Here is a 57,671-nt window from a genome sequence, read left to right as displayed (position 1 = left end):
GAGAGCACGGTAATGGGTTCCATAGGTATAACCTCCAGTTGATTCTTATCTTTATTGTGCCAATTTTCGTTTAAAAATGTTTGTGCGTGAACATGAAAGAAGTGTTAACAAATTTCGTACTTCTTCACATTAAGTGTTAGACACGTCCACTTCGCTTCTGGATGATTTCGCAGATTCCACACATTGATGTAAAATAGAGAAATACCCGTGTGATTTAATTTACGGGAAGTGAAAGATGAATCTGGTACTATAGGAGGTTACATTGATGAATATTGTTTCCATTGAACCAACACCGAGCCCAAATACGATGATGTTACATCTCGATGAACGTCTGGAGGACGGAATTCGCAAAACATATACCCTGGACAACGAACGATCTGCTCCGGCGTTCATTCGCCAGATGCTTCATATTCCCGGTGTAAAGAGTGTGTTCCACACAACAGACTTTGTCGCACTTGATCGTAAAGGGAATGCCGACTGGTCCGTTATCTTGGGCGAAGTCCAAAATCGCCTTGGACAGCAAGGCATTGATCTGGACTGGATTGAATCCGAAGATGGTTCAGGCGAACACTTCGGAGAAGCACAGGTATTTGTACAATTCTTCCGAGGTGTACCGATGCAAATTAGGGTCAAGGCCGGGGTCAAGGAAGAACGAATCTCGTTGTCGGACCGCTTTGTCAAAGCAGTGACGGAAGTCGCCAGTGCAACGATGATCAAAGAACGCAAACTGAGTGATTACGGCGTTCGATATGGCGAGTTACCGGACATCGCACGTGAAGTCGAACAGGAATTGGAAGCCGCTTATCCCCCGGAACGACTCGAGCAGGTTATCAAACAGGCCATTGAACATGGTACCAAATCCGAAGAGTTCGTCGAGCGCCGCCGTGAATTGGATGGAGCCGAACTGGAAGAGGCTCTGCGAAACGAGGATTGGAATGTTCGCTATGCGGCATTTGACGGCATGGAGCCTACGGCAGAAAGACTGCCTCTCGTAGCCCATGCCTTGCATGACAACAAAATGCAGATTCGCCGCTTAGCCGTGGTATACCTGGGTGACATTCGTACACCGGAAGCGATGGAATTGCTGTATGAAGCGCTTCAGGACAGTTCTCCTGCGGTACGACGGACTGCCGGTGACACCTTGTCGGATATCGGTGACCCTGCCGCAACCCCAGCTATGACAGCCACGTTATCCGATAAAAGTAAACTTGTACGCTGGCGTGCAGCACGTTTTCTCTATGAGGTCGGAACTGAAGAAGCAGAGCATGCCTTGCGAGTTGCAGCCGATGATCCTGAATTTGAAGTCAGCCTACAGGCCAAGATGGCTCTGGAGCGAATCGAATCCGGCGAACAAGCTGCTGGAACGGTATGGCAGCAGATGGCTGGGCGTAACAAAAAGGAATAGTCATCTTTCAGACCTCACATCCAACAATTGTTATTGCACTGGAAAACCATGCGCGTTATACTGATTGTCTGTTTACTAAACAGGACACACGGTGTTAAGTTGTGTTGTTCATAATTTCATAGACAATAGATACACCTCATCCATTGATGGTGAGGTAGAGGTCGCGGGTGCGATCAGTACGCTGATGGAGGCGCTAAGGAGCCGCTTATGAGATCAGCCGAAAGGTGTACCCGCCGAAGCTCGCTGGACGTTCCTTATACGGTCCGGTGAGCTGGGGCTGCTGTCGAAAGGCGCAGAACTGTCACGGAAGTACATTTCCTTTATATAAAGGTATGAATTCTTCTGTGTTGAGCTATCTTAATCATCTGGGACATGGTGCGGACATTGAAATATTAAAGACCGCAGGCTGATGCCTGTGGTCTTTTTGTTTATGAATTCAAGTATCGCAAACATCAGTATATCGAATGAAGGAGTGTTTCCATGCAAGACCGCAGTAACCCAACAACAACTGGACCTTCCCTGAAAAAAGGATTACGCGCACGACATATGACAATGATCGCCCTCGGTGGCTCGATTGGTACCGGGCTGTTTCTCGCAAGTGGTACCGCCATCTCAACCGCAGGCCCTGGTGGAGCATTAATTGCCTATGCGGCCGTTGGCATCATGGTTTATTTCCTAATGACCAGCCTTGGAGAGCTTGCGACCTTTATGCCGGACTCCGGTTCATTTAATACGTATGCCGCACGTTTTGTCGATCCTGCTCTCGGATTCGCCATGGGCTGGAACTTCTGGTACAACTGGGCGGTAACCATTGCAGCAGAGCTTGCTGCCGCTACAGTACTCATTAAATACTGGTTCCCCGAGAGTTCGTCCATGTTATGGAGCTTATTGTTCCTCGTGCTGATCTTTGCCTTGAACGTGTTGTCCGTTAAAGGTTATGGAGAGTCCGAGTACTGGTTCGCTATTATTAAAGTCGCTACCGTTATCATCTTCCTGGCCGTAGGTGTGCTCATGATCTTTGGTATTATGGGCGGAGAAGCGGTTGGTTTCAGCAACTTCACCATCGGTGATGCGCCCATCCATGGCGGATTCTTCGCTGTGCTTGGTGTGTTCATGGCTGCGGGATTCTCATTCCAAGGTACCGAGCTTATCGGGGTAGCCGCTGGTGAAAGTGAAAATCCGCGCGAAAATGTACCTCGTGCAATTCGTCAGGTATTTTGGCGCATTCTGATTTTTTACATTTTGGCGATTACCGTGATCAGTCTGATCATCCCATATACGCATCCGAACCTGCTCAAAGGTGACCTGGAGAATATCGGTGTCAGCCCGTTCACACTGGTGTTTGAGAAAGCAGGACTTGCTATTGCGGCATCCGTCATGAATGCCGTTATTCTGACTTCTGTACTCTCTGCCGGTAACTCAGGCATGTACGCTTCAAGTCGGGTTCTCTATGCCCTTGCCCGTGACGGTAAAGCCCCTCGTTTCCTCGGTAAGTTGAACAAAAAAGGTATTCCCATGAATGCCTTATTGCTTACAACAGCTGTCGGTATGTTGGCATTTCTTGCCTCCCTGTTCGGCGATGGGATTGTGTATACCTGGTTGCTGAATGCATCCGGTATGTGCGGATTTATCACTTGGCTGGGTATCGCTATCAGTCATTATCGCTTCCGCCGTGCATACGTTGCACAAGGCAGAGACCTAAGCGATCTACCTTACCGTGCACGTTGGTTCCCGTTTGGGCCGATCTTTGCGTTTGTTCTGTGTATCATCGTAATCATCGGACAGAACTACCAGGCATTCACGGGTGATCAGATCGACTGGAGTGGAGCCATCGTTGCCTACTTGAGCGTACCCCTGTTCCTGGTGTTGTGGCTCGGTTACAAATGGATCAAAAAGACCAAAGTGGTGCCGCTGCAGGAATGTGATTTCACACCTACCGATTCACCAAGTGACAAGCACTAACGAAGCAATATTTACACTTGCCACTTCGATGACAGAATAACCTTCCGATCGCTGTTATCAACTTATACAGCTGATACGATTTAACTTCATATTAAAAAACCTCCCCGTGGCGTTGCAGTTTTCCTACTGTGACGAAACGGGGAGGTTTTGTTTTATGTCGGCTTCCCCCTTCGAACATTTCTGTACGTCCTTTTGTCCCTGTCCATATTTTGTATAGGTGCGTAAGTAAAATAGAGAAAGGTATACTATTTTTCTTGGACAACGGGAGTTGATGCATAATGAAAAAATTCTCTATTCTGCTCGTTCTATTGGGCATCCTGATCATCAGCTTTCCTTTCCTGCGGGAAACGTATTATGACTGGAAGCAAACCCGTGTCATGAACGATCTGGAGCAATTGCAAAACGGCTTGTCTAAGCTTAATCACTCCTTCGAACAGGGCATACAAGATGCAGCTTCTGCCGAGCCGACTACGGATAGTACAGATACAGTGCAAGAGGCCTCCTCGAATACGTTGGGGGTACTATCCATTGACAAGATTGATGTCCGCTTACCGATTCTGGAGGGTGCAACGGAAGCTAACATGAAGGTAGCTTCAACCCATCTTGTCGAAACCACCAGGATCGGTAACAAGGGTAATGCCGCCATAGCCGCTCATCGCGCCCACAAAAAAGGACGGCTGTTCAATCGTCTGGGAGAACTCCAGATTGGGGATTCGATGCAAGTCACCTTGGCAGATCGAACGATTATCCAGTACAAGGTAGATCAGATATCCGTTGTAGAGCCAAATGACTTGTCTGTGCTGGAAGACCCCGGACTTGGCCAGGTCCTTACCTTAATTACCTGTGATCCACTCGTCAATCCAACACATCGCCTAATTGTAAGAGCTATTGAAGTGAATCGGGAGGTTGCCGGATATTGATCCTCGCTAAGGTGCAGCTGAAATAAAATAAAACACCCTCTAGTAATTCACATGATGACGCTGAGTCACTTGTGAAAGTTAGAGGGTGTTTTTTTATCCAAATATGATCTGTTCCTGCATTACGTGCTGCGATCTAGCGCTGAAGCAATTGTCTGCGGCGGAAGTACATGAATCCCGCGCTACCTAGCGCCATCAGCATCATGCCCACAGCAGTGTAAGCCATTGTGCTCTCTTCACCTGTTTGTGGCAGCATTCCCTGAGATCCAGGACTTCCGTTTGGCTGTGATGCAGAATTTCCATTGCCCTGTGATCCATCTGTATCCGTTCCAGCAGGAGGTGCCAGTGCACCATCCCCATCCGGTGCATCTGTATCCCCAACAGGAGGTGCAGTGTCTTCACCGTTGGATACGCCTGGTGTCGGTGGCGCTACCCCGCCATCTTCATCTGTCGGGCTTTCGGTTCCTCCCCCAGACTCTGTAGGTTCAGTAACAACCGTGCCTGGAACCGATGGATTTGGTGTTCCTGGTTCCGGATTTACTGGTTTCTCCGGATCTGGTGTTCCCCCCGTAGTAGGGGTTCCCGGATTATAAGGTCCACTCGATCCACCACCCGATACCGGGATAGCCTGATTCGTTTTTTCCACAACTACAGCTTCCGTTTGTATGTTCGTAATTTCAAATGGTACTGGTGTTGTGTCCAAGATATATCCGTTAGGTGCTTTTATTTCAACCAACTGATATTTATTGATATCCAGGTCTTTAAGTACAATTTCACCTTGTTGATTGGTTGTCAGTGTAGCTTCATCCAGACCTGTTACCTTGTGGAACTCCCAGTTCCCATTGGCATCCATCAATGCAGTTTGAGCCCGTAATTCAAATACTGCTCCCTGAAGGTGCTGAGTTCGACCCGCATTGGTTTTAATCAATTTCACAGAACGATCATTTTCTTTATTTTCAATCGTCAATTGAGTTTCCGGTTTGATAATAGATACAAGCGTCTCTGGCTGTTCAATAACATAGCCTTCTGCCTTAGTCTCTACCAATGTATATGGACCATACGGCAAGTTATCAAATTCAATGACCCCATTGATATTCGTAACCTGTGTGTCAACCACCGCATTTGTACCATTACGCAATTCGAATTCAATTCCAGCTAACACGGATTGATCCTTGGCGTTCACTTTGGTCACCACCAGCTTGGCATTTGTGCCCTGCGTATTGGTATGTGTGAGCGTAACAATCTGAGTTTGATTGGTTACAATGGTAAGAGGTATGGGCGTTGAATCCAATTGATAGAATTCAGGTGCCTCGACCTCAATCAACTCATAATCCCCTGGCTCCAGATCTGTTGCTCCGATCTTTCCATCCTCACCCGAAGTTATCGTATCGATCAACTGGCTGGTTGGACCACCTTTCAGGTACAGTTCGAATGTTGCACCTTTTAGCGTTTTCGTGCTGTCAGCAGCATCCACCTTGGTTAATTCGAAGCCTTGACGAATCTTTTTATTTTCAATTTCAAAAGCGATATCCGCATCCTTGAATTCAATCGTTTTACCTGAGACAGAGCCATATTCAGGATCAACCAAGTATCCTGCAGGTGCAGATAATTCTTTTAACTTATAAGGTACACCATTGGTCAGATTGTTTAATCGATAGTTTCTGGAGCTTTCAACTACTCCATTCTCGTCCGTTGGTTTCAATGTTTCCAGAAGCGTAGTTCCAGACGCATTATAGATTGCGAAGATCGCTCCTTCCAGCGGAACTCCGGTATCACTGACTTTGTGAATTCTGATTTTGCCTAAACCAGTGGAGGCTCCTCCACCTGCTCCAGCTAATGAAACTTTAATCCCCGCCTGATTGCCTTCCCCTACCACCGAAGAAGATTGGCCTGCAAATTCAACCTTATTTTCAATTCGGGCGCCATGATCGGCATTAATATAGGACTGATATTCCAAAATGAATGCAGTATGGATATCTTTCTTGAAGGTGAAGGTAAATGTATTGCCCTCCACAATCAATTCATAATCAGCCGGATCAACCAGTCCAGCTTTGTTGGATACATTGCCTGAATTGTTGGCAGGCAGGTTCGTTGCATATAATTTCAATGAATCAGCCAATAAAATTTGGTTCTCCGACAAGGTATCTGTTAATTGAGAACCCGCTGGAATATAAGATTGACTTGGATTGATATTTACCGTCCATGATGCTTTATCCGTTGTACCGATCTGTTGACCTGTTTTTTGTACATACACACCACCGTGAACTGGCGTGACGCTCGCTGATCGATTAAAGCGTACCTCACCATCCTCACCGTCGGTTAGAACAGCCTGGTTAGCATACGTGCCTTCGACGGAATAAGGTCCATCCAGGCTCGTTTGATACTGAATGCGATAAGCTGTTTTGCCGATGTTACCCAGATCCAATGTAAAACCTTTACCGTCCGGGTTCAGCTGGAATTGACCAGGTATGAGCGGAACCTCGCTACCTACAGCAGTAACGTTATTGGCTCCCTGTAACTCTAACTCATGAACTTTTAATGAACCGTCTACAAAAGATTGGTTACCCGTGTAGGCATCCTTGAGGATGGCTTCGTGAATATCAAACAAGTTGTAGTTTACATCAATTGTCCATGTGATCTTTTTGTCTTTGGCGCTGTATTCGCCCTTTTTGTTACCATTTTGAATGGTGTACTCTTGAGGTTTGACAACAGCAGATTTGGTAATCGCAGTCTGTGCTACATTGGATTCTTCCCAATCGATCTTGGCAGAGTTGCGATATTCATTATCCGTTGGCATACCTGCCGTCGGGTCAAAGCTTGTTGTATAGGTAATGACATGTTCCGTGTTAATTGTAACGCCGTCCTTCAGGCGAACGGAGAATCCTTTTTCATACGTTGGATCAGCCGGGTCTGGAGTCAGTTCAAAGTCGTCTTTGTTAACACCGTTCACTTGAAGACTACCCGGAATCAGTTTCATATGTCTGCCTTCGTAATTATCCGTGATGATGATATCCGTCATGTCCTGCAAATCACGGTTCAAAACAATCTGCCATTCGATTTCTTTTGTGTTGAAGTTTTCACTTTTTACGCTTTTTGCAAAAATGACTTCCTGAATGTCTCTCCGGCCTGTTTTTGCAGTACCATCATACATGTTCACTGTGTTCGTAATGGTGTCGTTTGTATAAACACGATGAATGGATTGTGTATCATATTCGATCTCATAGGCCTTGGTAATATCGTTCTTAAAATGTAATCTGAAGCCATCATCGAACCCTGTACCTATCGCTTCGAGTGTGTATTCATTCGGATTGATCAGTATTCTGTTCGAAGCCGCTCCGCTTGCATTAATGTCCACTTGATACACTTTGACGGAATTGTTGATCAGTTGCTGTTTTGCCGTATCAAAGCGGTCTTCAATCCATGCATTCGTTTGCATGATTTCTTGCTGATTGTAGTTATATTGCACTTTCCATGTGATCGTCTGTGTCACCGGATCATACGCACTATCTTGCCCTGACTTGTTCAAAGGCTCATTAAAACTCACACGAACTCGCCCAATAGCTGTTTCATCGTGTTCACTCTGATCCGTTGTAAGCGCAACCTGGTTTTGATACTCCACGTTGGTGAACGGAGCAGTGGTTGGTGCTTTAACACTTGTCGTGTAGGTCACACGATAGGCCTTATCTGTATCCCCCAATTGGATTGGAAACTGTGGTTCCGTTTGAACTACTGGACCTTCTTTTACAGATCCATTCAATTGCACTTCCAATTCGCGAATTTGGATATTGCCCTTGAGTTCAAGGTTTGTTGGCAACGTATCTGTAAGAACCGCATTTTTCATCGCCTTCTCGCCTTGGTTAAAATCTACGGTCCATTCAATTTCGTCGGAGTTGAAGTTTTCTTTGTTTGCGCTTCCCGATTTCTTCAACTTATCTACAGCTGTGTTGGCAAAATGCACATCAATGATGCCCTGCCCTACGGAACTAAAGTCTATCTGTTGTTTCAAGCCATCTTCCATCTTGCTCTCATCGAACTTAATCCACACGTAGAAGTTACCTTCCAGCTGCGCATGCTCGATCAGTTCATTAAAGGTAAAAATGATTGTGCCATCTGGATTCACCACATACTCCCCAACACCGCCATCCAGATTACCCTTAAGCTGCGATCCGATGATGAATTTATCGGGCAAGTTAAAGGTGAACGTAGAGCCATCGCTGTAGTTGTGGTTGTCATCTGCAAGTCCCCATGTAAAGACTACAGCCACCTCATCCTGAATGCGCGGTCGAATATCCTCGATTTTATCTCCTTTGACTTCAATCGTGCCATTCCCGTTGTCTTCTGGTACCTGATTGTACATCTGCACACTGGTAATCAATTGATCTGTAATTACCGGACCTGCAGCTGCCATTGCTAAACTGCTCTGGTTGAGGTTTCCCTCCCCCTCTTCTTCCGGAGTGGCTGCAACGTCAACGTTGTTCACCTCTTCCGAAACTGCCAAACCTTCTTCTGACGCTGTATCGCTGATTGCACTGGCTGGCAAATTAGTTAATTCATCCTGAGCGTGCATGATTGGTGTAAATATCCAACCCTGCATCATTTGCGTGACCAGTAACAGAGCAATGATCACTATGCTCACTTTTTTCCTCATTTTTTGCATATCCTCCTCGTACGTAGTGTTGGCATACGCCGAAGATTAGAATAGCAAAGCGACATATACAAAAAATAGACAACACTAAAATCCTCGTTTTTGAACACAAAATTAAACGCAAAAAAGGATACCCCTCAAGCGGAGCATCCTGTTCAAACAATTGTTATAGTGTCCAGTTAATTTTGACGCGCAGATCCGTAGTACCTTCCATTTTGGACACATAATAAGATATCGATTTCATGCCAAGCTGGTACAAATCTTGCAAATCTTCAATCAGTCCAGCCTCCGTACCCTTGTACCTGAACGTGAGCGAAGTTCCGCCTTCCTTCAGTGTACTTTGAACCTTGGTCTTCAGCGCAGCATGGCCTTTGACGGCATCCTGTTCATCATACAGGGAATAGTCCAGAGCATGGTACAGCTTCTGATACGCGGCCTTTTTGCTATCTCCGGCCTTCACCAGCTTTAATAAAGCTTCTCGATATGGGGCTGGCGCAGCGGGGTACTTGCTTTTGCCTGTCCAGATATGGTCACGTGCCATCTCATCATCGCTCAGCAAATAATAGCTGTGGCTCACCTTACCTTTGCGGTCAGGGGTAGGATCATCCCAGGTGGTGTCCATGTGGTACCACTTGCCGTCCAGGTTCACGATATTCCAGGCATGAAGCTGCCCACCCGCTGTACCTTCCACAATCCGGTTATCGATACCTACTCGCTCCAGCATCCGATATGCCAACAATGAATATCCCTGACAGACCGTACTGCCTGTTACAAGCCCGTCATAAGCCGTATATTTCTTCAACGAAGTATCGTAGGAAAGGTTAAGTACAATCCAATCATGGATGACCTTGACCTTCTCATGATCCGTCATGCCTGGTTTGATGATTTCTTTCAACACGTTTGTGACTTTACGATTCACATAATCGGTCTGTTCCTTGGTCTCCCGGTAGGAGAGAGTCACGTGTACTTCGGCCGACACATTGGAGCCTTTATAATTAAATGCATAACTTTTAACGGTATATTGGATATAGGGGTCACTCTTCATTGCCTCATCGATGGAGGTTTGTAATTGTTTTTTGAGGCCTTTCACATTGCCTTTGTATGTAAAAACAAGTTCCTCCGTTCGCTGTGACATTGCGGTAAGCAAGGTCTGGCGCAAATCTGTTGCCGTGGATATATCTGATGTCCCTGATGCAGCATACAGCTGATCCAGATCAACCGTACGTGGTAATGCTACAGCAATCAGACAGCCTGCCAGCAGTATGGTGATAATTCGTTTCCCGTTCTTACCCATGAAAGGAACCCACCCTTCTTTGCAAAGTTCTCACGCCCTATTGTATCACAAAAGGCTCTGTCGTCATTGTAGTTTTGTCAAAGCAAATCAAAAGAGACCTTCTATGGAAGGTCCCTTTGATCTTCAGTTCAATGAATCACGATTACCCGTTATCTTCATCCTATGATTCGTTTGGTCACGATATGATTGATTCCTCGTCTAATACAGGCGATTACCACTCATAAACGTATCTGTCTTACCTTGAAGCTTCGCCAGCCGTTCCAATACTTGTGAAGCTTCAGCTACTGTCACTTTGCGTGCAGGCATGAATCGTCCTTCAATCGAAGGAAGTAATCCCAGCTTCAAACTCAGGGAAACAGCCCCTTTACTTGAAATGGCACTGGCATCCGCGATGTTCGGAAGATCCGATGGCAACGTGTAGAATCCGGCCAGCTTCTCATAGCGCAATATACGTACGAGCAACACTGCCAATTCTTCACGTGTCATCTCTTCCTGCGGATTCAAATTCTGTTCAGGGTCCGATCCGGCAAGCCAGCGTTGATCGATTAATGCCCGAACTGCCTTATAATACGGGCTATCAGGCGTCACATCAGCGTATAACTTGTCATCTCCGTCCCCACTGTAGTACAGATCCATATTTGGATTAATCGCTCTTGCCAGATAGTTAAACCAATCTCCTCGGGTGATTACACGATCCGGAAATACGCGCCCCTGCTCATCAGCAAGCAATACGCCATGCTGTGTCATATTGCGAAGAGCTGCTTCGGCCACATGCCCCAAGATATCCGTAGGTTCAGCCTTGGTTGCAGAGCTTGTGTCCCCGTATAAAAGCTTCCACTCTCCTGTGTTCGCATCCAGCACTTCATAATTGCCGTAAATCGAATGATCATCTCGTGTAGGCATATAAGCTAGGTTAACTCCCACCGGAATGATTTCACCGCTGTTCGTACCCCATCCACCGTAACGAGAATACGCCAGAACCAACTTGAACTCCTTCAGATAGATTGCCTTGGCCTCTTCGTAACTGATGGCTGGCTTAAGATCTGCCGGCAGTTGTTCAGACGTAGCCGCAATACGCGTATAGAACTCGTTAATCGTACCGTTGTTCAACACCTGTACTTGTGCCGTATCATCCTTAACCGGAATTCCGTTCAGATAACGTTGGAACATAAAGGTACGCGCATCATCTACCTCAATAACGTTAGATAGCTGGAACTGCTCCGTTGCATCTGGAACTAGCGCAATCACCGTGTTCATCGCCAGTTTCTCAGCCTGCTTCCGGGTCACCATTTTGCCTGCCTTTTCCTCAGCCGGTTTCTCTTGCTCCATCTCCGGTCCCATTCGTTGCATCATCGTATAGCTGTAGATCTGCCCGGTTACTGCATCTACCTGTGCTGAGATATCCCGCATGAACATATAGGACATATTGGCACTTCGATCGCTCCAGCTCAGACTCCATACCTGATTGTTCGGACTTGAGTAATGTCCCTTGCTCAACTGGCTATGTTCAAGCTTATAACCCTTGGGAATATCAAAGATTGTTGCGACACGATTGGCGGCCTGCTGAACATTTAATCTCGTACCATTGGCCGGGACAAAAGGAGTCACATCACCTTTTAACTTCGTATCCTGCTGTAAAGAATCTTCATCTACAGCTTTACCTGTTAATGTATTAATCCGTTCCAACGTATTGGCTTCAATCGGAACGATACTGATATTTTTTGGTGTATATGCAAGGTAATACTGCTGACCCTGCTTGGAAGACAGACGATCTTTGGCGATATAAGCCAGTTCCACATCGAACTGTTCTTCAAACAGCTGTCTGGCCTTCTCTTCTGAAGATGCCGGTTTCGATGAGGGATACTTGGCTTCGGTAGTACCTCGTGAGTAACCTGTCACCAAACCACTTTCGTCCACATTGATGTAGACTGTCTCTGCGTCAGATAACAATCCGTCATGTTTTAACTGGTACCCGTATCGATACTCTGTTCTGCCAAACAATGACTCTTGTTCAATGGAAGAATACAGATCTCCAAGCGGAGCATATTCATTGTCCTTAAGACCTGGAATCGCTTGGTACAATAATGCCACGGCCTTTTCTTCAGCTTCAGCTTTGGTTAGTTTCACATCCGATTCCGAGACATGTTTATCCAGGATATCTGACGGCAAATGTACACTTAACACTTCCCCTGTGCCTGCATGTACAGTTCCACTGAATCCCGACGTATGATTGCCTTGTGTAATCTGGAACCCGATCTCCCACGCCTTGTAGTCTGGCGGTGGATAGGAATTAGGTGAATCGAATCGTGCAGATGAGATTGTTGCTTTTTTTAACAATGGAAATAATTTCAGTATATTTTCACTGGCTTGCCTGGATGAGATTTTCGCTCCCTCAGGCACGTCATTGCTCGTTGCGTCTAGTTGTTCATTTTCCCCCGTTGTCGCTTCGGTCAACTGCTCTGCTTGCGCGGCTGATGCACTGCCTGCAAAACCTGGTGTTTGCGAAGCAAGCAGCAGTGTTGCCATCGCTGCGGTTGTTGCTTTGGTTGCGAACATTTTCAAACGTAGATTAAACTTCCAATTCAAACTCAAATCTGGACCTCTCCCTTCAATTTCATACAAAGAAGCATAACAAATAACCTCGCATGAATATTGCCAGTCTATTCTATGATACCATAAGCTTCCTTTTTAATCGTCGTTTTCGGGGCAATTTTACAAATGTGAATTTCTGCATATTGCTCTTAAAAGCAAAAAAAACGCCAACTAGGTTGGCGTTTTCTCGGTTAGCCTGCACTCTTATGTAGGCTGATTCTCCCCTGTTAACTACTCGCTATAGACGAATCATTCGACTTCGCCTGACCATGGACATGGGTTTTCAAAAATGGAATAACGGTATCCCAGAAAGCGGGATCTTCCTCGGAACAACTGTGTCCTCCGCTGTTAACCCATAGATGTTCCACAGGTGGATCGGCTTTGGACATAAAATATTCAAGCTCACTCGGGGGAATGAAATTATCTCCCTTGGAGTGCACCATAAGCATCGGCAGTTGCATCCCCCTGCGCCGTTCATTCAGCATCATCACCGGATCACGCTGACGATAAGATTTCAGAGATTCACCCAGTCGCCAGAACCAGATTCTCGGAATTAACTGGGCCAGTGGAAACAAGGGCAGACGCCGGCGTCTCAGCTCTGAACTGACGATTACCTCAAATTGCGATGGCATCGAGTCCGTAATCACTGCTGATACAGGAATTCCCTCCGTCACTGCAAGAATCGTACCCAGTCCACCCAAAGAATGTCCAAGCACTCCGATGGCATCGGCATCAATCTCTGGTCGTGCAGTCGTATACTGCAATGCCGCGAGCAGATCATCCCGGAACAGGTAGGCAGATGCAGCACGAACCGGATCACTGGCCCCATGACTACGCACATCATACATAAATAAGGCATATCCAGCTTCCCAGATCGGACGTGCGTAACGAAGAACACGGGAGCGATTGGAGCCCCAGCCATGTGCAATAATAACGAGCGGCCATGGTTTTGGAATATCGGCTCTGGCCGGGATGAACCAGCCATGCACCCGACCTCCCCCACTGTCAAAGGTCACATCCTCAAATGGCATTGGGGGTGTCAGTGTGATTGGAATCTTCTTGGGTGTCTGGCTCTTTACCGCTGCCTTCCATAATCCACCTGCCGTTACTGCGGCCACGGCGAGCATGCCGCCTATCATTGTTTTAGCTTTCACAGGGCATCTCTCCTCTCCGAATTCTGGCATACATCCATCATAAAACATTAGAGTGAACGGCACGTTAAACGACATCGGTTTTTATGATAACAATTGATCCAACAATTAATCTAAAGGCACCTTCATATATATACCCAAATATACATATCCCTCATCTGACACTGGAGCCTATACTTTAGCTGCTTCCACAAACTTCTGTGCACAAGCTGCAATCTGCTCATGATCTCCTGTTACAAGAGCTTCTCGTGGTAAAAGTGCACTTCCCAGTCCTACTGCAGCAGCGCCTGCTGCATAGTAGTCAGCAATATTCTCCAGAGTGGCACCGCCTGTTGCCAACAGCGGGATATGGTTCAGCGGAGCTTTAATTTCCCGCAAATAGGGTATACCCAGGCTCGCCATCGGAAACAGCTTCACAACACGTGCTCCCGCTTCATGGGCAGCAACAATCTCAGTAGGTGTCATGGCTCCAGGCCAGATCTCGACACCATGTTCTACAGCATATTCAATTACAGACAGATCGACATTAGGGGACACCAGAAATTGTGCTCCTGCGGCGACCGCTTCTTTGGCCATCTGCACATTCAGTACTGTACCAGCTCCAATATAGGCCTTACCTTCATGCCGCTCCCGCCAGTCTGCAATAATATCATGTGCTCCAGATGTGTTCAGTGTGACTTCCATCAGTCGGATTCCACCACTTGTCATACCTTGTCCAGCTGTTACTGCCGCTTCACGGCTGATACCGCGCACAATCGCGACCAACCTCGATTCCAATAATACTTCCGTGAGATTCATATCCAGTTCCCCTTGCTTCATCAATTCGGCAGCCGAAGACAGGCAATCATGGTCACCGCTTTTCCGTTATTCATTATTGTAAAGCATATCCTCCCCTGGATGAAATACATTAATCCATTTCTGAAGTGAATGAGTGTTCCACGGACACTATGAAGTATTTTTATCATAACGCAAAAAAACCTCTTCATGGAAAACGGGATTAATTCACCCATTAAACTCCACAAAAGAGGCAGCATTTCAACCGAAAATACTAAGCGTTTTCCAACACGTTATCCTTCTCCAAATCTTTAAAGTATCGATCGTTATATAACATGCTTGGATGTGTTGGATGATAGGCGAGTGCGATATCATTATGTTCCCGGGCCTTGGCACGGTTACCCATCCGGTCATAACACACACATAGTTGCAGATGCGGCATCCAGGTCCAGGCTGCTTCATTCAGCACCACCATAGGATCGTTAGGACGTACAGCACGAGTCGCCTGTTCGTACCAGAACAGGGCCTTGCGATAATCTTCACGGTCGGCAAAATAACCACCCAATCGACAGCAAATCTCGGCTCTTGGCAAATCATAGGCAAATGATCGGAACAACGCGGTGACTTCCTGTTCCGGATGTTCAAGTGCAGCTTCACAATCCGCAATTTTCTGGCAAGCAGCGATCTGATCTTCCACCCAGCCGAGCCCGGTATCCAGAAACTTTTCATAGTACTTCACCGCATCCTCATGCTGTCCATGGTCCTTCAGTTCATTACCGAAATAGTACAAGTCACGCGGCCCTAATTCTTCTCCGGCCTGTTCCCTTTTGCGATAGATCCGCAGATTCCGATCCGTATACTCCTTATCTTTCTTGTGGGTAACCGCTATATCACTATGCAGCAGATTACCCGCTACAGCCAGATATTCATGAACCGCGCCAATCCAGCGAAATTGCCGATCCCGACGTACCAGGCGATTCCGGCGCAGACTATAGGATACTTTGCCATCTGCCGTGAATGACAGATTGTAATCCATCGTGACACTATCCACATCCGGGTCCAGCGAACGTTTCAAGGCGATCAGTTTCGCACGATCTTCCGGTTCGAACACATCGTCAGCATCAAGCCACAGAATATATTCACTCTTCGCCTGATCGAAGGCAAAGTTGCGTGCTGCTGCAAAGTCATCCACCCATTCAAAATCAACGATACGATCCGTATATCTGGAAGCAATCTGACGGGTACGATCCGTTGATCCGGTATCCACGATTACAATCTCATCGGCAATACCATTGACTGAGTCCAGACATCTGGCGAGGGAAGCTTCTTCATTTTTCACAATCATACACAGGGTAATACTGATCGTCTCCTCACCTCGTCTCGCCCTACGATTAAAGGCAGATACCCCCGGCAGTTCGGACAATCGATAGATGTGGTACGCAGGGAAATGAGTATCGACGAACAAACGAAAACCCAGTGCCTGAGCACGGATGCAGAAATGACGATCTTCGCCCCAGAAGGATACATTGGGAATCTGGTCATACGAAACTCCTGCTGCCAGAACATTTTTGCGAATAAGGGTACATGCCCCTAGCCCTCCAACTTCATAACAACCCGGGATCCGCAGCTGATTTAGAAAAGCAGTCGTTTGCGTGCCCTCGTCTTCCGCCTCGGTTCCGTCTACTGTTTTGCCACCGCGGCGATACAGAGCATACTCATCCTGCAGCCATACCTGCGGCATTTCCCTGGCATCCGGCTGCCAGCGGGTCCAAAAGATATTGGATACAATGTCTTTGCCACTCGATATAAGTTGCTCCAGCGTCCGCGGATGTAGCACCAAGTCAGAATCAATCAGGAAAACCGCATCGTAGTGATTGTCGCGTGCATATTGCAATATGCGATTTTTCAAGCCGGCTACACGCCAAATCTGCTCATCCTGCCAATAGTGTCCTCCCTCATCCTTGGTGTATACCCCTTTGTTGTCAGAACTACCACTGCCATGTTCATCTGCTTGAATAACCGTCCCTTCATGCTGAAGCACAAATTCATGCAATATATTCGATGCGGCTTCTTCCACGTTATCGTCAACAAACAGATAATCCGTCTTCACTGTTGTTCGTTCCAGTGCATGCAGAGAATCCAGAAATTCACGGAGCACCGGAGTTGTCTGGCGAACCGGGCTGGCGATCAGTATTCTTTCCTGGCAAAGTTCTTCAAGCTTTTCCGATTGGCGGGTTTCCAGCGATTTATCAGAACGACTGGACGGTCGATGATTAATCTGGCTCTCTTTCTGATTCTCTTTCTCTTGGGAATTCGGCTCTGCTTGAGGTTTGAATTCTTCTTGCGATTTACGTAACGGGTCTTTCTTCAACGTGCTCACTCCCCCTCTCCTTATTCGAACCATGCCAACAGTCGTGGCTCTTGATCCAATATCGATTCATACTGTTCCTTCCAACCGTATCTTGCTTCAGGGTCCAGTGCTTGATAGCGTTCATATTTGCGGATGCGGTCTTCTTCCCGCGCCCAACCATAGTGCTTCACCCGGGGAGCATGACATCCATAGGACCAATGCTGGATCGTTAACGGAAAACGACCACAATGCTGGGGTGTCTCCTTCCATTCATAGTTCATCCCCGGGTGATAACGAATCAGAAATGGCCGATAATAGGCATGCGCCTGCCAGAACTCATCTTCTCGGTAATGCGTTTCACTCCACATATCAAACAATCTGAAATAGATCGCATCTTCATTGCCACTGAGCAGCAGATCCCGTACCACCCCAAAGTCACTGGTTAGAATCTCATCCGCATCCAGATTCAAAATCCACTCCGGATTGGTCGCCACCGTCTCTTCCCATTGTTGTTTTCTCAGGCTTACCTCGTCTGCAAAACGTGAAGCAGCGTTCTCCACTAATACGAGTGGAATACCGTCCAGAAGTTCCCTGCACAGCGCGACCGTTCCATCCGTGCTTCCATCATCAATGATTACTGCGCGATCGATCCAGGAACGATGTCTCTCCAGTGCCTGCCTGAGATAACGATTCTCTTCATTACGAACGATCATCGACAAGGTAATATGTGGTCTTCCATGTTCCTCATGTCCATCCAAAGCTTCACCCCCATGCTCAAGCTTCTACCTATTAAAATGTCCGACACACGATGCCTGGACGGATCACAATCCTCTATTCTCAATCTATGCAGAGCCGGAATGCAGATATGCAGGACAAGGAAACCTTTCATGGGGTTAATCTTAATAAACGACAAAAAAGCACCCGCCTTCGCGGATGCTTTTAAATGTAATCATAAGATTAATGTAGTGAAATAAATGAATTAACGGTATTCAGCCAAACGATCATTGAGACTACGTGTCTGTCCATAAACTTCCTGATACAGTGCGAACAGTCCATCATAGACGGCAACCGTTTCCGGGTTTGGCTCATAGGACTTCGCTGGGCGAATAAACGCTGTTGCGCATTCCTGCAAGGACGAGAACCAGCCACAGCCATAGGCAGCCAGCATTGCTGCACCCATCGCAGGACCCTGTTCGCTCTCTAGCTTCACAATCGTAGCGTTAAAGACATCCGCCTGCATTTGCAACCAGGCTTCGTTCTTGGCACCGCCACCAATGGAGATGACTTCATTGACGGTTTTGCCTGCACCACGCAGAATATCAATGGACTCGCGCAGCGAGAAGGTAATGCCCTCCATCACCGCACGTCCAAAGTGCTCCAGCTTGTGTCCTGCATCCATACCGATGAAGCTGCCACGGATATTCGCATCCGGATGAGGTGTACGCTCCCCAACGATATATGGTGTGAACAACAATCCGTTGCTGCCCGCCGGAACCTGATCAATGCCCTGCAAGAGCACATCAAACGATTTGTCCGCTGCAAACGTATCCTTAAACCAGGACAGGCTGTATCCTGCGGCAAGCGTTACGCCCATAATATAGAAGGCATCTTTCTCTCCATGGTTAAAAAAGTGTACTTTGCCTTCGAAGTCGAGATCTTTACGCTCTTCGTAGGAAAGCACAACCCCGGACGTTCCGATGCTGCACATCGTCTGTCCTTCACTCAGAATGCCTGCGCCAATGGCACCACAAGCATTATCCGCACCACCTGCATATACTTTCGTCGCAGCCGCCAGACCCGTTTGATCCGCAATCTCAGGAAGCAACGTGCCCACTTCCTCAAACGATTCCACAAGACGTGGACAAAGGGAGATTGGCAGCTCGAATGCTTCTGCAATCTCTTTACTCCACTGTTTGCCTGCAACGTCCAGCAGCAAGGTACCCGCTGCATCCGAATAATCCATAGCGTAATCCCCGGTCAGGCGATAACGCACATAGTCTTTTGGCAACAAGAACAAAGATGCTTGCTGTAACAATTCAGGCTCGTTCTCCTGAACCCACAGAATTTTCGGCAAGGTGAATCCTTCCAGTGCACGGTTCCGGGCAATACTTAACAGCTTGCCATCCAGTACTTTTTCGATACGGCGGCACTGAGCCGTTGTGCGTGTATCGTTCCACAGGATTGCGTTACGCAGCGGTTTACCTTCAGCATCCACCAAAACCAGTCCATGCATTTGACCGGAGAAGCTCAATCCCTCGATTTCCGAAGGCTGCACGCCAGACACTTCGAGCAATTTACGCAAGGAAACAATGGTTTGCTCTACCCAATCTTCGGGATTTTGTTCACTGTATCCGGCTTTGGGCTGGTACAACGGGTATGCCTCGGATGCTTCAAATGCCACTTTCCCTTCACGATTGACCAACACGGTTTTAACCGCGCTGGTTCCCAGATCGACACCAATTACGTAACTCATAGGTTAACTCCTCTCGTTTATCACAGGTTATATCCGCGAAAGATCCAAGTACGCATGAAAGTCACTCCGTGATCAGAAAACCCTTGGATCGCCGTTACCCCCGGATTTCCTTTATACCCTTTAGCAAGGGTGAAATCCGGGGATAAATGCGCACGCTCCGCTTCCTCGGGTCCTTTCTGCTCACTCCGTTTTGCATGCATGATCCTGGACACACATGGATATGAAACGACTAAAACGTACTCGTTCTTATAACAGAAAGATTGATCCAATGACCTTGATTCATCATTGATTATAAATGAAACCTTGATGCTCATGTGGTCACTTCGTGATCAGAAAACCCTCAGATCGCCGTTACTCCCGGATTTCCTGCATACCCTTTAGCAAGGGTGAAATCCGGGGATAAGCCTATGCTTCCGAAGCCAGCTTTCTTTCAGAAAGCTCTTAGCGAACGCTCCGCTTCCTTGGGTCCTTTCTGCTCACTTCGTTCTGCATGTACCATCTTAGACAAACATTTATATCAAAAATTTAAAAAACGCGTTATTTGTTTAATCAAAAAACCGCCCCCGTCTTCCCAAGGGAAAGTCGGGGACGGTCCGAATGTCATGCTTGTTCAGGCGTTCCATGGTACAAGCTAATCTTGTGCATAGGCTAGTTTGGACACTAATGTCCAACACATATGAGTTGAGTAACCATCGGTGGTCGACATGCCCCCACCCTGCCTATCCTATATTAGTCAGCCAGGATGTACTGGTTGAGTTGTGCTCTCAGCAATTCCTGACGTCCGGATTGGTTTTTGCGTGGGCTTTCGTTGTTGAGTGCATACTCAGCAAGGGAAGCAAGTGTTGCTTTACCTGCAACCACATCTGCACCGATACCTTCGCTGAAGCTGCTGTAACGTTTTTCGATGAAGTCATCGAACACGCGATCTTCAATCAACTTCGCTGCTACTTTCAGACCTTTTGCATACGTGTCCATACCTGCGATGTGTGCCAGGAACAGATCGTCAGCTTCGAAGGAACCACGACGTACTTTTGCGTCAAAGTTCACACCACCGCGGCCGATACCGCCGTTTTTCAATACTTCATACATTGTCAACGTAGCATCGTACATATCAACCGGGAACTCATCTGTATCCCAACCGATCAACATATCGCCTTGGTTCGCATCGAGGGAACCGAGCATACCGTTTGTACGAGCAACACGGATTTCGTGATCAAATGTGTGACCAGCCAGTGTAGCATGGTTCGCTTCCAGGTTAAGTTTGAAGTGTTTGTCCAAACCGTATTTTTGCAAGAAAGCAATGGAAGTTGCTGCATCATAATCATATTGGTGTTTCGTTGGCTCTTTTGGTTTAGGCTCGATCAGGAATTGTGCGTCAAAGCCAATTTCCTTCGCGTAGTCTACAGCCATGTGGAACATGCGAGCAATGTTGTCTTGCTCCAGTTGCATGTCTGTGTTCAACAATGTGTCGTAACCTTCACGACCGCCCCAGAAGACATAGTTTTCAGCGCCCAGGCGTTTACCAACTTCCAAACCTTTTTTGATCTGTGCTGCAGCGTGAGCATACACGTCTGCGTTGCAAGTGGATGCTGCACCAAACATGAAGCGTGGGTTCGAGAACATGTTCGCCGTGTTCCAGAGCAGTTTTTTGCCACTGGATTTCATATGATCTTCAATCAGATCAACAATGGTATCAATGTTGCTGTAGAACTCACGCAGGTTGTTGCCTTCTGGTGCAATGTCCACATCGTGGAAACAGAAGAACGGCAGATTCATTTTTTCCAAAAATTCAAATGCCGCTTCCACGCGTACTTTCGCGAGGTCCAGACCCGAGTATTTATCCCACGAACGAACAGCTGTCTCCGCACCGAACGGGTCACTGCCGCCTGCAGTTAATGTATGCCAGTAAGCCATGCCGAAACGGAAATGTTCTTCCATCGATTTGCCGGCTACCACTTCTTCCGGATTATAATGTTTAAAAGCAAAAGGATTCTTGGAATCTTTACCTTCAAATGCAATTTTATTAACGGATTCAAAATAGGCCATGTGTAAAATGCCTCCTCAATAGTTTTAAGAAATCGTTTACACCGTTATCCTATCACATCGAATTTACTTTGTCTATTGGTTAAACAAAGTAAAATAAAATTGTTTTTTACATGTTTGTTTACGCTATAATAGTCGAATAACTTGTTTCGGATGTGGGTCAGAACCCTTTTATCAGAAGAATAGGAGTGCCTTAACCATATGAAAATTACCGGAGACCAGATGCTGGTCAAAAAAATAAACAAGTCGATCGTTCTGGATACGATCCGGCGCCATGCCCCTCTTTCTCGCGCACGAGTGTCCGAGGTTACGGGGCTGAACAAAGCAACGGTATCCAACCTGGTTGCTGATCTGATCAGTGATGACCTGGTGCAGGAGATCGGCCCTGGGGAATCCAGCGGCGGACGTAAACCACTTATGCTGCTGTTTCGAGGGACATCAGGCTATGCAGTCGGTCTGGAACTCAGTGTGACCCACTTGAAAGGCGTGCTTACAGATCTGGAAGGACACATCATTACAGAGTACGCAGTGACCTTGGAACATCATGACGTGTCCTCTGTACTAGAGCAATTGAAATTGGCAGCAAAACAGCTCATTGAAGCAGCTCCTGCTTCCCCTCACGGTGTCATTGGCATCGGTATCGGCGTGCCCGGCATGGTGGATGAGGCAGGAACGGTCCTGTTTGCACCCAACCTGGGGTGGGAGAAGGTAGCTCTGCGCTCGATGCTTGAAGAAGAATTTGAACTGCCTGTAACGATCGATAATGAAGCCAATGCTGGTGCTCATGGAGAGTTGAATTTTGGGGCAGGTATCGGTGTCCGTCACATGATCTACATCAGTGCAGGCATGGGGATTGGTTCAGGCATCATGGTAGATGGTGAATTATACAAAGGCGCGTGGGGCTACGCAGGGGAAACAGGCCATATGTCCATTGAAGCGGAAGGTCTGCCCTGCTCCTGTGGTAATCGTGGTTGCTGGGAGTTATACGCATCGGAAAAAGCCTACGAGCACCCGGACCATCAGCTAAAATTACCTGCTCATACCACACGAGAGCTTATTCATCATGCGGAGCAAGGCCACGATACTGTTCAGGAATTATACAACACGATTGGACGCAAACTGGGGATTGGCATAACCAACATCGTTAACAGTTTCAACCCGGAACGTATTATCATTGGTGGTCCGCTTTCTGAAGCAGGTCCCTGGATTGAAACGTCGTTAAAACAGGTTGTCGAGGAACGTACATTACCTTATCACCGCCGCAGTTTGCAGATTGAATGGGCAGCTCTGGGCAGCCGTTCCACCCGTGTTGGTGCCGCTTACTCTGCGATTTCCCAGTTTCTAGGAAAAATCAGGGTGTCTGTCTAATAACAGACGAAAATTGACATCATTTCGCCCCATTTCCTCCCTTTTTGTTAAAGAAATCCAGATGTATAATGGGGTTATGTGATTTTTGTCATGGCTATGTGAATCAAGCTGTGTTAATTCCGATAACGAAACGGAGTGAAAAAAAGCGTGACCTACGTGGATACTTCAGATATCTCGGCGCAAATGTTTGTCACCGTCCTCCTGTTCCTGATTGTGCTTGCGCCCCTGTTCAGCCTTGGCATACTCCGATTGTTCCAGAGCAAAAAGAAGGCTGGTTTCATGTACATGCTGTCAGGATTGCTGGTGTATGTTGTATTTCAGACTTTCATGAGTATTTTTTTCTAGATGTAATTATTTGTTTTCATGCAAAATCCCCTTTCGCAGTTATTCATGGGTACACGTTATCATGTACTCTGAATTACGGACGCAAGGGGATTTTTCTACATATTTTTGCCCATTCTTAACATCGATGCTGAATTAAGGACAACTCGAACTTTCTTTAAATCGTTCTTCAATCATATAAACGATATTCTAGATTGAGTACCTATATATTTAATACGTTTACGTTGTTTTGAGATCTGACCTCTGCAAAAGATAAGCAATGGAGTTTTTTGACTTACTCTTTAATCCTAGTTAACGGAACAAAAGTAGTCAAACCAGTATATTTTTTTACTTTTTCAATATAAAATTATTGATAATTAGAAATTAATATTATTTTTACCACTTGATCAGAGAGGAGCTTTAATATGCTCAAACAGACATCTGGATTCCTGTTTGATTTTATACTTTGTTCTATCCTTTATTTTATTGGTATAACCCTACTATGGGGTATAGAACTGCATGTTTACCCTATAATGGGTGTTAATCCAAAAGATTATGTTTTGATATTCTTTGTAATCAATTGCTTGATGACTTTTCTTATTCATTCTAGATTTTATAATTTCGGAGATTGGTATACCTCACGAAAACTAATGATCAAATCCCGAACTAAAAAAAAAGTAATGTCAGTTATTATTATAATGGCCTTAATTCCAGTTGTTTTAACTAGTATGTGAGCATGGATATCTCGTATAATTGCCTGTTCCCAGAAGCGAAAATGCTCCTCCTGATCTATAATCATGCTGCTTGTTCACCTCAATTATGCTCTGCGACTTAAGAAAATGATATCGCACTTCTGTACATCGGACAATTGCGAATGCTGCTTGTGACCAGATACCAATTCATCCGATCCACTCATAGAAAACGCACAAAAAACCGTACCCTTCCGGGTACGGTTCTTTCTATATCCTAACGGCTCGCGAAAACCGGAATTGCATATGAATCGAAAATTTCTTTCAACACATGATAATTCACATAATAAGCCTGATTTAAGCGTCCAATGCTTTGGCAAATTGAGTTTTGTTCATACCCAGAATGCGGTGTTCACCAATTACAGTCAATGGCACGGCACGTACACCCATGTCCCATACTTGTTGTGCAAATTCATCGCTAGTTTCGATGTTGCGCTCTTCATAAGAGATACCTTTGTCAGCCAGGAACGTTTTTACGGATTTGCAGTTCGGGCAGTTGGTTGATGTATATACAATTACGTTTTCCATGTTTAATTCACCTCATATGGTTTTATATTAATCTATAGTTTGGTTGGAATAAGCTCATTCTATTACAGAACAACTGCGCTGTGCTCCAAGCTCTCAATGTATTTCTCTGTGTCCATGGCAGCCATACATCCGCTACCTGCAGCTGTAATCGCTTGTTTGTAACGTGTATCCTGTACGTCACCACATGCAAATACGCCTGGGATGTTTGTCTCGGATGTACCTGGTGTAGTCAGGATATAGCCATGTTCGTCCGTAGTGATCTGTCCGCCAAGGAATCCAGTGTTTGGTGTGTGACCAATAGCTACGAATACGCCGCTTGCCGGAATCACTTCTTCTTCACCTGTTTCGTTGTTCAACACTTTCAATCCGGTTACGCCGTTGTCGCCAGCAAGTACTTCGAGTGGTGTACGGTTCAAAGCCATTTCTACTTTTTCGTTGCTGCGTGCACGATCCTGCATGATTTTGGAGCCACGCAGTTCTTCACGACGGTGTACCAGTGTTACTTTGGAACCGAAACGGGACAGGAAACTTGCTTCCTCAAGGGCAGAGTCGCCACCGCCGATGACGATGATTTCTTTGTTACGGAAGAAGAATCCATCACATGTTGCACATGTGCTGACACCACGGCCCACATTCGTTTCTTCTCCAGGAATACCGAGGTATTTAGCAGATGCGCCTGTAGACAGGATCAATGTTTCAGATACGAGTTCACCCATACCTTCAACTTGAATCTTGAATGGACGCTCGCTCATGTCGATGTTGTTCACCCAGCCTGTACGGAATTCAGCACCGAAGCGCTCAGCTTGTTTACGCATGTTGTCCATCAGTTCAGGACCCATAATACCATCAGGGAAACCTGGGAAGTTCTCCACTTCAGTCGTTGTTGTCAGTTGGCCACCAGGTTGTGGTCCTTCAATAACGAGTGGGTTCAAGTTGGCACGTGCCAGATAGATTGCTGCTGTCAGCCCTGCAGGGCCTGTTCCAATAATAATTGATTTATACATGTATAGTTCCTCCCCCGGGTTCTGCAAAAAGGTTAGACCCTCCGGCATCAAAAGCTTAGGCTTTTGCATACACTAGAACGAAAAGCCCACATCATGTCCACAAGACCTGCCTGTGATATGACAATGGCCCTATGCAGAAACGGAATTCTAATTTATAATCATTCTAATCTGTTGTTCATTATGATCTCTTTTATGTACGGTGTCAATGCTCGGCAGCGATTATGAAGAAGTCTTCATCAGGAGGGAAAATGGAAGCATGAACGATGCACTCATTGGCAGTTTTATATCAGCCATGTCTACCGGCCTAGGGGCCGTACCGATTCTATTTATGCGCAAAATATCGCACCGTCTGCGTGATATCTTGCTGGCATACGCCGCAGGCATTATGACCTCGGCCTCGGTGTATAATCTCATTCCCGAAGCGCTTGGCCAATCAAATCTCTTTGTACTTGCATTTGGTATTATGCTTGGTAGCCTGGTTCTACTAGTGCTGGAGATGAAGATCCCACACGTCGATCTGGAGAATCCCGAGAAAATGCCTTTTAAAATTGAAACCAAAGCCTTCATGATTATTGCAGCCATCACCATGCATAACCTGCCAGAAGGGTTATCCGTTGGCGTTAGCTATGCAAGCTCGGATGAGAACCTGGGCAATCTCATTGCCTTTTCCATCGGATTGCAGAATGCGCCGGAAGGATTCCTGGTGGCCCTCTTTCTTGTGAACCAGAACATTGGCCGCTTCAAAGCACTGGGTATTGCCACCCTGACCGGAGCGGTAGAGATTATTACAGCTATGATTGGTTACACCTTGAGCAGTCTCGTAGCTGGTCTTGTGCCTTATGGTCTGGCCTTTGCAGCTGGTGCGATGATGTTTATTGTTTACAAGGAACTTATTCCCGAGAGTCACGGCGATGGCAATGCACGTGTGGCGACGATGTCCTTTTTGCTCGGACTCATCACAATGATTGGTCTGACCGAACTGTTTTAATTGAAGACTAAAGAACCCGAGCGAACAGTACAAGACTGTCGACCGGGTTCTTTGTTTAGCCACAAATGAAGATTCCATGAAATTACTGGGATCGCCTGTCAGAGGCATTACGCCCTATCCTGATCAGGATTGGATGAAACGAATCAATTCCGAATTGAATTTTTCCAATTCATCATAGAATGCACCATGACCGCTCTCTTCAAAAGCAATCAGCTGAGACGAAGCGATGCCTTGGTGCATCTGCTCGGCGAACTCAAACGGACAGATCTCATCTTTTTTCCCGTGCAAAATGGCTGTTGGCACTTGAATGGAACTCAGGTCACCTCGCAAGTCCTCATCCCGCAACGCCATTGCACTGCGAATGGTACCATAAGATGAAGCTTCCATGCCGAGGGCGTGGAACCAATCCATGAATGGCTGACTGTGTTTCTTCGCAAAGAACATGCCGCCAAACGTCTCCAGCAACTTCGGACGATCTGCAAAGATCGGCTCAATGATCTGCTCGTTCAGCTGCTCTGGAGTCAATCCATACGGATAACCTTCACGCTGTGTGAACACAGGTGTTGCCGCAGATAACAAGGCCAGCTTGGAGACGCCATGTCCCTTATGGCGAGCCATGTAATGTACTGCGATCGCTCCACCCATAGAGAATCCTGCGAGTACCGCGTCTTTCAGCTCCAGATCATCAATAACGGCACGAACATCGTCTGCCATGCGATCATAATCATATCCTGTGGATGGCTTATCCGATAAGCCATATCCTCTAAAATCTATCGCGATGGCACGAATGCCATGGTTCGGCAGTACGTTCAATTGGTATTCAAACATTTTATAATTAACAGGCCAGCCGTGCAAAAAGACAACCGGGGTTCCTTCGCCAATATCTTCAACATATACTTTTACATTTGGTTCCACTTGTACATAACGTCCCATATTTCACAGCTCCCTTATTATCGAATCGTCTCTTCGAATCATTACCCGCTGACCCAAGGTTCAAACGTAAGCTGTTCAACCAGCCGCATGCTACCAGTGAAACCAATTAACCATTTCCCTCTCCAAATCTGATTACCGTAGCAATCTAAGTCCATTCAGAATAACCAGAATTGTACTTCCTTCATGTCCTACCACACCTAGAGGCAGTGCGACATCCTGGAGGAAGTTACCAGCAATCAAAGCCAGAATAACGGTGATGGCAAAAAACATATTCTGTTTCACCGTACGCTGTGCTCGCCGGGCCTGCCCAATCACCCAAGCGATCTCTTCAATGTTATCGTTCATCAGTACCGCATCGGCGACCTCCAATGCAGTCCCGCTGCCGGACAATCCCATCCCCATACCCACAGTAGCTGCTGCAAGTGCTGGTGCATCATTGACACCATCCCCTACCATTAACACAGGACCATACTTTTTGCGGAGCGCTTGGACCTGCTTCACTTTATCTTCAGGCAGCAAATCTGCATAGACCATACTTACTCCTGTTTCACGAGCAATTACAGAAGCTGATCTGGCTCGGTCTCCTGTTAACATGACAACTTTTACACCCATCACTTCAAGCTTTTTCACTGCAGCTGCTGCCTGTGGCCGTACCGTGTCCCGCATCGCGATCAGCCCGACTAATTCACCATCAGCCATAACAACGGATACGGTTTTTCCCTCCCCCTCAAGACGAGAGCGTACATCGTCCCACTCAAAAGACACCTTCACAGGGGTAACACCCTGTTTATCTGGATCATCAACGTTGCTGTCTTTCATCTCCTCTGACTGCATCGATTCCATTACATTTGTTTTGCCAATGCTCCAGACCACATCGTTCACCGTTCCTTCGATGCCCCAGCCCGTTAGAGCCTGTACGTGCTCCGCTTCCTGAAGTATGATATTCTCCTTATTCGCCTGATCTACGATGGCACGAGCCAAAGGATGCATGGAGATGTTCTCAATCGCTGCCACCGCAGCTAACAGCTGGGTACGATCTACATGTTCAGCCGTAATAATATCGGTGACTTGCGGGGTGCCCATGGTCAATGTACCTGTTTTGTCAAAAGCCACGACCCGCGTGCGAGCCATATTCTCCATATGGGCACCTCCCTTGAAAAGAATGCCCCGGCGGGCGCTGCTGGACATCGCGGACAGCATAACAGGCATGATGGAAGACACCAATGCACAAGGAGAAGCAACCACCAGAAATACCATCGCTTTGTAAAATGCCTCATTCCATGTCCAGCCAAGCAGCAGCGGAGTTCCTGCAATGACAAGTAAGGTCACCCCCACAACAATACGTGCGTAAATCCCTTCGAACCGCTCCATGAAACGCTGAGAATCCGGTACTTCCGCCTGCGCTTCTTCCACCATTTTAATGATTTTGCCGAACAGTGACCCTTCCGCCGATTTTGTGACCTCTACGTATAAGGCGCCCTCCCCGTTTACCGTACCTGCATAGACTTCATCCCCCGCAACTTTGTCCACAGGCAGGGATTCTCCAGTAATGGACGACTGATTGATAAAAGAACTCCCCCGGTACACCACGCCATCCGCAGGAATCAGTTCTCCCGGTTTGACCAACAGCAGATCACCCGGCTGCAGATCATCAATAGCCACAAGATTCATCTGTCCATCTTCAATACGCAGTGCAGTCTCCGGCTTAAGTGCGAGCAACGATGAGATATCCTTATGACTGCGCTCTGTCGCATAACTTTCCAACGCACCACTGAGTGCAAAAATAAAGATAAGCATCGCACCTTCATTCCAGTAACCGATGGCTGCTGCCCCAAGGGATGCGGCAATCATCAGCAGATTTACATCCAGATCACGGTCCTTAACCAGTGTCTCGATACCTTCCTTCGCTTTGGTCCAACCGCCCACGGCATACGCCACAATGTAGAGCATGATGGATAAGGTACCAAAATACGGTGCAGTTCCCCAGGCAATCAGCATCAACAGCCCGCTGCCCAATGCAGATTGCATCTCTTTATTCTGCATCACGGCTCCAAAATCAGGCTTCTTACCCCGATTGGGGCCGGGTGTTTGGGATGAGCGTTGTTCTGCTTGTTGCTGTCTGTGTAGAGGTTGATGTATCGCTTGCATATAAATCACGTTCCTTTCAAATGGTAGGTTTGCGGATAGTGAATGTGCTCAAGTTCCGCTTCCAGAAATGAAGTTGTATTGAGAATGAGAGCCATTGTTAATGCCCTAAAAATGACACATGCTGCTGCGGGAATCCCGCAGCAGCATGGTTTTGTGAATGATTTTACAATATCTCGAATGAGAATGATAATCATTTTTGTACTTATGCAATTGTTTTTACTCAATACAACTTTTAATCAGTATATGCCTGTGATCCACATTTGTAAATGGGCTTTTTTCGATGGATACTCATATATGCGTGTTCAAAAAGACAAAAAGCCGCTGTCCCAGAGGACAACGGCTTTAACCATCTATTGATATTCAATATGACCTGTTTGTGGCATATCGCTTAAGTGATTGTTTACACATCCACCCAATGCCATTTACGCGCCTACACTTGCTCCCTGACTTGCTTTGATGGCTTGCTCCAGATCATAGATAATGTCTTGAATGTTCTCCGTACCCACAGACAGACGAATCAACTCCGGATTAACCCCTGCTGCGGTCTGTTCATCTTCAGTCAACTGTGCGTGAGTTGTACTTGCCGGGTGAATAATCAGTGACTTGGAATCGCCAACGTTCGCAAGGTGAGAGAACAGTTTGACACTTTCAATCAATTTGCGACCTGCGTCCGCACCACCTTTGATTCCAAAGGTCAGAATGGCACCCTGCCCTCTTGGCAGATACTTCTGTGCAAGCTCGTAAGAACCGTGGCTCGGCAGACCTGCATAACTAACCCAAGACACGTCCTCATGTTTCTCAAGGAATTCCGCAACCGCAAGGGCATTGCTACTATGACGCTCTACGCGCAGATGTAATGTCTCCAGTCCTTGCAGCAGCAACCAGGAGTTGAATGGAGAGATTGTTGCACCCAGGTCACGCAATAGCTGTACACGAGCTTTAATAATATAAGCAATCGGTCCAACCGCTTCCGTATATACAACACCGTTATAACTGGAGTCCGGCTCCGTCAATCCCGGGAACTTGCCACTTGCTTTCCAGTCAAATTTTCCGCTATCCACGATAACGCCACCAATGGATGTACCATGACCGCCAATAAATTTCGTTGCAGAGTGAACGACAATATCTGCTCCATGTTCGATGGGACGAAGCAGGTACGGACTTGGGAACGTATTATCCACAATCAAAGGAATTCCATGTTCATGAGCAATCGCTGCCACCGCTTCAATATCCAGTACATTCCCCTTCGGATTACCGATCGTTTCGGCATACAATGCTTTCGTTTTCTCCGTAATCGCTGCCCGGAAATTCTCAGGATCACTGGAATCCACAAATTTCACGTCTATACCTAATTTCGGCAAAGTCGTCGAGAACAGATTGTATGTACCTCCATACAAACTCGCCGAAGACACGATCTCATCACCTGCACCAGCAATATTCAGAAGTGAAAACGTAATGGCTGCCTGACCAGAAGATGTAGCCAGCGCTCCAGCTCCGCCTTCCAACGCCGCAATCCGTTGCTCAAACACGTCGGTTGTTGGATTCATCAGACGGGTATAGATGTTGCCAAACTCTTTCAAACCAAACAAGTTAGCTGCATGCTCGGTGTCCTTGAATCCATAGGATGTTGTCTGATACAAGGGTACAGCTCGTGCGTTGGTGGTTGGATCAATCTCCTGGCCTGCATGAATTGCCAATGTTTCAAATGAAAGCTCACGTTCGTTTGACATAAATCTGAATCCTCCCTCGATATATACGTTCTTTACGTTCCTGATGTCTTCACATGGTGGCGTATGTTTTCCATATTCTCTCACAAGATGTCGCATTTGAAAAGACTTATTTCCGATTGTTCCGATAAGAAATATTAAATATGTACATTATCGATTTCTGTACCAAAAAAACCTTTGCCCTCGCAAAGGTTTTTCAACTATTTTGGCTTAGGTATGCAATACCTCATCCAGGGTTTTATTAGACCCGAACTGCACTCCATACTTCACGCAAATGTTTGGCGGCAGGTACAGCTTCCTCCGCAGTTACGCCTTCAAGTGAAATATCGATATGTGGCTTATACGTTTTTAGCAATTCAAAAAATAACGGGTAATCCAGTATGCCTGCCCCAGGTACCGGATTAAACTTCTCTCCCTGTGCATCAAAGGCTACATCTTTGGCATGGATCACAATCATGCGCTGATACAGCGATTCCATCACCTCGCGCAAGAAAGCCCCTTGATCTGCAGCATGTGGTTGCTTGATCAGATTACACGGGTCGAACAGCATCCCCAGATTAGATGAAGGAATCTCTTCAAACAAACGGGTCATATGTTCATGGGTATGAAGGGTATGTGTGGACACAGGCTCAATTGCCGCATGCACGCCCCATTTCTCCGCTTCCTCAGCCAACTCCTCAACCGTTTCTTTCAGCACACTCCACGCCTTCTCTTCATATCCATCCGGATGTGTATCCTGATAGGTATCCAAGCCCCCGGTCTCCGTTGCTACCATGCTGCAACCAAAATCCCGGGCATAACGCAGATGCTCCTTGAATCGATCAATGTCCGCACGTCGTCTTATCGGATCAGGGTCTATCGGATTAATATAACAGCCCAGTACTGCAATCTTCACCCCGCGCTGTGCAAATTGATCTCCGATCTCATTCGCTAGCCCTGGGCTCAGCTTGCCATTCGATGAGTCCACATCTGATAATGCTTTGGCCAGCGCAAGCTGTACGGAATTAAATCCGTTATCCGCAATCGTCTGCGCAAGCTGTGCTGTAGGCTGTTTGCCAAATGTATGCGCCAGAATACCAAGTTTCATCTCACTGCCTCCTTATGCTAATCCGATTATCAAACGATTAACGTGCCATCCAGCCGCCATCGACATTCAGCACATGACCATTCAGATAATCCGAAGCGGCAGATGCCAGGAAGACAACCGGGCCTTTCAGATCTTCAGGTGTTCCCCAACGCCCCGCAGGAATACGGGCTGTAATATCCCGGTAACGATTCTCGTCCGCACGGATCTGAGTAGTATTATCGGTTTCCATATAACCAGGTGCGATACCGTTAATCTGGATTCCTTTACCTGCCCATTCATTGGCGAGTGCTTTGGTTAAACCGGCAACGCCATGTTTACTGGCTGTATATCCTGGCACGTTGATCCCACCTTGATAGGACAACATGGAAGCAATATTAATGATTTTGCCACTTCCGCGTTCAATCATATGTCTGCCTGCCAATTGGCTCAGGAAAAATACAGTGTTCAGGTTCAGACCAATTACATCATGCCAGTCCTGCCCTGCATGATCAGCCGCAGGTGTGCGACGAATGATTCCGGCATTGTTGACGAGAATGTCAATTCTGCCCTGGAACGCAAGCGCCTGTTCGAACACAGCCGACAACTCATCTTCACGACTTAAATCCGCTTCAATCACATAAGCTTTGCGTCCGAGTGCTTCAATGGCACTTGCCGTTTCCGCAGGCTTGGAATAAGAGACCAGCACCACATCAGCACCTGCTTCTGCCAAACCAATGGCCATCCCTTGTCCAAGTCCTCCCGAGGTACCTGTCACCAGTGCAACTTGTCCGCTTAAATCAAATGGGTTCATGAATGATTCCTCCGCATGGTTTTGATATGCAATCCTTAGATCCGTCCGTTCTTTAATCCCATGAATAATGAATGAGGTTAACTTTGATAATCCACTGTGACACCGCTCTGCTCGTATAAGGAAGCCGTCTCTTCATCCAAACGACTATCGCTGATAATGTAGTCCAGTTCCGAACACTGGGCGAAAGTTCGCAGTGCAAATTGTCCAAATTTATAATGATCCACAACGCCGTATACTTGCTGCGAGGCAGATATCATTGCTTTTTTCAAAGGAACCAGATCTCCCGTGTATATGGATAATCCAAATTCCGGATGGAGGGCTGTCGTGGATATAAAGGCTTTGTGAATGTTAAGACTGGATATAAACGCAGCCGTATCATCCCCAACCAACATATTCCGTACACGCGCCCCGCCAGGCACAACCAGTCGCACTTGCTCCTTTTTGGTCAACTCCGCAATAATGAACAGGTCATTGGTCACCACCGTCAGCGGTTGATTATCGAGACGTTTGGCCATCTCCAGCGTGGTGCTGCCACCATCGAGAGCAACGATATCTCCAGGTCGGATGTAAGCAAGGGCACGTTCAGCAATCTCCGTTTTCTCCGGATGATGTTTCTCGGTAACTCCGCGGCTATTCAAGATGCCATACTGGTCATTCTGAGCCAGCATAGCACCACCATGGACACGTACGAGCAACCCCATACTCTCCAACTTGTCGAGATCCTCTCGCACAGTCTTCCCAGTCACCTGCAGCAACTCACTCAGATCACTGACGGTTACTTCCTGGCGCTCCAGCAGAGCCTCCATAATTTTTTCATGTCTTTTCAATGGATTCATCATAATCAACTTCCTATACTACCTGAGTCAAATGAATGAGTTATAGTTTCTACTCTGTCAAATTAACTCAGACATCTGTAATTTATTATTTCAGGTCTTTCATCGCTACGCCGTCCATATCTTCGAACGTCTGGTTCTCACCAGCCATCGCCCAACAGAAGGTGTAATTACTTGTACCCACACCACTGTGAATGGACCAGCTTGGCGAGATGATTGCCTGACGATCACGTACAACCAGATGGCGCGTTTCGTTTGGCTCACCCATCATATGGAATACAACACCGTCTTCAGGCAAGTTCCAGTACAAGTATACTTCGGAACGGCGGTTATGGGTATGTGCAGGCATCGTGTTCCACATGTTACCCTTGTCGAGTTCGGTAATGCCCATCACCAACTGACAACTCTGAATTCCACCTTCTCCTTGGTGAATGTAACGATAGATCGTACGCTCATTGGAAGTTTCAATGCTGCCCAGATGATTTGGCTGAGCTTGTTCTTGTGTTGCTTTTACTGTTGGATAGGTGTGATGAGCCGGTGTGGATACAAAATAGAATTGGGCAGGTTGAGCCTTGTCACTGCTCGTGAACACAACTTCCTTCACACCTCTACCGATGTAGAGACATTCCTTCGCTCCAATCTCATAACCTTGTCCGTCCGCTGTCACTGTTCCGTGACCACCGACATTAATGATACCGATTTCACGACGCTCCAGGAAAAAGTTCGTTCCGATATCTTTCAGGTTCACTTCAAGGGTAATGTCCTTGCTCTCAGGTACAGCCGTTCCCACAATATAACGATCCACATGAGAATACACCGTTACCAATTCATCGGTTGCAAACAGTTGCTCCATCAAAAATTCCTCACGCAGGCGAGATGTATCATACGTTTTCACTTCATTGGGATGTGCAGCATAACGATTTTCCATTATTAATCCATTCCTTTCGTCATTTAAATTAGTTGGGATTGAGTTTGATAATGTTCATATAAGTTCATTTTAGTTCATTATGTATCTTTTGTGTACCTTTATTTTTTAAAATAATTCATATCATTAATCACTAACGATGTTTATTTCTTAAATAAAAGCAAAAAAAGATCTCCGCAGTCTGTAAAACAGACCGGGAGATCTTCTTTGCTTCACATATTAATGTGCAACAGCATTGTTAAGCATGATCCAGATCGAACCAATTACGATGGTCATCATAATCAGTAATCCGAAAATAAGGGCCATGACATTCCAGCGTGGTTTCTCTGTTTCACGGATATGCATGAAGAAGAAGAGTTGAACCACAAACTGAAGTGCTGCTGTACCAAGAATCACAATGAGTGTACCTGTTTTGCCCATCATGTCGTTCAAAACCACCACAAGTGGAATGATTGTCAGTACGACGGACAGAATGAAGCCGATGACATAAGACTTCAGTGAGCCATGTTGTTCATGGCCGTGGGAATCATGTGAGTTGTGCTCTGCCATCTACATCACCCCCATGAGATAGACGATCGACAGGAGGAAGATCCATACGACGTCCAAGAAGTGCCAGTACAAGCTGATGACGTTGATCTTACCGCGAGTAACATCGGTAATCCCACGTTTTTTCAGTTGGAACATGAGTCCGATCATCCAGATCAGACCAAGCGATACGTGAAGTCCGTGAGTACCCACGAGGGTGAAGAATGCACCAGAAGCTGCACTCGTTGTGTAACTAAAACCTTCGTGAACCATCTCAACAAACTCGTAAACCTCCAGGGCGATAAAGCTTGCACCCAGAACAGCTGTAACAATCAGCCAGTTAATCAATTGTTTCACTTTACCCTGGTTCATTGCCAGAACGGCAAGTCCGCTTGTAAATGAACTCGTGAGCAAGATAAATGTCTCGGCGATAACGCCAGGCATTTTGATCAGTTCGGACAAAATCGGTCCGCCCGCCGAATTGTCACGCAACACAATGAAGGTTGCGAACAATACGGAGAACAAGATAACGTCGGAAATCAGGAAGAACCAGAATCCGAGAATTTTCATTTCCTGTGGATCATGGTGGCCATGGTCATGACCATGCGCATGATTCTCACCGTGCTTAGCGGCTGCTTGAGCCATCTATACCGACCCCCTTAACGACGCTTCGGTACGCTTAATTTCGTCGACCGGAATGTAATAATCCGTATCGTAAGAGAATGAACGGGCGATCATACAGATGCCTACGCCAGCAAGTCCGAGAATCGCCATCCACAGCCAACCGAATACGAAGCCGAAACCAGCAACGAACCAGAAGACAGACATGATGAACGGAATCGAGGAATTCTTCGGCATGTGAATCGGCTCAAGCGGTTGCTCAGGCGGATAGATGCCTTTGGCACGACGTTCTTTCTCTTCCCACCACTCATCGATATCATCTCCGCGCGGTGTAACAGCGAAGTTATATTCAGGAGCTGGTGAAGGAATCGACCACTCGAGCGTACGACCATCCCATGGATCGCCGGAAGCTTTAAGTGTTTTGTATTTGCGAATACCGTCTGCAATTTGTGCAACTTGGAACAAGAATCCGACACCCATCAGGAATGCCCCGATTGTGGATACGAAGTTCAGTTCCCACCAGCCAGTATCCCAGCCGTATGTGCTCAGACGACGTGTCATACCCATCAGACCGACAGCGTACTGCGGCATGAAGCAGACATAGAAACCAATATTCCAAGTCCAGAATGCCCATTTGCCCAGTTTCTCTTCGAGTTGGAAACCGAACATTTTAGGCCACCAGTAATACAGACCAGCGAAGTATCCGAAGACAACGCCACCGATCAATACTTGGTGGAAGTGGGCAATCAGGAAGTAACTGTTGTGGAACTGGAAGTCAGCAGGAGCAACGGATAACAGAACGCCTGTCATACCCCCGACAATAAAGCACGGGATAAAGGCAAGTGTCCACATCATCGGAGTCGCCATGCGAATCCTTCCTCGATACATGGTAAACAGCCAGTTAAATATTTTAACCCCTGTTGGAATAGCAATCAACATCGTAGTTACGGCGAAGAAGGCATTCACGTCCGCTCCTGAACCCATCGTGAAGAAGTGATGCGCCCATGTGAAGAAGGACAGGAAGCTGATAATTAACATTGCAAATACCATTGACTTGTAACCAAACAGTTTTTTCCGAGAGAAGGTACTTACAATCTCGGAGAACACACCGAATGCCGGCAAGACGACAATGTATACCTCAGGGTGACCCCACATCCAGATCAAGTTGATATACATCATTGGGTTACCGCCCAGATCAAGTGTGAAGAAATGCGCCCCGGCAAACCTGTCGAGGAATAACAATGCAAGTGTCACGGTCAAGATCGGGAAAGCAAACAAGATAATGATACAAGTGGAGAATACCGACCATGTGAACATCGGCATTTTCATCCATCTCATGCCTGGCGCACGCATTTTAATGATGGTAACCAGGAAGTTGATACCGGTAGCCAGGGAACCGATACCCGATATCTGTATACCCCATATATAGAAGTTCTGTCCGACCCCCGGACTGTGTGACAGCTCCGATAGAGGTGGATAACTCAGCCATCCCGCATCCGGTGAACCACCGATAACGAAGGACAGGTTAAACAGCATTGCTCCCAGGAAGAATAACCAGAAGCTCAATGCATTCAGAAACGGGAAGGCAACGTCCCTTGCTCCGATCTGTAATGGCACGATAACGTTAAATAAACCAAACATAAATGGCATCGCCATGAACAAGATCATGATCGTGCCGTGAGTTGTAAAGACCTGATTATAATGTTCAGGATGTAAGAAATCCATGTTAGGCATAGCCAGCTGCAGACGCATCATCAATGCATCCACACCACCACGGAACAACATGATAATGGAAGCAATGATATACATAATACCGATCTTTTTATGATCGACGGTAGTTAACCAGTTACGCCAGAGCCAGCCCCATTTTTTGAAATAAGTCAGCACCGTTACGATAGTAATCATCGTAATACCGATGGCCACGTCTGCTCCATAGATCAGCGGGTCGCCAGTTACGAAAAACTCCGATGCAAACTCTTTAAGTCTCTCTAACATTGGGGGCCTCCTTTCGAATCTTTAGTTAGCACTCTTGTCCTCGTCTTGATTGGACTTGTCAGTTGCACTTTGAATGGCTCCAGAAGCTTCACTTGAACTTCCATGCTTACTGTGAGCACTTTGACCATCTACAACATACTTGGTCACAATATTTTGGAACAATCCTTCTGGGAAGGCAGAATAATAAGCAACATTGCTTGTTCCTGGTTCAGCCAGTGCTTTGTAACCTTCTGTAGTCAACGCCTGAGAACTCTGTTTCACTTCAGCTACCCAATTGTCAAAATCTTCGTCCGATGTAGCATTCACATCAAAACGCATTTCTCCAAAATGCTCACCTGTGAAGTTAGCGCCTGAACCCCAGTACTTGCCTTCATGATCTGCCTGCAGATACAAGGTCATCGCCATACCCGACATCGTATAAATCTGTCCTCCAAGTTGCGGAATCCAGAATGAGTTCATCGGTGAATCCGCAGTGAGTTCAAATTTCACGGGCCGGTCTGCCGGAATATTCAGCGTGTTGACCGTTGCAATCCCTTGCTCAGGATACATAAACAGCCATTTCCAGTCCAGTGAAGACACTTGGATGGTAATTGGTTCTTTCTCATGAGCCAACGGCTTCGAAGGCTCCAGATCATACGTGTAACGAATCGTTACAATTGCAAGTATTCCAATAATAATAATTGGAACCGTCCACCAGATTGCCTCCGCCTTCGTACTATGAGACCAGTTAGGCTCATAAGCAGCTTTGTTATCCGGCTTGTCGCGGTAACGCCATACGATTACGGCAGACAAAATGAGTACTGGCACAATGATGACAGCACACAAAATTGTCGAGATGACAATCAAATCTCTCTGCGAAGCGCCAATTGGCCCCTTCGGATCCAGAACAACGTACTGCCCGCCTGCCAGCATTGGCCAGACAATCAATGCAATTGTAACCAACGTCAGGACAACCGGAATGATAATCCGGATTAGCGACCTAGGTTTCTTGTTCATTTTGATCCCCTCTCCTTAAATTCGCTCATACTGAAAAATCAGTATACTACTCTCTTCCTACTAAAGATATCAGAAATGAACAACTTTTTTGTTCTTGTTAACAAATTTGTCGATTTTACACCTTAAATGTGTGAATTTTTTCTCACAAATCGCTTGCATGCTTGATATTTGTACTTCGTAATCTTTACACTTCAAGTCACAAAATAAAACCCTTTGCAGTCCCGTTGAACAGTGTCAACGAATCCGCAAAGGGCTTTATTGACTGGATTCCGGGAACTTATCCAGTCTTATTATGAACGAATTAACGCAGGATTATAATCAATCGGCGCCTTCGTCTTCCCGGCGTGTATGAACAAGGCCAATCGCTTTGGCAATAACGTAAATAAACACACTACCTACAAGGAATCCAATACCAACCATCAAGCCAAGATTACGATCATTAAAGTCGTTCAGATTGATCAGACACATGACCACTCCCGTAATGAGTGCGACCCATGCCAGAACTGTCATCGTCAAGACGGCGCGCCGCATATTTTTGTCTTTGCGCTCCAATTGGCTAACCATTGCTGTCTTCGATGCCATAGTAAACACTTCCTTTTCCCTTTTTGTAAGTGCTTTCCTTATACCAATATACCACATCAGTATGATTTTTAGTCAACAAATGTTCAAATTTTATTCGCAATTTGGACACTTTATTTTGATTTCGATCGTTGACAAAACATTTTTCAATTCATTCATACTTCTTATAACCCAAAAAACGTCTCTTCATAACAGGAACTGCACTTGACCTTATGAAACCTTTATGAACTACTCATTTCCAACGGTAAAAATACAAAAAAAGACGGCACATTGGAATACTCCAATGTTACCGTCTTTTTCAACTTCAATAAGGGAACTATATATAATGAGGACCTGCTTTTCCCTTAAACCTGCCACCTAAACTATTGGGGATTATGTTCGTTCCGTGTCTCCAACCAATTATTCTTGATGACGTTCTGATACCAGTAATAACTCTCCTTCGGCGTTCTCACGAGTGAACGATAGTCCACATGAACAAGACCAAAACGCATGCGGTAGCCTTCTGCCCACTCGAAATTATCCATCAGTGACCATGCCATGTACCCTTTCAGGTTAATCCCGTCATTAATGATGCGGTGAATTTGAGCCAAGTGCTGTTCATAATATGCAATCCGGCGATCATCATTAATTTTGCCATTCTCCAGATCATCATTGATGCAGGCACCGTTCTCCGTGATATACACATCTACATTGCCGTACTTTTGCAAATAATGCATGAATTCATACAAGCCGCGTGATTCCACTGGCCAGCCAATATCGGTTTTGGTGAGGCCCATATCAACTTCTTCTGATTGTAGAGCACCTGCCTCCGGATTGAAGCGATTGATCCCCATCGTGTAATAGTTAATACCTAGTAGGTCGATCGGTTGCGAGATGATCTCCATGTCGCCTTCTTGGATTGGCACCGTAGCTCCCGCTTCTGCGAACCAGTCCACCATAAATTGCGGGTACGAGCCTTTGTAGATCGGGTCAAGGAACCAGTCCGTATTGAGCGCGATTGATCTATCACACGCAGCTTGGTCCTCAGAAGATTTGCTGTACGGCTCAGCCCAGCATACGTTCGGAGCAATACCGATCTGTCCGGTTGTACCCAAACGACGGAAGGATTGAACGGCTTTGCCGTGAGCGACCAGCAATCCATGAGCAACATTAATTGACGTTTGCAGGTCTTTGTTTCCTGGCGCATGAATCCCGAGAAGGTTTGACAGGAACGCGATGCACCATGGTTCGTTGAATGTCAGCCAGAAGTTGATTTTGCCAGAGAATTCTTTGAAGATCACTTCGGCATATTTCACAAAAGCATCCACAGTTCTGCGGTTGCCCCAGCCTCCGTCATCCTCCAGCGTTTGCGGAAGATCCCAGTGATACAGGGTGAGGAACGGTTCAATTCCAGCCTCGATCAATGCATCCACGAAGCGGTGGTAGAAGTCCAGACCTTCACGATTGATCTCCCCATCTCCGTCAGGAATAATACGCGGCCACGCAATGGAGAACCGGTACGTATTAATCCCGAGTTTCTTCATCAATGCGATGTCTTCCTCATACCGGTGGTAACTGTCACACGCGACATCACCATTGTCTCCGTTATATACTTTGCCAGGCGTGCGCGCAAACGTATCCCAGATGGATACCCCGCGTCCACCTTCCTGTGCCGCTCCTTCTATCTGATAGGAAGCTGTTGCTGTACCCCAGCGAAAATCTTGCGGAAATTTAAAAATGGTCATGGTTGGCTCCTCCGTCTCATGATGACACGCGGATCGTCTGTCCTGCGGTCATGGTTAAAATAATTACATAATCGCCCTGAGGCGTAAGCTCTGCCTTGGCTTGTTCGTTTCCTTCCACACGCAGTGGATAAACACTGCGAAGGGTCAGCGACTCATTTCGATCTGCCTTAATAACCGCTGACGCAAGCTTGTTGTCCGTCCACGTTATCGCTACCGTATAACCACCTCTTGCACGAAGGCCTTCAACACGACCTTGAGTCCAGAGTTCAGGCAGTGCAGGCAGTAAATGTAACTCGTTCAAGTGGCTCTGCAATAACATCTCCGCGATTCCAGCCGTGCCTCCAAAATTACCATCGATCTGGAATGGTGGATGGTCATCAAACAGATTCGGATGTGTGGATCGGGCCAGCAACGTGCGCACAAACTGATGTGCCTGGCTGCTATCCAGCAGTCGTGCATACAGATTGATCAACCATGCACAGCTCCATCCTGTATGCCCGCCACCTTGTGAGATACGACGTTCAAGCGATACCCGTGCTGCTTCTACCAATTCCGGTGTGTGCACTCGATTGATCTGCTGCCCCGGATACAACCCATATAGATGGGAAACGTGACGATGCCCCGGTTCAGATTCGGCAAAATCTTTAAACCACTCCAGCAATTGTCCTTCGCTTCCAATTCGGAATGGATAGAGTTTCTCCAGAGCCTCACCCCACTCGCTCACCAATGACTCATCTAGATTCAATTGCTTCGCGGCTTCAATACAGCGGCTGAACAGTTCACGAATTAACGTCATATCCATCGTTGAAGCCATGGATATACTGCGTGCCTCCCCAGCATCTGTGAGAAACTTGTTCTCTGGTGAAGTGGATGGAATCGTAACCATATAACCATCAGGCCCTTCCACCAGCCAGTCGAGACAGAATAGCCCCGCCTCTTTCATGATGGGATACGCACGTTCCTCAAGAAAACGCTGATCCCCGGTAAATTGATAATGCTCCCATAGATGCGAGGTCAACCATACGCCGCCCATCGGCCAGAAAGCCCAGCTTGCATCTCCACCTGTCGGCGTAGAGGTTCTCCAGATGTCCACGTTATGATGAGCAGTCCATCCACGGGCTCCATACAGAATCCGCGCCGTTCTACGTCCCGTATCACTGAGATCGGTCAGCATATCAAACAGCGGCTCATGACATTCACTGAGATTGCAGACTTCTGCCGGCCAGTAATTCATCTCCGTGTTGATGTTGATGGTGTAATCACTATGCCATGGCGGCTCTACCTGATGATTCCAGATTCCCTGCAGATTGGCAGGCTGGCTGCCCGGACGCGAACTAGCCATTAACAGATATCTTCCATATTGAAAATAAAGTGCCTCCAGTCCAGGGTCTTGTTGCCCTGCCTGATAAGCCTGCAGCCGCTCATCTGTAGGTAATTCGGCGTTAGCCGACACCCCCAGATTAATAGAGACTCTGTTAAACAACGCGCTATGATCCTGAATATGTCGGTCACGAAGGACTTCCGCGCCATGTGTGGTCGCTTTGGAGATCATCTCCTTGCATTCCTCTTCCAATACAAGATGATCCTTCACAGGCAAAACATCATAACTTTCAAAGGACGTAGCTGCTGCCAGATAGAAAACAACCTGATCAGCCCCCTGAATATGTAACCTGCCTTCCAGATTTGAGACCTTCACCTTATCGCCAGATGCCGTAAACGCTACACGGACAGCATAAGCCGTCCCCCGATCCTCTTCATAGAGGACGGATTCCGGGTGATCCCTGAAGTAATTGGACTCCACATGACTTGGGCACCGACTGAACATGGTTAGAGCATCTCCCGAAGTCTCAACGCGATAAGGATGGGGACTGTCTAGCGTAACACCTACACTCACAGCGCCCTTCTGATCAGCAGTCAATGTGCAGACCATCAGATCATCTGAAGCGCTGGAAAACACTTCACGTACGTATTGAGTTCCTTCCAATGAGTAGGTTGTGATTGCAATACCCGATTCCAGATCAAGCTCCCGTTCAAATGCATCATATGAAAGATCATCCAGACCCTCATGGTGCAATAGAAAATGACCCATCGGCTGGTAAGCCTCCACATCACGACCAAGCATTTCACGGTTCAACAAATCCTCAGCTTCACCATACTGCCCAGACATGATCAACTCTCGCGTCTGTTTCAAATACCGCTGACTGCTGTATTGAATCGTATCCCGTGGAAACCCTGACCATAATGTATCTTCATTGAGCTGAATTCGTTCATCTGCTGCGCCACCGTACACCATGCCTCCAAGACGGCCGTTTCCGATGGGCAATGCTTCTTCCCAGCGTTGCGCCGGTTGTCGATACCATAGACGATCGATTTTAGTTTGGTTATTGTGTTGGGACATGATTAGCTCCTGTTCCTAAATCAGCTGTATATTTCTTATGACATAAAACGTTTTCGGTAAGTGCTTACAATAATAAAATTATATGTGATTTCAAAATTTGCGTCAATGCAAATCATCACATCATTCCACAAAAAAAAGGGCCCTATATAGGGCCCTTTCCTTGCGTAACCATGGATCACAGACAATCCATATTATTTTACGTCTTTTCCTGTCCAAAGAGAGACACGTTCTTTAACCCAAACCGTAAATTGTTTCTCCATTTCAACTGCACCCGCTTTGTCCAAATCAGCCAATAAAGCATCATAGGTTGCATCAAAGTTTGCTGGTGTAGTCAGAACAGCTTCCGGAATCCGTTTACGAATGATATCCTGCGTTTTCTGGAACGTTACCTCATAGTCTGTACCGGAAGGTACGGACATGTTATACGCTGCGCCCCAATCCTTAACTGGCAGATCTTCTTCAGCCGGATAGAACTCTTTCCAAGTCGTGATACCATAAGCTTTCAGCGTTTCTTTCTCTGCAGCCGTGTAACCAGCTACAATCTGCTCAGGGAAGTTTGTTGTGTAGTAGTTATCCGTAGAATCTTTTACACCATCACCGTATCTTGCGCTAAATACGTTATACATCCCAATTCCTGTTTCCTTACTGAAATTGGAGTTGTCATTCGTTTTGCGGTCCTGAACGTCATCAGGAATCACGCGTTTACCATCTTCTACGTTGTAATGTTCACCTTCGATACCCCAGTTTCTCAGAACTTGTCCTTCATCGGAAGCAAGCCAATCCATGAATTTGATGATACGCACTGGATCTTTGGCCGAAGTTGTAATCCCAATGCCATAACCGTCAAAGCCGGCTGGTTGGAACGTGTGATCCACAATTTCATCGTTAAGTGACACAGAGAAGTGAGCGTATGTGGCATCATCCTTACCCGATGATTTGAGCGCGTTCTCCGCTTCTTGATAGTTCCACTCTTGGTCAATCAGACCGAGGACACGGCCACTCGCAATTTTGGACTTGTATTGATCATCCTTTTGAACAAAGGCATCTTTGTCCAGTAGGCCTTCATTGTACATTTTATTCAACCAGCGGAAATATTCTCTTTCCTCTGGACGTTTGTAGTGCAATGTTGCTTCATACGTTTCAGGATCAATGTAATATTCACCATCATCCGGTGCACCTGTTGCCTGGAAGGCCGGGTTCGTTACCGTGATCATGATCTTCCAGTCATCTGCATTCAATGTTAATGGAATGGTTGGCTGACCATCAATGGTTGGATGTTTTTCATAATAGGCTCTGAGTACATTCTCGTAATCCTCAAGTGTCTTCACTTCAGGATATCCGAGCTCTTTCAATACTCTTTGCTGAATTTCAAATCCACCTGTAGCGTCAAACGTAACATTATCGACACCCATATTGGTTGGAATAGTATATATCGCTTGATCTTCCAAACTGTATTTCAAACGGTTCATCTGTTCTCCATAGATTTTTTTCAGATTGGGAGCATGCTCCTCAATCAGATCCGTGAGATCCAGCATCGCGCCTGCATCCACAAGCTTAGATAAGTTACCTTTAGGGTAGATCATATCAGGAAAGTCACCACTGGCAGCCATAAGGGCAATCTTCTGGTTACCACCATCGTTTACATCATATTCAGCTTCAATTGTAACACCTGTTTGCTCCGTAATCTTTTTACCAACAGCATCTTGCATCTTGTTCCAGGTTGGACTAGCATCCGCCCCGAAGAATGTAACTGTGATCGGTTCAGTTCCGCTGGACTCCGAAGTCTCTTTGGTTCCCGAATTCCCGCAGCCAGCTGTAACCAACATTGCACTTGCGAGCATCAACATTGCAAACGTCTTGGGTGTATTGCCTTTCATTTTGCCTCTCATTGTCTAGTTCCCCCTATTATTTATGAAGGTTTTATCTGTATAACAGGCTTTATGCCTGAGGATACCACTTTTTTTGAATGCGCTTTCGGTATCGTTCATTCTAACGTGTTTACTAAAGCTGACGTTTCGATTCTGCAAAAAGAAAGATTCTTCTTCTAACATACGTAAAACGTTTTCGTAAATGGAATAAACCGCTTACTGAAAGTGCTTACATGATAGATTATAGGCTATCCATCACCTCACGTCAACAATAAAAAAAGCCCTTTCTCAAGGGCTTTTTCCGCTATGAAAATCCTTAACTTTAATGCTTGGTTTTCAAGCTTATTTCACATCTTTTCCAGTCCAGAGAGCTACACGTTCCTTGATCCAAACCGTGTATTGTTTCTCCATCTCCACTGCACCCGCTTTATCAAGTTCAGCCAGAAGACCATCGTATACGCTGTCGAAGTTCTCAGGTTTGGCAAGGATCGCCTCTGGAATACGTTTACGTACGATATCCTGTGTTTTCTGGAACGTTACGTTGTAATCCGTGTCAGATGGTACAGGCATGTTGTATGCTGCGCCCCAATCTTTCAGCTTCAGATCATCTTCGGAAGGATAGAAATCTTTCCATGTTGTAATACCATAGGCTTTCAACGTTTCCTTCTCAGCTGCAGTGTAACCTGCTTGAATCTGTTCAGGGAAATTCGTTGTGTAATAGTTATCTGTGGCATCTTTCACACCATCACCGTATCTGGCGCTAAATACGTTATACATGCCTACGCCTGATTCTTTGGTAAAAGCGGAGTTATCATTGGTTTTGCGATCTTGTACGTCAGCCGGAATGATGCGTTTCCCATTCTCGACTTGGTAATGTTGGCCTTCAACGCCCCAGTTTCTCAGGACCTGACCTTCATCGGAAGCAAGCCAATCCATGAATTTGATAATACGTACCGGATCTTTGGCCGAAGTTGTGATTCCGATACCATAACCGTCAAATCCTGTCGGTTGGAACGTATGATCCACAATATCCTTGTTCAGGGATACGGAGAAGTGGGCATATGTTTTGTCGCCACCGTTAGATGATTTCAAAGCATTCTCCGCCTCACCATAGTTCCACTCCTGGTCAATTAGACCAAGTACACGGCCACTGGCAATTTTGGATTTGTATTGGTCATCCTTTTGAACAAATGTATCTTTATCAAGCAGACCCTCATTGTACATTTTGTTCAACCAACGGAAATATTCTTTTTCTTCAGGACGTTTGTAGTGTAGAACGGCTTCATACGTCTCAGGGTTGATATAATACTCACCATCATCCGGTCCACCCGTAGCTTGGAATGCAGGGTTTGTTACCGTAATCATAATTTTCCAGTCATCTGCATTCAATGTTAGCGGAATAGTCGGTTGACCATCAATCGTTGGATGTTTTTCATAATACGTTCTCAGTACGTTCTCATAGTCCTCAAGCGTTTTTACTTCAGGGTAGCCGAGCTCTTTCAATACTCTTTGTTGAATTTCGAATCCGCCCGTAGCGTCAAACGCAACGTTATCTACACCCATATTCGTCGGGATCGTGTAAATGGCTTGATCTTCAAGACTGTATTTTAGACGGTTCATCTGATCACCATAGATTTTTTTCAAATTGGGAGCATGCTCCTCAATCAGATCGGTCAGGTCCAGCATCGCGCCTGCATCCACAAGCTTAGACAAGTTGCCTTTAGGATAGATAATATCAGGGTAATCACCACTGGCAGCCATCAAAGGAATCTTTTGGTCACCACCATTATTCACATCATACTCAGCTTCAATTGTAACTCCCGTTGCCTTCGTAATCTCTTGACCGACAGCATCCTTCATGTTATTCCAGTTCGGACTCGCGTCTGCACCAAAGAATGTAAAGGTCACTGGACTGGTCGTATCTCCGGAATCAACCGGTTTCTCTGAAGCGTTAGTTCCTCCTCCACTGCCGCTGCATCCTGCTGTAATTGCAAGAGCACTGGCTAACAGAAGCATTGCGAATGTTTTTGGTGTTTTGCCCTTCATGTGTAATCCCCCTTATGGATATTAATGAAGCTGTATATTTGTATAACAGGCTGACCTGCACATACCGTGACCAGATGAAACCAATGTAATTTTCTTGTTTTTATAACATTAGAAGCGTTTTCTTAAAAATAAAAAAATGTTCTTTTCTTACCCTTTTCCTATTCATTCCTGTAAGTGTTAACTTTGAGATTCAGGTGTGTGCCACATGGTGTACAAGCAAATGTAAGTGCTTTCATACTTGAATAATAATCTCTCCTATATCCCTTGTCAATAGTGAATTTGTAAAATTGAAAACGTTTTTTAGAAAACGTTTTAGATATAAAAAGAACCCAGATGTTCTGGGTTCTTTTTCGTTTTAGCTCTGAATTGCGAATCGTTTATTTAGCCTCTTCACCGCTCCACAATTGAACACGGTTTTGAACGAGTTCTGTATATTGTTTCTCCATATCCTCTGCGCCTGCTTGGTTCACTTCTGTAATCATGCCGTCATAGATCGCATCGAACTGTTCAGGAGTACTCAGAATGGCTTCCGGTATACGCTTCCGGATGATATCCTGTGTTTTCTTGAAGATGACGTTGTAGTTGGAGTCACCTGGTGTTGGTAGATTGTATGCTGCTCCCCATGGTTTGATTGGGAACTCGTCTTCACTCGGGAACAGATCTTTCCACGTCGTAGCACCGTAAGCTTTGAGTGTTTCTTTCTCTACATCGGAATATGCTGCCACGATCTGTTCAGGGAAATTCGTAGTGTAGTAGTTATCCGTTGAATCCTTCACACCGTCTCCGTAGTGACCAGACATATTGGTATACAGTCCAATACCCGTTTCTTTCTGGAATACGGCTGCATTATTGGTTTTCTGATCCAGAATGTCGGCAGGAATGACACGTTTGCCGTCCTTCACTTCGTACTGTTTGCCCTCAATTCCCCAGTTCATCAGCACTTGCCCTTCTTCAGAAGCCAGGTAATCGAAGAATTTGATCGTACGAACCGGGTCAGGATTCGATGTTGTAATACCTACACCCCAACCGGATACAAAACCAGGGTCTTGGTAGGCATGATCCTTGATATCCTCGGAAAGGGTTACCGGGAAGTGTGAATACGTTGCTTCATCCTTGCCCGCAGATTTCAGTGCATTTTCTGCATCGGAATAACCCCAATCCTGGTCAATGACACCCAGAACACGTCCACTTGCAATTTTGGATTTGTATTGATCTGTTTTCTGGATGAAGCTGTCCTGATCAAGCAATCCCTCATTGTACATATGGTTCAACCAGCGGAAGTACTCTTTTTCCTCTGGACGTTTGTAATGCAGACTTGCTTCATATGTCTCTGGATCGATGTAGTATTCACCGTCATCCGGAGCTCCTGTTGCCTGGAAGGCAGGGTTCGTTACGGTAATCATGATTCTCCAATCATCCGCGTCCAGTGTTAACGGGATCGTTGGCTGACCATCAATTGTTGGGTGTTTCTCTTTGTAAGCTTTCAATACATTCTCGTAATCCTCAAGTGTACGCACTTCCGGGTATCCGAGTTCTTTCAGTACACGATGCTGAATGCCGAATCCACCACCTGCATCAAAGTACTTCTGGTCTACCGCATAATACGTCGGCAGCACATAAATAGCCTGATCCTCATTACTGTATTTCAACCGGTCCATGTAATTACCATACAGCTTCTTCAGATTGGGAGCATATTGGTCGATCAGATCTGTCAGATCGAGCATTGCTCCGGCATCCACCAGTTTGCTGAGTTCTCCTTTGGGGGAGACGATATCCGGATAGTCTCCGCTCGCCGCCATTAAGGATATCTTATCTTGACCACCACTAACGGCAAACTCACCGTTAAGGGTTATCCCTGTTTTTTCCGTAAGGACTTTACCTACTTCATCCTTCATGCCATTCCAGTTCGGACTGGGGTCAACGCTAAAGAAGTCAAAAGTAAGTGGAGTTGTCTCTGCGCTTGTATCCTTGAACGACGTATCACCGCCGCTTCCTCCACCGCAACCTGCGAGTAAAGACATTGCAAGCACTGGTGCCAGTGCAATCTTCATTTTGGAACTTGCCATAATGGTAATCCTCCCTGTTTCATATGTCTGTCTTATCCGGGACTTTTTTGTCCCTGTCTATAGCTTCATGAATACCACACCGCAGCCCTATACGGTGAAGCGCAGACCAAATGGCTGCGCTTCGGGTATCCTGATGCTTCATTTGTAGATGTACGGCCGCTCTATGTGGCAGCCTGTACCCACTTGTTTAACCTTTTACTGCGCCCAGTGTCATACCGCCAACAAAGTACTTCTGAAGGAACGGATATACAATGAGGATTGGAACCGTTACAACGATCGTAATCGCCATTTTGATCGATTCCGGTGAAATCTGTGTCATTTGCTGCGCCATATCATTGGCATTTCGTCCAGCACCTGAGCCTTGCTGTGTACTTTGCAATACTTTCATCAGCTCATATTGGAGCGTGGTCAAATGTGCCTTTGAACCATTATACAGGTACGTATCAAACCACGCATTCCATTGACCTACAGCCAGGAACAATGCGATGGTAGCAAGCACTGGTTTACACAGTGGCAAGATGATTCTGTAATAGATTGTAAAGTCATTCGCTCCGTCCAGCTTCGCGGATTCCTGCAATGAGTATGGCAGGCCATCAATGAATGAACGGATGATGAACACGTTAAATGCACTGATCATGCCAGGCAATACATATACCCAGAATGTACCGATCAGGTTCAAGTCACGCATCAGAATGTACACCGGAATCAGACCACCGGAGAAATACATCGTGAGCGCGAGTGTTGTGGAAACAAATTTTCTAAGTCCAAAATCAGGTCTGCTCAGTGTAAAGGCGATCATGGATGAACTGATCAATCCGAGCACGGTACCTACAAGTGTACGCAAAATGGAGATCTGCAAACCTTGTAACAATCCATCATATTGGAAAATCGTTTTGTAGTTCTGTAATGTGAATTCGCGAGGCCACAAGTAAATTCCGCCACGTACTGTATCTGTCGAGTTATTGAGTGAGATAGCTAGTACGTTAAGGAATGGATAAAGTGTTACAACCAGCACCATGGTCATCGCGAGGATGTTGAATATATCGAACAGTTTATCGCCCCGAGTAGCATTGAATGCTTTGTTCGCCATAATGTCGTCCCCTCCCTACATGATGCTTTCTTTAGTGAATTTTTTGAACAAGCCGTTCGCAGTAAACAGAAGGATGATACTGACAACGGAGTTGAATATACCTATGGCTGTACCATATGAGAATCGTCCCATATTCAAACCATAATTGAGCGCATATAGATCAAGTACTTCCGAGTAGTCTGTGACCAGACTGTTGCCAAGCAAGAATTGCTTCTCGAAACCGATACTGATCAGATGTCCAATTGACATGATGAAAAGTACAGAAATCGTGGTCCGTATGCCAGGCAGCGTAATATGCCACATCTGTCTCCAGCGGTTGGCTCCATCTACACGGGAAGCTTCATACAACTCATTGTCGATACCTGTAATCGCCGCCAGATAGATGATGGCATTCCAACCGGTTTCCTTCCACATATCTGAAGCGGTTACAATGTACCAGAACAAATTCCCCTTGGCCATGAATTGGATCGGCTGATCGATAATGTTCAGTCCTACCAATAGATCATTGATAATCCCGCCGTCGGTGGAGAGCATCTTGGTGATAATCCCTGCCACAACGACCCATGATACAAAGTGAGGCAGATATGATACCGTTTGCACGGCACGTTTGAAGAACATGCCTCTCATTTCATTCAGGAGAATAGCGAAGAATATCGGCACGATAAAACCGACAACCAGTCCCATCAGGCTCATTGCAAGCGTATTTCGAAGTACCAGATAGAAACGATCATCACTGAACAGCTCTACAAAGTGTTTAAAACCAACCCACTCTTGATCACCAAATGATCTGGCAGGTTTATAATTTTGGAAAGCCATCGTCCATCCCCATAGTGGCAGATAGTTAAATACGAAAACCCAAGCTACGAATGGCAATGACATGAGATAGAGATATTTCTGCTGTTTCATTCTGTCCCAAATTCCGTTCCGCCGATTCTTTAAAGGCGGTTTGGGGTCACTGCTTCTGTTCGCGGAAGCGGATTTTTTTGTTAGCGTTTCCATCTCCGTTCCCCCTCCTCTGTTTTATAAAATAATCATACTCGATAGAGCGTTTTCAAAATACCATCTGGATTTTAGAGAAAATCATATAAAAATTAGATATAGACATATATAATCAGACATTAATTCGTTAAAATCAGTGATAAATTCTACTTTTAAATGAAATAATAGTAATATTAAGGTAAAATATAATCTAAAGTGGTAAATATCGAAAACGTTTTATAGTAATCGTTTACTTCAACTACATGTCATACAAAAAGGGCCCTTTCGGGTCCCTATGATTACAATGTAAATTGAATGGTTTGCAGTTTAACGATCCCGAGTAGTTGCGCTACGGATATGGAGGTTGCTGGACGGAATTGATCTCCATTCAGATACGCAAGTATCTCCTTAAATAAGTAGGCGGCTTCCGGACGCTTCATTACAGCCAGATTGGCAAACGGAAGTGAGGATACCAAAATCTTGCCCTTCCCTACTTTTGCCTCAAAGGCATAAGCGAGTCGTTTGGCCCGATGGAAATGGTCCACCACTTCGATCAGCGGCTTCACCCCCTGCAACGTATCCAAACATATCGCTGGTGTACCGTTCACCAAGTGATACCAATGCCAGTCCGAAGCCCCATCATGCGGGAAGGTGCCTAGTAGTGCTAGCCGATCTCTCAGATACATGCCCATCGTTGCACCAGGCTGCGTAGCAAACATCAGGTAATTCCAGAATACAGGCAGATACTTGGTCTCCACTGAATCATATAACCCTTCTGCGGTTGGCTGTAGCCAAACACTTCCCCCGTTGACCACATAATCAACGACATTGGGTGTTAACGACTGAACGATAACCAAGTCAATCTCCCGATTTTTCAACAACTGAAATCCATCGATACGATCTACGCAATCATCATGCGCTTCACCTAGGAATGGCTTCAACTCTGCCACGGTATTCCAGAACCGATTCGAACTCGGATGAGACTGATAAAAAGGAAACGACCAGCCATGCCATTCATTCGCTACAGTTCTTTCCAAATCGCCTGATATCAGCTCCGCCTCGATCCGAAAAGCTTCTGCCCCTTCATGAGGAGCGGTAGCGACGATACTTCCCAGTGACATGACAGACCCACATTGGATATTTCCGGTCTTCCATTCCCCTTCATTAAGTATCACATCATTGCTTATTAACCTCCACTGAATGACCGCGTCCTCAAGCGGCTCCTTACCGTAGTGAGAGATGCGTACATCAACATGAATGGGTTCTCCGGCGAAAAATGTACGCTCCTTGCAGCTTAGCAACAGCACCACATCTGCGTTGAAACGCATGAATTCATCTGGTGTTGTAATGCCTTTATCATCCCAAAATACATCCAGAATGCCCGTCGTAGCATGTCCCTGCCCTGGAAAATCGCGAATGTCCAGAAGCTGTACACCCGCAGCGTCCGGTGTACGCCGAATTCGCTCCATCGCTTCTTTTAAAGAACGTACCAGATGGGTACCACTGACCTGTTGAAAATGCTCCAGGTCCTCGATCATGCCTTTGTTTGTTAACGATTCTTCAATCGGCCGTAACCAGCTAGGGCGTAATACGCCCGTATACTTGGCTCGCTCTTGAGGACGCACATACATCGTGTATTGTGCATGCTCGTGCCCAATGACGGGATGTTCCGCAAGCCGGGTGACTGCATGATAATCCAGCGTGGTATCCGGTACAGCAGAATATGCGGATTCCAACGGGGGATGCCAGTTCAATGACTGAATATAATAATCACCTTCCCGGCCTTGCGCCGGAAGCTGTCCAAAACCTGTATTGTCCGTATATAAGCGGGTCGGGTCTGTATCCCTTGCCCTCGATACCCATGCATTGAGTTCAGGATGGCCATTCGGACCAATAAGCTCATTCCCCATGGAGAACATGACGAATGAAGGATGTCTATGCAGCGACTGAAGCAACCCGTCCAGTTCTTGTGTCAGATAGGACAATACTTCAGCTGGCGCAGACTGATCCGATTGCTCAAAGAAACGAGACCAATGGGGAAGTTCTGCCTGTACCAGCATGCCCGCTTCATCAGCCGCCTCCCAGAAAGGCTCCGGCGCGCTCCACCCATGCAGTCGGACATGATTGAAGCCATACGATCTAGCGATTCGAAATTGCTGAAGATAATGCTCCTTGTCCCAGACGGGATAACCTGTCAGTGGAAAGATACAGCAATCGACGTACCCACGCAGATATACTGGTGTCCCATTCAATTCAAGCTGCTTCCCATTTGTTGCAAAGGATCGTACACCAAATGATTGCTCCAGCCGATCCAGTTCCTGTTCACCGTCATGCAGACGGATCACTGCCTTGTATAATTCAGGGGATTCGTCCGACCATCTTGCGATAGACTTCTCTGTTCCAAGTTCCAATCGCCACTGTTCTATTAAAGCGTTACTTTCAATTAACTCTGCTGAGCTTATATCCACATGTGATGGATCACTCAGATTCACATTACAACTATATCGATCAAGCCATGTGCCGTCCGGATGCTGAATATCCACATGTAATTGCATCGATCTAGCGGAATCATTTGCGGGAGCGCTTACAGTACAATCAACCAGAATGGTTCCGTTCTCAGCATCTGGTTGAATACGTAACGTCTGTAATCGGCATGGGGGCAGACTGTCCAGATAAACACCACCCGTGATTCCACCCCAGGCTGTGGCCGTATGCAATGAATGAATATGGCTACCCGCCAGCGGAAGTTTCATCGTATTATCCACGCGGATCTCCACACGATTCAATTCTCCCTGCTTCACCAGAGAGGTAACATCCCACTTCTGTTGATTCACCAGACTATCCTGCTGCCCGGCATACTGTCCATTGATCCAGAGATTTGTTGTCCATCGGACACCTTCCAATCTGAATACATATTGACATCCAGGATCGTCTGATGGAACATGCACATCCTGAGCATACCAGGCTGAGCCTTCATACTCGCGAACCTTGGTCCAGGTATCGAGCCTTTCATATTCAGGCTCATCTCCGTATCCTTGCTCTTCCCATGAACCGGGAATCTGAATGGTCTCCCATGATGTATTTTCACACTGTGATGGCGGTAATATCTCTTGTTCAACGAGTTCATCGGACTCCCGATTCAAACGAAACTGCCATGTTCCATTTAAGTTCAATTTATGACGTACAGCACTTGTATCAGACAAATTCATATCGTACAACCATCCCTTCATCTGGATTCTTGTAAATCCAGTCTAAGATGTGAAGCATCCCGTGACCATTGCTTATCATGGGAAGTGCATGGACAATATGATGAATCTGGAAATTTCTCAAATATCGAAAACGTTTTATACAATAGGCAAGGGCAACGCCCAGCACTCCGTACTTATTCCTCGTTTATATCCGTAGCCGTTCCTTTCAACGATGATTGGGTTCTGGCCTGTTTGTAAGCGGATGGGGATTCCCCTACATATTTCTTGAACTTTCCATGGAAGTAGTCCACATTTGCATACCCCACTCTAGCCGCGACCTGATGGACCTTCAGTCCTTCATCCAGCAATTCCTTGGCTTTTTCCATACGAACCTTGTCCAGAAATGCATTGAAATACTCTCCAGTATGATTCTTGAACAACTTACCCAAGTAACTGCTGTTATAGTTAAACACTTCTGCCAGTACTTCGAGCTTGAGATTTTCGCCAGGGTTACGCTGGATAAATTCAATCATCTGTTTCAATACAGTATCCTTGCTTCCCCCACCCATACGTTGAATAAGTCGATTCAAATGTTCCGATGCCATGACTTTGAGATCAGACATCGTAAATTGATGATAGACTTCATTAATCAGAACCGAATGTTCCTGCATAATGGAGTGCATCTGTTGATTCGTCGCTGCAAGCTTGTTGAACGCCAGGGAAAATACCTGTGAGAACGCCGTCTTGATCGCTTGCTCTGTTCGGTGATATGGAACGAGGCGCTCTTCCATCTCACCCAGTACCCGCATAACGGACTCACTACTGCGGATGTCTAACGCATAATACAGCTTGTCCGCGAGTTCGTCCTCAACTGGCTCATGTGCTCCGTCCACAGCTTGAACTTCTGGCTTAACAACGCTTTCGCCTTCGCTGCCTTCAGTCCACAGCATGATACGTTTCTCCGTGAACAAAAAGCGTTCACCGAGTATACGATTCGCCTGCGTGTATGACCGCACAATTTCAGAAGTGGAATGTACGGGTTCTCCTGCAGCACCATACATGTGAACCTCCCATTCTCCCAGCAGTCCTTCCAGCTCATCATACAGATTTCTTGCAGATGACTCGGATGTGATTGTTTCCTTGCTTAACAAGCCCAGACCAGAATGGAACGAAAATACAATGCCTCGGTCTTTCTGGTCAAATGCTTCAATCAGTTTGCGTTTCATTACACTTCCCCGCTGCAGGTCGGGGGCTACATGCATCTCAAGCAGCACAATTTGATAGTGAGGCCAGTGAAGCCCCAGGCTATCTTCTTCCATGCTACCCGCACCCTCCAGACTGTCAAAGAGCAAAGCCTCGATCTGATGCTCCCGATAGACGGTATCTTCACCAGCATGACGTGCCATTGTCTCCCGTTCACGGGTCAGGATTGTAGCAATACGCTCCAGTTCACCAATAATCTCTTCTTCATCAACCGGTTTGAGCAGATAACCATCCACACCAAAACTGATGGCCTTCTTGGCATAGTCAAAATCCGCGTAACCACTTAATATCAAAAAGTGCGAATCCGGATGATTCCGGCGCACTTCTTCAATCACATCCAGCCCGGTCATACCGGGCATGCGAATATCAATAATCGTCAGATCAGGCTCCAATTCCTCAAACCGGGAGATGGCCTCACGCCCGCTGGCAGCTGTAGCAATGACCTGGAATCCGTATTTTTCCCACTCGATAATGGTTGTCAGTCCCTCACGTATGCTCGGTTCGTCATCCACCAAAAACACTTTATACATGTTGGTCCCCTCCTGCTGGCAAAGTGAAAGAAACCTCTGTTCCTTCCCCATATACACTCTTAATCTGCAATCCATATGGCTCCCCATACGTCAAGGTTAAGCGTTGATGTACATTACGCATGCCGATCCGGCTCTTCTCCTGTTCCTCTGGTCCACAGATGAACTGCATTACCTCAGCCAGTCGTTCTGGCGTTATGCCTGCACCATTGTCATCCACACGGATCTGCACAATGTTCTCTACTAAACGAATACTTATATGAACACGGACTGTACCCTCTTTGTTCTCCAGACCATGGACAATCGCATTCTCAACCAAAGGTTGAATAATCAAAGGCGGAATGTACATCTTCTCCACCTCGGGATCGATATGGATCTGGAATGCAAGGCGGTCGCCGTAACGAAATTTCTGAATCTCCAAATAGGAACGTACCATTTCAAGTTCAGCCCGGAAGGTTGTTTTTCCACTGCCAATCTCCAGACTCTTGCGCATCAGCTTGCCCAACAGCCGAACGATGTTAGCAATCTCTGCTTCTCCCTTAATATGCGCTTTCATCCGAATGGACTCCAGTGCATTAAACAAGAAATGTGGATTGATCTGGCTCGCCATCATTTTCAGTTTAATCTCTTTTTGGGCGATTTCCAATTGATTGTTCTGTTCGGTCGCTTCTACCACCTGCGTCATGAGTTCATTGATACTTTTCACCATATAGTTGAACTGTCGTGACAGTTGCCCAATCTCATCGTTTCCATCAATCCGCGAAGTCACGTTCAGGTCTCCTAATGCCAGCTTGTTGAGG

At 46.4% G+C, this 57,671-nt stretch carries 41 protein-coding genes and 1 riboswitch (2 of these 42 only partly in view); of the genes, 7 read left to right on the top strand and 34 right to left on the bottom strand.

Translation table 11 applies throughout. The features are described 5' to 3' along the window. A protein-coding gene (locus tag MKX68_RS15720; RefSeq protein ID WP_339788881.1) for a hypothetical protein crosses the window boundary here: on the bottom strand, window positions 1–23 show its 5' portion. The gene continues 397 nt to the left of window position 1, outside the view; 23 of the gene's 420 nt are visible here — the first part of the coding sequence; the start codon lies at window positions 21–23; the stop codon falls past the left edge of the window. Window positions 24–265: 242 nt separating this feature from the next. Here MKX68_RS15720 and MKX68_RS15715 point away from each other — a divergent pair, with 242 nt between their 5' ends. From MKX68_RS15715 to MKX68_RS15705, 3 genes are all read left to right on the top strand, one after another. Then, window positions 266–1,405, top strand: a complete 1,140-nt coding sequence (locus tag MKX68_RS15715; protein ID WP_340912802.1) for a virulence factor — start codon at window positions 266–268, stop codon at window positions 1,403–1,405. 147 nt (window positions 1,406–1,552) lie between these two features. After that, window positions 1,553–1,768, top strand: a riboswitch (Lysine riboswitch). A gap of 117 nt (window positions 1,769–1,885) precedes the next feature. Beyond that, window positions 1,886–3,367: an amino acid permease gene (locus MKX68_RS15710; protein WP_340912800.1), complete on the top strand. Its 1,482-nt coding sequence runs from the start codon at window positions 1,886–1,888 to the stop codon at window positions 3,365–3,367. Between the two features lie 278 nt (window positions 3,368–3,645). Further along, a complete protein-coding gene (locus MKX68_RS15705) occupies window positions 3,646–4,287 on the top strand; it encodes a class D sortase (RefSeq protein WP_340912799.1) in 642 nt (213 codons plus the stop codon). 133 nt (window positions 4,288–4,420) lie between these two features. On the opposite strand, the gene MKX68_RS15700 is transcribed toward MKX68_RS15705, so the two are convergent. The 9 genes from MKX68_RS15700 to xylA all read right to left on the bottom strand — a co-directional run bounded on the left by MKX68_RS15700 (window position 4,421) and on the right by xylA (window position 21,609). Further along, window positions 4,421–8,932: a collagen binding domain-containing protein gene (locus MKX68_RS15700; RefSeq protein WP_340912797.1), complete on the bottom strand. Its 4,512-nt coding sequence runs from the start codon at window positions 8,930–8,932 to the stop codon at window positions 4,421–4,423. Between the two features lie 163 nt (window positions 8,933–9,095). Further along, window positions 9,096–10,223 (bottom strand): transglutaminase domain-containing protein, encoded by a 1,128-nt coding sequence (locus MKX68_RS15695; RefSeq protein ID WP_062836448.1) that lies wholly within the window; start codon window positions 10,221–10,223, stop codon window positions 9,096–9,098. A gap of 198 nt (window positions 10,224–10,421) precedes the next feature. After that, a complete protein-coding gene (locus MKX68_RS15690) occupies window positions 10,422–12,815 on the bottom strand; it encodes a YcdB/YcdC domain-containing protein (RefSeq protein WP_340912793.1) in 2,394 nt (797 codons plus the stop codon). Window positions 12,816–13,042: 227 nt separating this feature from the next. Then, the gene (locus tag MKX68_RS15685; RefSeq protein ID WP_340912790.1) at window positions 13,043–13,969 is read right to left on the bottom strand and encodes an alpha/beta hydrolase; all 927 of its coding nucleotides are present in this window, start codon (window positions 13,967–13,969) and stop codon (window positions 13,043–13,045) included. A gap of 168 nt (window positions 13,970–14,137) precedes the next feature. Next, window positions 14,138–14,764 carry a bifunctional 4-hydroxy-2-oxoglutarate aldolase/2-dehydro-3-deoxy-phosphogluconate aldolase gene (locus MKX68_RS15680; protein WP_340915398.1) on the bottom strand — a complete coding sequence of 209 codons (627 nt, stop codon included), beginning with the start codon at window positions 14,762–14,764 and terminating at the stop codon, window positions 14,138–14,140. Window positions 14,765–15,014: 250 nt separating this feature from the next. Then, a complete protein-coding gene (locus MKX68_RS28705; protein WP_445671120.1) occupies window positions 15,015–16,085 on the bottom strand; it encodes a glycosyltransferase in 1,071 nt (356 codons plus the stop codon). Between the two features lie 1,046 nt (window positions 16,086–17,131). Then, complete coding sequence (locus MKX68_RS15670; protein WP_338588561.1) at window positions 17,132–17,848, bottom strand: glycosyltransferase family 2 protein; 717 nt, start codon at window positions 17,846–17,848, stop codon at window positions 17,132–17,134. Window positions 17,849–18,069: 221 nt separating this feature from the next. Continuing rightward, window positions 18,070–19,563, bottom strand: a complete 1,494-nt coding sequence (gene xylB / locus MKX68_RS15665) for a xylulokinase (protein WP_338588562.1) — start codon at window positions 19,561–19,563, stop codon at window positions 18,070–18,072. Between the two features lie 729 nt (window positions 19,564–20,292). After that, entirely contained in the window at window positions 20,293–21,609 is a 1,317-nt protein-coding gene (gene xylA, locus MKX68_RS15660; RefSeq protein WP_036606941.1) for a xylose isomerase, read from the bottom strand. 198 nt (window positions 21,610–21,807) lie between these two features. On the opposite strand from xylA, the gene MKX68_RS15655 reads away from it, so the two are divergent. Further along, window positions 21,808–22,974: an ROK family transcriptional regulator gene (locus tag MKX68_RS15655; protein ID WP_036668027.1), complete on the top strand. Its 1,167-nt coding sequence runs from the start codon at window positions 21,808–21,810 to the stop codon at window positions 22,972–22,974. 147 nt (window positions 22,975–23,121) lie between these two features. Next, a complete protein-coding gene (locus MKX68_RS15650; RefSeq protein ID WP_017692236.1) occupies window positions 23,122–23,319 on the top strand; it encodes a hypothetical protein in 198 nt (65 codons plus the stop codon). Window positions 23,320–24,341: 1,022 nt separating this feature from the next. Here MKX68_RS15650 and MKX68_RS15645 read toward each other — a convergent pair. Then, a complete protein-coding gene (locus MKX68_RS15645) occupies window positions 24,342–24,572 on the bottom strand; it encodes a glutaredoxin family protein (RefSeq protein ID WP_036668031.1) in 231 nt (76 codons plus the stop codon). A gap of 62 nt (window positions 24,573–24,634) precedes the next feature. Beyond that, on the bottom strand, window positions 24,635–25,576 hold the full coding sequence (gene trxB / locus MKX68_RS15640; RefSeq protein WP_036668032.1) for a thioredoxin-disulfide reductase: 942 nt from the start codon (window positions 25,574–25,576) through the stop codon (window positions 24,635–24,637). 256 nt (window positions 25,577–25,832) lie between these two features. Between trxB and MKX68_RS15635 the strand changes: the two genes are divergently transcribed. Continuing rightward, entirely contained in the window at window positions 25,833–26,564 is a 732-nt protein-coding gene (locus MKX68_RS15635; RefSeq protein WP_036606933.1) for a ZIP family metal transporter, read from the top strand. Between the two features lie 123 nt (window positions 26,565–26,687). Here the strand turns inward: MKX68_RS15635 and MKX68_RS15630 are convergent, their stop codons facing one another. Both MKX68_RS15630 and MKX68_RS15625 read right to left on the bottom strand, forming a co-directional pair. Next, complete coding sequence (locus tag MKX68_RS15630) at window positions 26,688–27,497, bottom strand: alpha/beta fold hydrolase (protein WP_340912785.1); 810 nt, start codon at window positions 27,495–27,497, stop codon at window positions 26,688–26,690. A gap of 132 nt (window positions 27,498–27,629) precedes the next feature. Beyond that, entirely contained in the window at window positions 27,630–29,645 is a 2,016-nt protein-coding gene (locus tag MKX68_RS15625) for a heavy metal translocating P-type ATPase (RefSeq protein ID WP_340912784.1), read from the bottom strand. An 84-nt stretch (window positions 29,646–29,729) separates the two neighbouring features. Between MKX68_RS15625 and MKX68_RS15620 the strand changes: the two genes are divergently transcribed. Then, window positions 29,730–30,002 (top strand): hypothetical protein, encoded by a 273-nt coding sequence (locus tag MKX68_RS15620; RefSeq protein ID WP_340912782.1) that lies wholly within the window; start codon window positions 29,730–29,732, stop codon window positions 30,000–30,002. A gap of 65 nt (window positions 30,003–30,067) precedes the next feature. Here MKX68_RS15620 and MKX68_RS15615 read toward each other — a convergent pair whose 3' ends face one another. From MKX68_RS15615 to MKX68_RS15520, 20 genes are all read right to left on the bottom strand, one after another. Continuing rightward, the gene (locus MKX68_RS15615; protein ID WP_340912780.1) at window positions 30,068–31,375 is read right to left on the bottom strand and encodes a homocysteine synthase; all 1,308 of its coding nucleotides are present in this window, start codon (window positions 31,373–31,375) and stop codon (window positions 30,068–30,070) included. Between the two features lie 238 nt (window positions 31,376–31,613). Further along, window positions 31,614–32,459, bottom strand: coding sequence for a sugar phosphate isomerase/epimerase family protein (locus tag MKX68_RS15610; RefSeq protein WP_340912777.1), 846 nt, complete (start codon window positions 32,457–32,459; stop codon window positions 31,614–31,616). Window positions 32,460–32,496: 37 nt separating this feature from the next. After that, window positions 32,497–33,249, bottom strand: coding sequence for a 2-dehydro-3-deoxy-D-gluconate 5-dehydrogenase KduD (kduD, locus tag MKX68_RS15605; RefSeq protein ID WP_062836432.1), 753 nt, complete (start codon window positions 33,247–33,249; stop codon window positions 32,497–32,499). 77 nt (window positions 33,250–33,326) lie between these two features. Further along, complete coding sequence (locus tag MKX68_RS15600; RefSeq protein WP_338595051.1) at window positions 33,327–34,085, bottom strand: DeoR/GlpR family DNA-binding transcription regulator; 759 nt, start codon at window positions 34,083–34,085, stop codon at window positions 33,327–33,329. 85 nt (window positions 34,086–34,170) lie between these two features. Then, entirely contained in the window at window positions 34,171–35,010 is an 840-nt protein-coding gene (gene kduI, locus MKX68_RS15595) for a 5-dehydro-4-deoxy-D-glucuronate isomerase (RefSeq protein ID WP_036606918.1), read from the bottom strand. Between the two features lie 216 nt (window positions 35,011–35,226). Beyond that, window positions 35,227–35,556 carry a cytochrome o ubiquinol oxidase subunit IV gene (gene cyoD / locus MKX68_RS15590; RefSeq protein ID WP_091019256.1) on the bottom strand — a complete coding sequence of 110 codons (330 nt, stop codon included), beginning with the start codon at window positions 35,554–35,556 and terminating at the stop codon, window positions 35,227–35,229. Beyond that, window positions 35,557–36,177 carry a cytochrome o ubiquinol oxidase subunit III gene (cyoC, locus tag MKX68_RS15585; protein ID WP_091038523.1) on the bottom strand — a complete coding sequence of 207 codons (621 nt, stop codon included), beginning with the start codon at window positions 36,175–36,177 and terminating at the stop codon, window positions 35,557–35,559. Continuing rightward, on the bottom strand, window positions 36,178–38,148 hold the full coding sequence (locus MKX68_RS15580) for a cbb3-type cytochrome c oxidase subunit I (protein ID WP_091038522.1): 1,971 nt from the start codon (window positions 38,146–38,148) through the stop codon (window positions 36,178–36,180). Between the two features lie 21 nt (window positions 38,149–38,169). After that, a complete protein-coding gene (cyoA, locus tag MKX68_RS15575) occupies window positions 38,170–39,144 on the bottom strand; it encodes a ubiquinol oxidase subunit II (protein ID WP_091038520.1) in 975 nt (324 codons plus the stop codon). A 318-nt stretch (window positions 39,145–39,462) separates the two neighbouring features. Then, on the bottom strand, window positions 39,463–39,726 hold the full coding sequence (locus tag MKX68_RS15570; RefSeq protein WP_091038518.1) for a hypothetical protein: 264 nt from the start codon (window positions 39,724–39,726) through the stop codon (window positions 39,463–39,465). A 359-nt stretch (window positions 39,727–40,085) separates the two neighbouring features. Next, window positions 40,086–41,447 (bottom strand): GH1 family beta-glucosidase, encoded by a 1,362-nt coding sequence (locus MKX68_RS15565; RefSeq protein ID WP_340912769.1) that lies wholly within the window; start codon window positions 41,445–41,447, stop codon window positions 40,086–40,088. A 16-nt stretch (window positions 41,448–41,463) separates the two neighbouring features. Continuing rightward, window positions 41,464–43,845 carry a glycoside hydrolase family 95 protein gene (locus tag MKX68_RS15560; protein WP_340912766.1) on the bottom strand — a complete coding sequence of 794 codons (2,382 nt, stop codon included), beginning with the start codon at window positions 43,843–43,845 and terminating at the stop codon, window positions 41,464–41,466. A 191-nt stretch (window positions 43,846–44,036) separates the two neighbouring features. After that, entirely contained in the window at window positions 44,037–45,734 is a 1,698-nt protein-coding gene (locus tag MKX68_RS15555) for an ABC transporter substrate-binding protein (RefSeq protein WP_434060095.1), read from the bottom strand. Window positions 45,735–46,055: 321 nt separating this feature from the next. Beyond that, on the bottom strand, window positions 46,056–47,759 hold the full coding sequence (locus MKX68_RS15550) for an ABC transporter substrate-binding protein (protein ID WP_124118142.1): 1,704 nt from the start codon (window positions 47,757–47,759) through the stop codon (window positions 46,056–46,058). A gap of 377 nt (window positions 47,760–48,136) precedes the next feature. Beyond that, the gene (locus MKX68_RS15545) at window positions 48,137–49,825 is read right to left on the bottom strand and encodes an ABC transporter substrate-binding protein (protein WP_340912763.1); all 1,689 of its coding nucleotides are present in this window, start codon (window positions 49,823–49,825) and stop codon (window positions 48,137–48,139) included. A gap of 187 nt (window positions 49,826–50,012) precedes the next feature. Next, window positions 50,013–50,915, bottom strand: a complete 903-nt coding sequence (locus tag MKX68_RS15540; RefSeq protein ID WP_036606894.1) for a carbohydrate ABC transporter permease — start codon at window positions 50,913–50,915, stop codon at window positions 50,013–50,015. 15 nt (window positions 50,916–50,930) lie between these two features. Then, complete coding sequence (locus MKX68_RS15535; RefSeq protein ID WP_036606891.1) at window positions 50,931–51,914, bottom strand: ABC transporter permease; 984 nt, start codon at window positions 51,912–51,914, stop codon at window positions 50,931–50,933. Window positions 51,915–52,192: 278 nt separating this feature from the next. Further along, complete coding sequence (locus tag MKX68_RS15530; RefSeq protein WP_340912761.1) at window positions 52,193–55,102, bottom strand: glycoside hydrolase family 2 protein; 2,910 nt, start codon at window positions 55,100–55,102, stop codon at window positions 52,193–52,195. A gap of 173 nt (window positions 55,103–55,275) precedes the next feature. Further along, a complete protein-coding gene (locus tag MKX68_RS15525) occupies window positions 55,276–56,874 on the bottom strand; it encodes a response regulator transcription factor (protein WP_340912760.1) in 1,599 nt (532 codons plus the stop codon). Continuing rightward, window positions 56,867–57,671: the 3' end of a sensor histidine kinase gene (locus tag MKX68_RS15520; protein WP_091038507.1), read on the bottom strand. 986 nt of this gene lie beyond the right edge of the window; the window shows 805 of its 1,791 coding nt (coding positions 987–1,791); its start codon lies beyond the right edge, outside the window — the gene reads right to left on this strand; it ends in the stop codon at window positions 56,867–56,869. Before MKX68_RS15520 ends, MKX68_RS15525 begins: the two co-directional genes overlap by 8 nt.

The organism is Paenibacillus sp. FSL M8-0212 (assembly GCF_038004645.1).
Taxonomy (GTDB): Bacteria; Bacillota; Bacilli; order Paenibacillales; family Paenibacillaceae; genus Paenibacillus.
The sequence above is the reverse complement of the archived record's forward strand: the minus strand, read 5'-3'. Positions and strand labels throughout refer to the sequence as shown.

Bases quoted from the DNA above. Each gene is read 5' to 3' on its own strand.
- MKX68_RS15715 (WP_340912802.1), top strand. From the start codon at position 266: ATGAATATTGTTTCCATTGAACCAACACCGAGCCCAAATACGATGATG.
- MKX68_RS15710 (WP_340912800.1), top strand. From the start codon at position 1,886: ATGCAAGACCGCAGTAACCCAACAACAACTGGACCTTCCCTGAAAAAA.
- MKX68_RS15705 (WP_340912799.1), top strand. From the start codon at position 3,646: ATGAAAAAATTCTCTATTCTGCTCGTTCTATTGGGCATCCTGATCATC.
- MKX68_RS15700 (WP_340912797.1), bottom strand. From the start codon at position 8,932: ATGAGGAAAAAAGTGAGCATAGTGATCATTGCTCTGTTACTGGTCACG.
- MKX68_RS15695 (WP_062836448.1), bottom strand. From the start codon at position 10,223: ATGGGTAAGAACGGGAAACGAATTATCACCATACTGCTGGCAGGCTGT.
- MKX68_RS15680 (WP_340915398.1), bottom strand. From the start codon at position 14,764: ATGAATCTCACGGAAGTATTATTGGAATCGAGGTTGGTCGCGATTGTG.
- MKX68_RS28705 (WP_445671120.1), bottom strand. From the start codon at position 16,085: ATGATTGTGAAAAATGAAGAAGCTTCCCTCGCCAGATGTCTGGACTCA.
- xylB (WP_338588562.1), bottom strand. From the start codon at position 19,563: ATGAGTTACGTAATTGGTGTCGATCTGGGAACCAGCGCGGTTAAAACC.
- xylA (WP_036606941.1), bottom strand. From the start codon at position 21,609: ATGGCCTATTTTGAATCCGTTAATAAAATTGCATTTGAAGGTAAAGAT.
- MKX68_RS15655 (WP_036668027.1), top strand. From the start codon at position 21,808: ATGAAAATTACCGGAGACCAGATGCTGGTCAAAAAAATAAACAAGTCG.
- MKX68_RS15645 (WP_036668031.1), bottom strand. From the start codon at position 24,572: ATGGAAAACGTAATTGTATATACATCAACCAACTGCCCGAACTGCAAA.
- trxB (WP_036668032.1), bottom strand. From the start codon at position 25,576: ATGTATAAATCAATTATTATTGGAACAGGCCCTGCAGGGCTGACAGCA.
- MKX68_RS15635 (WP_036606933.1), top strand. From the start codon at position 25,833: ATGAACGATGCACTCATTGGCAGTTTTATATCAGCCATGTCTACCGGC.
- MKX68_RS15630 (WP_340912785.1), bottom strand. From the start codon at position 27,497: ATGGGACGTTATGTACAAGTGGAACCAAATGTAAAAGTATATGTTGAA.
- MKX68_RS15625 (WP_340912784.1), bottom strand. From the start codon at position 29,645: ATGCAAGCGATACATCAACCTCTACACAGACAGCAACAAGCAGAACAA.
- MKX68_RS15620 (WP_340912782.1), top strand. From the start codon at position 29,730: ATGAGAGCCATTGTTAATGCCCTAAAAATGACACATGCTGCTGCGGGA.
- MKX68_RS15615 (WP_340912780.1), bottom strand. From the start codon at position 31,375: ATGTCAAACGAACGTGAGCTTTCATTTGAAACATTGGCAATTCATGCA.
- MKX68_RS15610 (WP_340912777.1), bottom strand. From the start codon at position 32,459: ATGAAACTTGGTATTCTGGCGCATACATTTGGCAAACAGCCTACAGCA.
- kduD (WP_062836432.1), bottom strand. From the start codon at position 33,249: ATGAACCCATTTGATTTAAGCGGACAAGTTGCACTGGTGACAGGTACC.
- MKX68_RS15600 (WP_338595051.1), bottom strand. From the start codon at position 34,085: ATGAATCCATTGAAAAGACATGAAAAAATTATGGAGGCTCTGCTGGAG.
- kduI (WP_036606918.1), bottom strand. From the start codon at position 35,010: ATGGAAAATCGTTATGCTGCACATCCCAATGAAGTGAAAACGTATGAT.
- cyoD (WP_091019256.1), bottom strand. From the start codon at position 35,556: ATGGCAGAGCACAACTCACATGATTCCCACGGCCATGAACAACATGGC.
- cyoC (WP_091038523.1), bottom strand. From the start codon at position 36,177: ATGGCTCAAGCAGCCGCTAAGCACGGTGAGAATCATGCGCATGGTCAT.
- MKX68_RS15580 (WP_091038522.1), bottom strand. From the start codon at position 38,148: ATGTTAGAGAGACTTAAAGAGTTTGCATCGGAGTTTTTCGTAACTGGC.
- cyoA (WP_091038520.1), bottom strand. From the start codon at position 39,144: ATGAACAAGAAACCTAGGTCGCTAATCCGGATTATCATTCCGGTTGTC.
- MKX68_RS15570 (WP_091038518.1), bottom strand. From the start codon at position 39,726: ATGGCATCGAAGACAGCAATGGTTAGCCAATTGGAGCGCAAAGACAAA.
- MKX68_RS15565 (WP_340912769.1), bottom strand. From the start codon at position 41,447: ATGACCATTTTTAAATTTCCGCAAGATTTTCGCTGGGGTACAGCAACA.
- MKX68_RS15560 (WP_340912766.1), bottom strand. From the start codon at position 43,845: ATGTCCCAACACAATAACCAAACTAAAATCGATCGTCTATGGTATCGA.
- MKX68_RS15555 (WP_434060095.1), bottom strand. From the start codon at position 45,734: ATGAGAGGCAAAATGAAAGGCAATACACCCAAGACGTTTGCAATGTTG.
- MKX68_RS15550 (WP_124118142.1), bottom strand. From the start codon at position 47,759: ATGAAGGGCAAAACACCAAAAACATTCGCAATGCTTCTGTTAGCCAGT.
- MKX68_RS15545 (WP_340912763.1), bottom strand. From the start codon at position 49,825: ATGGCAAGTTCCAAAATGAAGATTGCACTGGCACCAGTGCTTGCAATG.
- MKX68_RS15540 (WP_036606894.1), bottom strand. From the start codon at position 50,915: ATGGCGAACAAAGCATTCAATGCTACTCGGGGCGATAAACTGTTCGAT.
- MKX68_RS15535 (WP_036606891.1), bottom strand. From the start codon at position 51,914: ATGGAAACGCTAACAAAAAAATCCGCTTCCGCGAACAGAAGCAGTGAC.
- MKX68_RS15530 (WP_340912761.1), bottom strand. From the start codon at position 55,102: ATGAATTTGTCTGATACAAGTGCTGTACGTCATAAATTGAACTTAAAT.
- MKX68_RS15525 (WP_340912760.1), bottom strand. From the start codon at position 56,874: ATGTATAAAGTGTTTTTGGTGGATGACGAACCGAGCATACGTGAGGGA.